General features: G+C 71.5%; 52 protein-coding genes (1 of these 52 running past the window's edge). 17 read left to right on the forward strand and 35 right to left on the reverse strand.

The window, feature by feature from the left end; genetic code table 11:
* Positions 1-72 precede the first annotated feature (72 nt).
* Positions 73-663, reverse strand: coding sequence for a DUF8198 family protein (locus EV671_RS06760; protein ID WP_132570539.1), 591 nt, complete (start codon positions 661-663; stop codon positions 73-75).
* Between the two features lie 36 nt (positions 664-699).
* On the opposite strand from EV671_RS06760, the gene EV671_RS06765 reads away from it, so the two are divergent.
* Complete coding sequence (locus tag EV671_RS06765) at positions 700-1563, forward strand: esterase/lipase family protein (RefSeq protein ID WP_132570540.1); 864 nt, start codon at positions 700-702, stop codon at positions 1561-1563.
* Here EV671_RS06765 and hppD read toward each other — a convergent pair.
* Positions 1515-2654: a 4-hydroxyphenylpyruvate dioxygenase gene (hppD, locus tag EV671_RS06770; RefSeq protein ID WP_132570541.1), complete on the reverse strand. Its 1140-nt coding sequence runs from the start codon at positions 2652-2654 to the stop codon at positions 1515-1517. The genes EV671_RS06765 and hppD overlap by 49 nt on opposite strands.
* A gap of 119 nt (positions 2655-2773) precedes the next feature.
* Here hppD and EV671_RS06775 point away from each other — a divergent pair, with 119 nt between their 5' ends.
* On the forward strand, positions 2774-3256 hold the full coding sequence (locus tag EV671_RS06775) for an Lrp/AsnC family transcriptional regulator (RefSeq protein WP_132570542.1): 483 nt from the start codon (positions 2774-2776) through the stop codon (positions 3254-3256).
* A 254-nt stretch (positions 3257-3510) separates the two neighbouring features.
* Here the strand turns inward: EV671_RS06775 and EV671_RS06780 are convergent, their stop codons facing one another.
* The 5 genes from EV671_RS06780 to fusA form a co-directional block, all read right to left on the reverse strand.
* A complete protein-coding gene (locus EV671_RS06780; RefSeq protein WP_132570543.1) occupies positions 3511-4344 on the reverse strand; it encodes an HDOD domain-containing protein in 834 nt (277 codons plus the stop codon).
* A gap of 68 nt (positions 4345-4412) precedes the next feature.
* On the reverse strand, positions 4413-4652 hold the full coding sequence (locus EV671_RS06785) for a hypothetical protein (RefSeq protein ID WP_132570544.1): 240 nt from the start codon (positions 4650-4652) through the stop codon (positions 4413-4415).
* Between the two features lie 75 nt (positions 4653-4727).
* On the reverse strand, positions 4728-4919 hold the full coding sequence (locus EV671_RS06790; protein ID WP_132570545.1) for a hypothetical protein: 192 nt from the start codon (positions 4917-4919) through the stop codon (positions 4728-4730).
* A 286-nt stretch (positions 4920-5205) separates the two neighbouring features.
* Entirely contained in the window at positions 5206-5790 is a 585-nt protein-coding gene (locus EV671_RS06795) for a hypothetical protein (RefSeq protein WP_132570546.1), read from the reverse strand.
* A gap of 69 nt (positions 5791-5859) precedes the next feature.
* Positions 5860-7917, reverse strand: coding sequence for an elongation factor G (fusA, locus tag EV671_RS06800; protein ID WP_132570547.1), 2058 nt, complete (start codon positions 7915-7917; stop codon positions 5860-5862).
* A 69-nt stretch (positions 7918-7986) separates the two neighbouring features.
* On the opposite strand from fusA, the gene EV671_RS06805 reads away from it, so the two are divergent.
* A complete protein-coding gene (locus tag EV671_RS06805; protein WP_132570548.1) occupies positions 7987-9405 on the forward strand; it encodes a M28 family peptidase in 1419 nt (472 codons plus the stop codon).
* A gap of 83 nt (positions 9406-9488) precedes the next feature.
* Here EV671_RS06805 and EV671_RS06810 read toward each other — a convergent pair whose 3' ends face one another.
* Positions 9489-9929, reverse strand: coding sequence for a hypothetical protein (locus EV671_RS06810; RefSeq protein ID WP_243655615.1), 441 nt, complete (start codon positions 9927-9929; stop codon positions 9489-9491).
* 212 nt (positions 9930-10141) lie between these two features.
* Here EV671_RS06810 and EV671_RS27705 point away from each other — a divergent pair, with 212 nt between their 5' ends.
* Entirely contained in the window at positions 10142-12655 is a 2514-nt protein-coding gene (locus EV671_RS27705; protein WP_132570549.1) for an EAL domain-containing protein, read from the forward strand.
* A 37-nt stretch (positions 12656-12692) separates the two neighbouring features.
* Here the strand turns inward: EV671_RS27705 and EV671_RS06820 are convergent, their stop codons facing one another.
* From EV671_RS06820 to EV671_RS06835, 4 genes are all read right to left on the reverse strand, one after another.
* Complete coding sequence (locus EV671_RS06820) at positions 12693-13058, reverse strand: hypothetical protein (protein ID WP_132570550.1); 366 nt, start codon at positions 13056-13058, stop codon at positions 12693-12695.
* Positions 13059-13183: 125 nt separating this feature from the next.
* Complete coding sequence (locus tag EV671_RS06825; protein WP_132570551.1) at positions 13184-14623, reverse strand: CHASE3 domain-containing protein; 1440 nt, start codon at positions 14621-14623, stop codon at positions 13184-13186.
* 186 nt (positions 14624-14809) lie between these two features.
* Positions 14810-15214: a response regulator transcription factor gene (locus tag EV671_RS06830; RefSeq protein WP_132570552.1), complete on the reverse strand. Its 405-nt coding sequence runs from the start codon at positions 15212-15214 to the stop codon at positions 14810-14812.
* 134 nt (positions 15215-15348) lie between these two features.
* The gene (locus EV671_RS06835; RefSeq protein WP_132570553.1) at positions 15349-15675 is read right to left on the reverse strand and encodes a BON domain-containing protein; all 327 of its coding nucleotides are present in this window, start codon (positions 15673-15675) and stop codon (positions 15349-15351) included.
* Between the two features lie 189 nt (positions 15676-15864).
* Here EV671_RS06835 and EV671_RS06840 point away from each other — a divergent pair, with 189 nt between their 5' ends.
* Positions 15865-16512, forward strand: coding sequence for a response regulator (locus tag EV671_RS06840; RefSeq protein ID WP_132570554.1), 648 nt, complete (start codon positions 15865-15867; stop codon positions 16510-16512).
* Positions 16513-16530: 18 nt separating this feature from the next.
* Here the strand turns inward: EV671_RS06840 and EV671_RS06845 are convergent, their stop codons facing one another.
* Positions 16531-16716 carry a hypothetical protein gene (locus tag EV671_RS06845; protein ID WP_132570555.1) on the reverse strand — a complete coding sequence of 62 codons (186 nt, stop codon included), beginning with the start codon at positions 16714-16716 and terminating at the stop codon, positions 16531-16533.
* Between the two features lie 149 nt (positions 16717-16865).
* On the opposite strand from EV671_RS06845, the gene EV671_RS06850 reads away from it, so the two are divergent.
* A complete protein-coding gene (locus EV671_RS06850; protein ID WP_165917489.1) occupies positions 16866-17639 on the forward strand; it encodes a substrate-binding periplasmic protein in 774 nt (257 codons plus the stop codon).
* A 6-nt stretch (positions 17640-17645) separates the two neighbouring features.
* Here EV671_RS06850 and EV671_RS06855 read toward each other — a convergent pair whose 3' ends face one another.
* Genes EV671_RS06855 through EV671_RS06880 form a run of 6 tightly spaced genes read right to left on the reverse strand, consistent with a single transcriptional unit; the run spans position 17646 to position 24213 of the window.
* Complete coding sequence (locus EV671_RS06855) at positions 17646-19238, reverse strand: acyl-CoA dehydrogenase family protein (protein WP_132570557.1); 1593 nt, start codon at positions 19236-19238, stop codon at positions 17646-17648.
* Entirely contained in the window at positions 19238-20395 is a 1158-nt protein-coding gene (locus EV671_RS06860) for a GGDEF domain-containing protein (RefSeq protein ID WP_132570558.1), read from the reverse strand. Before EV671_RS06860 ends, EV671_RS06855 begins: the two co-directional genes overlap by 1 nt.
* Positions 20392-20862: a CreA family protein gene (locus EV671_RS06865; protein WP_132570559.1), complete on the reverse strand. Its 471-nt coding sequence runs from the start codon at positions 20860-20862 to the stop codon at positions 20392-20394. Before EV671_RS06865 ends, EV671_RS06860 begins: the two co-directional genes overlap by 4 nt.
* A gap of 9 nt (positions 20863-20871) precedes the next feature.
* Entirely contained in the window at positions 20872-22002 is a 1131-nt protein-coding gene (locus EV671_RS06870) for a lactonase family protein (protein ID WP_132570560.1), read from the reverse strand.
* Positions 22002-23300, reverse strand: a complete 1299-nt coding sequence (locus tag EV671_RS06875; protein ID WP_132570561.1) for an alanine racemase — start codon at positions 23298-23300, stop codon at positions 22002-22004. Before EV671_RS06875 ends, EV671_RS06870 begins: the two co-directional genes overlap by 1 nt.
* Positions 23301-23307: 7 nt before the next feature.
* Complete coding sequence (locus EV671_RS06880; protein ID WP_165917490.1) at positions 23308-24213, reverse strand: diacylglycerol/lipid kinase family protein; 906 nt, start codon at positions 24211-24213, stop codon at positions 23308-23310.
* Positions 24214-24331: 118 nt separating this feature from the next.
* On the opposite strand from EV671_RS06880, the gene EV671_RS06885 reads away from it, so the two are divergent.
* Positions 24332-25522, forward strand: a complete 1191-nt coding sequence (locus EV671_RS06885; protein ID WP_132570563.1) for a GGDEF domain-containing protein — start codon at positions 24332-24334, stop codon at positions 25520-25522.
* A 37-nt stretch (positions 25523-25559) separates the two neighbouring features.
* On the opposite strand, the gene EV671_RS06890 is transcribed toward EV671_RS06885, so the two are convergent.
* Together EV671_RS06890 and EV671_RS06895 are read right to left on the reverse strand one after the other, a co-directional pair.
* On the reverse strand, positions 25560-26156 hold the full coding sequence (locus EV671_RS06890) for a YdeI/OmpD-associated family protein (protein WP_132570564.1): 597 nt from the start codon (positions 26154-26156) through the stop codon (positions 25560-25562).
* A gap of 2 nt (positions 26157-26158) precedes the next feature.
* Complete coding sequence (locus EV671_RS06895; RefSeq protein ID WP_132570565.1) at positions 26159-26743, reverse strand: TMEM175 family protein; 585 nt, start codon at positions 26741-26743, stop codon at positions 26159-26161.
* 50 nt (positions 26744-26793) lie between these two features.
* Between EV671_RS06895 and EV671_RS06900 the strand changes: the two genes are divergently transcribed.
* Complete coding sequence (locus EV671_RS06900; protein WP_243655616.1) at positions 26794-27801, forward strand: transglycosylase SLT domain-containing protein; 1008 nt, start codon at positions 26794-26796, stop codon at positions 27799-27801.
* A gap of 6 nt (positions 27802-27807) precedes the next feature.
* Here the strand turns inward: EV671_RS06900 and icmF are convergent, their stop codons facing one another.
* Positions 27808-31098: a fused isobutyryl-CoA mutase/GTPase IcmF gene (icmF, locus tag EV671_RS06905; RefSeq protein WP_132570566.1), complete on the reverse strand. Its 3291-nt coding sequence runs from the start codon at positions 31096-31098 to the stop codon at positions 27808-27810.
* Between the two features lie 148 nt (positions 31099-31246).
* Here icmF and EV671_RS06910 point away from each other — a divergent pair, with 148 nt between their 5' ends.
* Entirely contained in the window at positions 31247-33235 is a 1989-nt protein-coding gene (locus tag EV671_RS06910) for an OPT family oligopeptide transporter (RefSeq protein WP_132570567.1), read from the forward strand.
* Here EV671_RS06910 and EV671_RS06915 read toward each other — a convergent pair.
* Positions 33205-34461 carry an MFS transporter gene (locus EV671_RS06915; protein WP_132570568.1) on the reverse strand — a complete coding sequence of 419 codons (1257 nt, stop codon included), beginning with the start codon at positions 34459-34461 and terminating at the stop codon, positions 33205-33207. The genes EV671_RS06910 and EV671_RS06915 overlap by 31 nt on opposite strands.
* Before the next feature lie 184 nt (positions 34462-34645).
* On the opposite strand from EV671_RS06915, the gene EV671_RS06920 reads away from it, so the two are divergent.
* Positions 34646-35104: a hypothetical protein gene (locus EV671_RS06920; RefSeq protein ID WP_207911102.1), complete on the forward strand. Its 459-nt coding sequence runs from the start codon at positions 34646-34648 to the stop codon at positions 35102-35104.
* Here the strand turns inward: EV671_RS06920 and EV671_RS06925 are convergent.
* Positions 35083-37170 (reverse strand): AsmA family protein, encoded by a 2088-nt coding sequence (locus EV671_RS06925; RefSeq protein ID WP_132570570.1) that lies wholly within the window; start codon positions 37168-37170, stop codon positions 35083-35085. The two genes, EV671_RS06920 and EV671_RS06925, sit on opposite strands and share 22 nt — an antisense overlap.
* Before the next feature lie 32 nt (positions 37171-37202).
* Here EV671_RS06925 and EV671_RS06930 point away from each other — a divergent pair, with 32 nt between their 5' ends.
* The 5 genes from EV671_RS06930 to EV671_RS06950 all read left to right on the forward strand — a co-directional run bounded on the left by EV671_RS06930 (position 37203) and on the right by EV671_RS06950 (position 41747).
* A complete protein-coding gene (locus EV671_RS06930) occupies positions 37203-37565 on the forward strand; it encodes a BON domain-containing protein (RefSeq protein ID WP_132570571.1) in 363 nt (120 codons plus the stop codon).
* Between the two features lie 119 nt (positions 37566-37684).
* On the forward strand, positions 37685-38722 hold the full coding sequence (locus EV671_RS06935) for a branched-chain amino acid ABC transporter permease (protein ID WP_132570572.1): 1038 nt from the start codon (positions 37685-37687) through the stop codon (positions 38720-38722).
* 5 nt (positions 38723-38727) lie between these two features.
* Complete coding sequence (locus EV671_RS06940) at positions 38728-40503, forward strand: branched-chain amino acid ABC transporter ATP-binding protein/permease (protein WP_132570573.1); 1776 nt, start codon at positions 38728-38730, stop codon at positions 40501-40503.
* Positions 40500-41231: an ABC transporter ATP-binding protein gene (locus tag EV671_RS06945; RefSeq protein WP_132570574.1), complete on the forward strand. Its 732-nt coding sequence runs from the start codon at positions 40500-40502 to the stop codon at positions 41229-41231. The genes EV671_RS06940 and EV671_RS06945 overlap by 4 nt, the downstream gene beginning before the upstream one ends.
* 3 nt (positions 41232-41234) lie before the next feature.
* On the forward strand, positions 41235-41747 hold the full coding sequence (locus tag EV671_RS06950; protein ID WP_132570575.1) for an O-acetyl-ADP-ribose deacetylase: 513 nt from the start codon (positions 41235-41237) through the stop codon (positions 41745-41747).
* A gap of 64 nt (positions 41748-41811) precedes the next feature.
* Here the strand turns inward: EV671_RS06950 and EV671_RS06955 are convergent, their stop codons facing one another.
* The 3 genes from EV671_RS06955 to EV671_RS06965 form a co-directional block, all read right to left on the reverse strand.
* Positions 41812-42420, reverse strand: a complete 609-nt coding sequence (locus EV671_RS06955) for a DUF938 domain-containing protein (RefSeq protein WP_132570576.1) — start codon at positions 42418-42420, stop codon at positions 41812-41814.
* A 165-nt stretch (positions 42421-42585) separates the two neighbouring features.
* The gene (locus EV671_RS06960; protein WP_132570577.1) at positions 42586-43455 is read right to left on the reverse strand and encodes a pirin family protein; all 870 of its coding nucleotides are present in this window, start codon (positions 43453-43455) and stop codon (positions 42586-42588) included.
* A gap of 10 nt (positions 43456-43465) precedes the next feature.
* Positions 43466-44080 (reverse strand): FMN-dependent NADH-azoreductase, encoded by a 615-nt coding sequence (locus tag EV671_RS06965; protein WP_132570578.1) that lies wholly within the window; start codon positions 44078-44080, stop codon positions 43466-43468.
* A 116-nt stretch (positions 44081-44196) separates the two neighbouring features.
* Between EV671_RS06965 and EV671_RS06970 the strand changes: the two genes are divergently transcribed.
* Entirely contained in the window at positions 44197-45108 is a 912-nt protein-coding gene (locus EV671_RS06970) for a LysR family transcriptional regulator (protein WP_132570579.1), read from the forward strand.
* Between the two features lie 22 nt (positions 45109-45130).
* Here EV671_RS06970 and EV671_RS06975 read toward each other — a convergent pair whose 3' ends face one another.
* Both EV671_RS06975 and EV671_RS06980 read right to left on the reverse strand, forming a co-directional pair.
* Positions 45131-45898: a TonB family protein gene (locus tag EV671_RS06975; RefSeq protein WP_132570580.1), complete on the reverse strand. Its 768-nt coding sequence runs from the start codon at positions 45896-45898 to the stop codon at positions 45131-45133.
* Between the two features lie 131 nt (positions 45899-46029).
* Positions 46030-46443 (reverse strand): MerR family transcriptional regulator, encoded by a 414-nt coding sequence (locus tag EV671_RS06980; RefSeq protein ID WP_132570581.1) that lies wholly within the window; start codon positions 46441-46443, stop codon positions 46030-46032.
* A 40-nt stretch (positions 46444-46483) separates the two neighbouring features.
* On the opposite strand from EV671_RS06980, the gene EV671_RS06985 reads away from it, so the two are divergent.
* Positions 46484-47542 carry an MBL fold metallo-hydrolase gene (locus EV671_RS06985; protein ID WP_132570582.1) on the forward strand — a complete coding sequence of 353 codons (1059 nt, stop codon included), beginning with the start codon at positions 46484-46486 and terminating at the stop codon, positions 47540-47542.
* A gap of 336 nt (positions 47543-47878) precedes the next feature.
* Here EV671_RS06985 and EV671_RS06990 read toward each other — a convergent pair whose 3' ends face one another.
* The 6 genes in view from EV671_RS06990 to lnt are tightly spaced (at most 33 nt apart) and all read right to left on the reverse strand, a layout consistent with a single transcriptional unit that may run on beyond the window.
* Positions 47879-48688: a M48 family metallopeptidase gene (locus EV671_RS06990; RefSeq protein ID WP_132570583.1), complete on the reverse strand. Its 810-nt coding sequence runs from the start codon at positions 48686-48688 to the stop codon at positions 47879-47881.
* An 11-nt stretch (positions 48689-48699) separates the two neighbouring features.
* Positions 48700-49494, reverse strand: coding sequence for a lysophospholipid acyltransferase family protein (locus EV671_RS06995; RefSeq protein WP_132570584.1), 795 nt, complete (start codon positions 49492-49494; stop codon positions 48700-48702).
* On the reverse strand, positions 49494-50114 hold the full coding sequence (gmhB, locus tag EV671_RS07000) for a D-glycero-beta-D-manno-heptose 1,7-bisphosphate 7-phosphatase (RefSeq protein WP_132570585.1): 621 nt from the start codon (positions 50112-50114) through the stop codon (positions 49494-49496). The genes EV671_RS06995 and gmhB overlap by 1 nt, the downstream gene beginning before the upstream one ends.
* 33 nt (positions 50115-50147) lie before the next feature.
* Entirely contained in the window at positions 50148-52295 is a 2148-nt protein-coding gene (gene glyS / locus EV671_RS07005; protein ID WP_132570586.1) for a glycine--tRNA ligase subunit beta, read from the reverse strand.
* The gene (gene glyQ / locus EV671_RS07010; protein WP_132570587.1) at positions 52295-53227 is read right to left on the reverse strand and encodes a glycine--tRNA ligase subunit alpha; all 933 of its coding nucleotides are present in this window, start codon (positions 53225-53227) and stop codon (positions 52295-52297) included. The genes glyS and glyQ overlap by 1 nt, the downstream gene beginning before the upstream one ends.
* 29 nt (positions 53228-53256) lie before the next feature.
* On the reverse strand, positions 53257-54320 hold the 3' portion of the coding sequence (gene lnt, locus EV671_RS07015) for an apolipoprotein N-acyltransferase (RefSeq protein ID WP_243655617.1). It continues 388 nt past the right edge of the window; 1064 of the gene's 1452 nt are visible here — the last part of the coding sequence; the start codon falls outside the window, past its right edge; it ends in the stop codon at positions 53257-53259.

A 54320-nucleotide genomic window follows, 5' to 3' on the forward strand; every position in this document is an offset into this window, starting at 1 on the left:
CGGTCATGACGGCGCTGCCGTTCGCCTTGTAGCGCAACAACACCATCGTTTCTTCGCGAACGCCGGGCGCGGTCATGGGCCTGGGATGCTCTCAAGAAAGCTCTGCAGCGCACCCAGGCCCGCCATCTGCGCGGGGCCGCGCATCAGCTTCAGCGTCTGGCGCAGCAGCGGCTTGCGGGTGAGCCGGTCCAGCGCCTCGCCGACGGCCATCGTCAGCTCGATCTGCTGTTGGCGCGAGGCCGGCTCGCCGCAGGCCAGCCAGGCGTTGGCGTAGTCCTGGGCCGTGATGGCCGCCGAGGGCAGGTGCTCGGCCATGCAGGTGTCCAGCCGCTCGGACAGGGCGTGCAGGCGCGCGAGCCGGGCGACGGTGTCGACGACCTCGTCGGGGAAGAGGCGGGTCAGCGTCGGGATCACGCGGGCGAACTGGGCGTCGCGCTGCCGGTAGTCGTCGGGGCCGTAGAGCTCGTGCAGGAAGAAGCGCGTGGCCGCCTCGTAGCGTGGGTGGGCCAGCAGGTCGGCATAGGTGTGGGCGAAGCGGCGCTGCTGCCAGGTCTTGAGGGCCTGCACGCGCGCCTCCAGGGCGGGGTCGGCGGCACGGCGGGCGCGCTCGGCATCGACGGCGCGCAGCTCCTCCAGCAGGGATTCGGCACTCGGTTCTTGCATGGGACGCCGCAATTCTGCCCCGCTTAGACTGGGGCGATGAACGGGCGGCTGCAGAGGATCTGGGTGGTGCTGCGTCTGGCGCTCGCGCTGGCTGTGGGCTGGTGCGCCGGCTGGGCTTGGGGCCTGCTGACGCTGCTGTTGCAGGGCGCCGTGCTGGCCTGCGGCTTCGTGCAACTGCGCTGGGTGAACCGGCCGGCGCCGAGCTGGGGCCAGCTGCTGCGGGCCTGGGCCGGCGAGGTCGTCGCCAGCGAGCTGGCCTTCTCCTGGCGCCAGCCCTGGCGCGAATGGGCCGAGCCCGATCACCTGCCGGTCGGCGCCGAGGCCGGCGTGCTGCTGGTGCACGGCTTCGCCTGCAACCGCGGGCGCTGGAACGGCTGGATGGGGCGGCTGCGGGCCCAGGGCGTGGCCTTCGTCGCGCCGTCGCTGGAGCCGGCCTTCGGCAGCATCGACGCCTATGCCGACGAGATCGAGGCCGGCGTGCAAAGGCTCAAGGCCGTCACGGGGCGCATGCCGGTGCTGTGCGCCCACAGCATGGGCGGCCTGGCGCTGCGGGCCTGGTGGCGCCGCCACGGCGCGGGCCACCCGGCGCCGCATGCGATCACGCTGGGTTCGCCCCACCAGGGCACGCGCATGGCGGCGCTCGGCTTCGGCGTCAACGCGGCCCAGATGCGCCAGGGCAGTGACTGGCTGGCCGGGCTGCCGGGCCTACCCGATGTCGACTGCTTCTGGACGCCCTGCGACCAGGTCGTCAACCCGGCCGAAACGGCCATCCTGGCCGGTTCGCGCGCCCACCGCGTGGATGGCGTGGGCCATATGGGCCTCGTCCACGCGGACGAGGCCTGGCACTGTCTTCAGACCGCCTTGGCCGGCTCGTCCTTGAGCACGCCGCGGCGGATCTGATCCAGCTCGATGCTCTCGAACAGGGCCTTGAAGTTGCCCTCGCCGAAGCCCTCGTTGCCCTTGCGCTGGATCAGCTCGAAGAAGATAGGCCCGATCACTTCCTTCGTGAAGATCTGCAGCAGCAGCTCGTTGTCGGCGCCCAGGTGGGTCGCGCCGTCGATCAGGATGCGCAGGCGGCGCAGCTCCTCGACCTTCTCGCCATGCTGGGGCAGGCGCTTGTCGATCAGGTCGAAATAGGTGTCGATGGTGTCCTGGAACACCACGCCGCCGTTCTTCATGCCCTCGACCGTGCCGTAGATGTCGGTCGTGCCCAGCGCGACGTGCTGGATGCCCTCGCCGTGATACAGGTCCAGGTACTCGGCGATCTGGCTCTTGTCGTCGCTGCTCTCGTTGATCGGGATGCGGATCTTGCCGCAGGGGCTGGTCATGGCCTTGCTCTTCAGGCCGGTCAGCTTGCCCTCGATGTCGAAATAGCGCACCTCGCGGAAGTTGAAGAAGCGCTCGTAGAACTCCGACCACTCCTTCATGCGGCCGCGGAAGACGTTGTGCGTCAGGTGGTCGATCTCGGTCAGACCGTGGCCCACGGGGTTGGCGTCCACCGGCTGGCCCTGCGCGTCCAGCAGCGGCACGAAGTCGACGTCGTAGATGGCGATGTTGCCGATGGCGCCGGCCTTGGCGCCGCCCTTGCCCTGCCAGCGGTCGACGAAATAGATCAGCGAGTCGCCGATGCCCTTGATGGCCGGGATGTTCAGCTCCATCGGGCCGGCCTTGTTGTCGAAGCCCCAGGCGCCCAGCTCCAGCGCGCGCTGGTAGGCCTGGGCAGCGTCCTGCACGCGGAAGGCGATGGCGCAGATCGACGGGCCGTGCAGGCGCGCGAAGCGCTGGGCGAAGGAGTCGGTCTCGGCGTTGATGATGAAGTTGACGCCGCCCTGGCGGTAGAGCGTCACGCGCTTGTGGCGGTGCTTGGCGACGGCCTTGAAGCCCATCGTCTCGAACAGAGCACCCAAAGCGGCCGGGTCCGGCGCGGCGAACTCGATGAACTCGAAGCCGTCGGTGCCCATGGGGTTGTCCCAGGGAGTGAATTTCGCCATGACTGTCTCCGCAAGCGATGAGGTGAAACCCAAAATTCTGCGGCGCAGCGGGCGCAGGTTTCATGCAATTCGCGGCGCGCTGATCTTCATCAACGCAGGAAAACTGCAGAATAGGGTGCATGGAAGCCCCTATCGAGCTCGATGCCATCGACCGCCGCATCCTGCGCGCGCTGCAGCAGGACGGCCGCGTCACCTACGACGCGCTGGCCGGCGAGGCCGGCCTGTCCTCGTCCGCCGTGCTGCGCCGCGTGCGCCGGCTGGAGGAGGCGGGCGTCATCGGCGGCTATGTCGCCCTCGTGCCGCCCGAGCGCGTCGGCCTGGGGCTGACGGCCTATCTGAACGTGCGGCTGGAGAAGCAGACCGACAACCCGCTGCGCAACCCGCGCGACCTGTTCCGCGCCGCCGTGCAGACCTGGCCCGAGGTGGTGGAGTGCGCGGCTCTGACCGGCGAGATGGACTATCTGCTGCGCGTGCTGGTGCAGGACATGCAGCACTACGCCCGTTTCATCAGCGACACGCTGCTCAAGCATCCCAGCGTGCAGGACTGCAAGACCAGCTTCGTGCTGGAGCGCCTGAAAAACACGACGGCCGTGCCGGTCTGAGGCGCCTGCCGCGGCAGGCGCGCGCAGCGCCGCCGCCCATCCAGCGACTGCCATGGATCTGGCTTTGGCTTCGGCATCACATCGCTACGCGACATGAGCCTTCACCGAAGCGCAAGCGCTTTGCCAGTCCATCGGCAGTTGCCAAGGCCAACGGCCTTGACCTTCGCCAGGCACAAACAGTCCTCAGGACTGTTTGTGTCCGGGCTCAGCCCCCTTGAGGGGGGGAGGGCGGCCGTCAGGCCGTAGGGGGTGGGTCAATCGAATTCGTGCAGCAGCTTGAGGGTGTGGGCTTCGCTGAGATTGAGCAGCTCGGCGATGTCGCGCAGGTCGTCCGGAACGGCGGCATCGTCCCAGCCGCGTGCCGTGTGCCGTGCCAGGCGCGCGGCCAGGTGCACGCAGCGCACCTGCGGGTCGCGCTCGTGCTTGTCGCCGGTGATGCGGGTCAGCAGCTCGGGCAGGCGCCAGCGCTTCATCAGCCCCTGCTCCAGCTCGGCCAGCGTGATGCCCAGCACCTGGCGCTGGGCTACGGCGCTGCGCAGGTTGCGGTCGGCCTCCTGCAGCGTGGCCACCTGCAGCGCCAGGTCGGGCGCATTCACCCAGAGCAGCATCTCGGCGAAATCGTTCAGCAGTGCGGCGCTGTGGATGATGGCGGCGTCGGGGTCGGCCCGGTGTGCGGCGAAGGCCAGCGCGTAGCGCGAGGAGCGCTCGGCGCGCTGCATGACGCGCGACAGGCCCAGCAGCGCCTCCTCGTGGTCGGCCAGCACGGCCTCCAGCGTCGGCTGCGGGCCGAAGTCGCGGAAGAAGGGGGTGATGCCCATCAGCACCAGCGCGGCCGTCACCGTCTCGGGGTCGGCCATCAGCCGGCCGCGCTTGAGCTCGTTGGCATGGGCCAGCACCTTGAGCGTCATCAGCGGGTCGGACGCGATCATCTCGCCCAGGCTGTGGGCGTCCACGTCGTCCTCGGTCGCGCGCAGATGCTCCAGCGCCTCGGCGGTCTCGGCCAGCACCGGAATCTCGGCGCTGGCAAAGGCCTCCACCCAGGCATCCAGGCTGGGCAGGGGGGCGGTCAGGCGCAGGTGGTCGGGCATGATGACCCGATGCTAGGCCGATGCGGGGCCGCCCGCTCGTCGCAGGCGGCCCGGTTTTGCGGCTCAGTTCACAGCCTGCGCACGCCTTCCAGCCGGGCTCCCAGCTCGCCGTCGATGTAGAGCGCCCCTTCGGGTGCGCCGGCCTCGGCGTAGAACTCCAGCGGGCCACGGGCGCGGCGGCGCCTGCGGTAGGCGGGCGAGAACACCAGCCGGAGCGCGCGCGCGGCGCGCTTGATGCGAGCCCAGCGCAAGGCCCAGGCGGCGTGGGTTTCGGCGGCGTCGGGGCCGCGCAATTCGATCAATCTCATGAGGGTCTCCTTGGGCAGCCGGCCGGCCCTCATCACATGGATCGAAGTGGATGAGGGGCGGGCGGCGCATGCGATTCAGGGGCTGTCGTCGGGGAAGCGCTCGCGCAGCAGTCGTCGCAGGTCCAGGCGGGCCTGCTGGCGCTGGGTGCGCGCGTCGCTGGGGCTCTGATGGCGGCCGGCCTGGCGTTTCAGGGCCGGGGCCACCAGCGGATTGCGCGGCTTGCGCAGCTTCAGTTGCAGGGGGCGGGGAGAGATGAACTGGGGCATGGTCTGCTCCGGTGGGCACCGCGCACGGGCGGCGGGCAATGCAGCGGCTCGACCCGGGAGGGGCCGGCGTTTGCGGCGATGGTTGGGGTGCCCGGGGTTCGCGCTCGAGACGAACGGGCCGGGCGGTCAGGGGCTCTTGGGGGTGCGACCTCGTCGGGATGCCGGGGGACTTCTGCATCGCGACTTGCGCAAATGATAAACAAACGTTGATCTTGCGCAAGCAGCTTTTATCCAACACCCCTAATCTGAGGAGTGGCCGCCGTCCAATGACGGATGCGAGGAAGGATCAGCGCTTCTTGGATTTCAGCGGCGCAATGCCGGACTGCAGCCTGCGCCACTCGTCCAGTTCGGCCTGCGGGCTGGGCGCGGCCGGCTTGGCTGCGGTGCGCGGTGCCGGCTTGGGCTCGGGCGTCAGCACCTCGCCGAGCAGGTCCAGCAGCCGCGTGCGGGCGCGCTGCGGGTGGCGGCGGTAATAGGTCAGCACCAGGCCGATGATGAAGCGCTCGTCGTCGTCCTGCGGTGCGCTGGAGGATGCCTCGGCCGGTGCCGGTGCCGCGATCGGCGCGAGGGCGGCAGCCAGGCCGGACGCGGGCGCCGAGGCGGCCAGGCCGTGCTCGATGTCCATCCAGCCCGGCGGCTTGTGGCAGAGCTGCTCGAACTGGCGCGCCAGACGCTCGCCGATCTGGCGCGAGCGGCCCTTGATCTGGCTCCAGTAGCTGGGCTGGATCTGCAGCTTTTCGGCGAAGCGCCGTTCCAGGCCACGCAGGGTGGCGGCATCGGGATGTTTGACGGTGGCGCTGACGAACTCTTCGAACAGCCGCATCGCGTTGTCCAATCGGATCTGCGCGACGTCGCGGGGGGCGCTGGGCATGGAGTGCAATGATAAATGAGCGTTGCCCTCACGCCCCGCGTGCTCACCCTGGACGGCCCGGCGTGCCGCTCACTCGGCCTCGTCGCCCGCCTTGTAGGCCCCCATCAGCGTCGCCTGCGTGTTCGGCGGCACGGCCTCGTAGTGCGACAGCAGCAGCGTGTAGCGTCCCTGGCCGGCCGTCATCGCGTTCAGCCGCGTCTGGTAGCTGGTCAGCTCGGCCAGCGGTGCCAGGCCTTGCACGATGAGACTGCCCGGCACGGCGGCGCGGGTGCCGTTGACCTGACCGCGGCGCGAGGCGAGGTCGCCGGTGATGTCGCCGATGCTGGCGTCGGGCGCCGTGATCTCGACCTGCACGATGGGCTCCAGCACCAGCGGCCGGGCCTCGCGCACGGCCTCGATCACGGCGCGCCGGCCGGCGGTGACGAAGGCAATTTCCTTGCTGTCCACCGAGTGGTGCTTGCCGTCGTAGACGACGACGCGCAGGTCCACCAGCGGGTAGCCGGCGATGACGCCGCTGGCCAGCGCAGAGCGCACCCCCTTCTCGACGGCGGGCATGAACTGGCCCGGGATGGTGCCGCCCTTGACCGCGTCGACGAACTCGAAGCCCGCGCCGCGCTCCAGCGGCTCGATGCGCAGATAGACCTCGCCGAACTGGCCGGCACCGCCGCTCTGCTTCTTGTGGCGGTAATGGCCCTCGGCCGCTGCCGAGACGGTCTCGCGGTAGGCGATGCGCGGCGGCTCGGTGACGATCTCGCCCTTGTAGAGCTCGCGCATGCGCTCAAGAAGCAGGCGCAGGTGCAGCTCGCCCAGGCCGTAGACCAGGGTCTGGTGCGTCTCGCCGGCCTGCTCGATGCGCAGGCAGGGGTCCTCGTCCACCAGCCGGGCCAGCACCTCCCAGAGCTTCTGCTCGTCGCCGCGCCGCGCCGGGCTGATGGCCAGGCCGTGCACCGGGGTCGGGAAGTCCAGCGGCTTCAGGAAGATGTGCTCGTCCTCCTGGGCATCGTGCAGCACCGCGTCGAAGGCGATGTCGTCGACCTTGGCGACGGCGCAGAGGTCGCCGGGCAGGGCCTCGTCGATGTCGACGTGCCTGGCGCCCTGCAGCATGTAGAGGTGGCCGACGCGTATCGGCTTGCGCGCATGGCCGACGAAGAGCAGGCCGCCCTTGGCGATGCGGCCCTGGTGCACACGCAGCACGCCCATCTTGCCCAGATAGGGGTCGGCGACGATCTTGAAGACATGGGCCAGCACATGGGCCGCCGGGTTGGGCGTGGCGGGGTAGGGTGCGGGCTCGGTGCCCTTGCCTTCCAGGAAGGGCGGTGGGTTGCCTTCGGCCGGGTTGGGCATCAGCGCCTCGATGACGCCCAGCAGCTCGGCGATGCCCGCGCCCGTCTTGGCCGAGCAGAAGCAGACCGGGATCAGGTGGCCTTCGCGCAACGCCTGCTCCAGCGGCGCATGCAGCTCGCGCGGGTCGACGTCGCCATCGCTCAGGTAGCGGTCGACGAAGGCCGCGTCCACCTCGACGACCTGCTCCACCAGCGCCCGGTGCGCCTCGGTCACGGACGAAAAATCGGCCTCTCCCGAGGCCGCGAAGAAGCAGTCGGCGACGCGCTTGGCGCCGCTGGCCGGCAGGTTCAATGGCAGGCACTCCTTGCCGAAGACCTCGCGGATCTGGGCCAGCAGGCCGGGCAGGTCGGCATCGGGGCAGTCGATCTTGTTGACGACGATGAGGCGCGTCAGGCCGCGCTCGCCGGCGGTGGTCAGCAGGCGCTGTGCCATCAGCTCGATGCCGTTGAGCGCGTTGATGACGACGATGGCCGTGTCGGCCGCTTCCAGCGCCGGCAGGGCCTGGCCGACGAAGTCGGGCGCGCCGGGCGTGTCGATGGCGTGCACCCGGATGCCGCCATGCGTGAAATGCGCGAGGCCGGACTGCAGCGAGTGACCCAGGCGCTTCTCCAGCGGGTCGTGGTCGCTCACCGTGCTGCCGCGCTCGATGCTGCCGGCCTGCGGGATGACGCCGGCATGGGCCAGCAGCGCGTCCAGCAGCAGGGTCTTGCCGGCCGCGGCCGGCCCGACCAGCGCGACCGTGCGGATGGTGCTCACTCTCGGATCAAGGTTTGTCTCGCTCATCGTTACCTCCTCGGCGGCCCGGCCAGCGTAGAAGAAGCCGGCAGCGCCGGCAAGGGCAGAATCATTCGCATGCAAGCACGACTCAGCGCCCTTGTCCTGGCCCTGCTGGCGGTCTCCGCCCAGGCCCAGCCTCTGCCCCAGGCCGCGCCCGCGGACGAGCTCAAGGCCATGCTGGCCGAGGTCAGCCCGCAGCGCATCGAGGCGCGCATCCGCAAGCTGGTGGGCTTCGGCACGCGGCACACGCTGTCCGACATTGGCTCCGACAGCCGCGGCATCGGTGCCGCGCGGCGCTGGATCACGAGCGAGATGATGGCCTGCGCCAAGGCCGCCGGCGGGCGGCTGCGGGTGGAGGAACAGAGCTTCATCGAGCCGGCCGGCCAGCGCGTGAACCAGCCGACCGAGCTTGTCAACGTCGTCGCGACGCTGCCGGGGCGGGGCGCGAGCAAGGGCCGCATGCTGGTCGTCAGCGGCCACTACGACTCGCGCAACAGCGACGTGATGGACTCGCTGGGCGAGTCCCCCGGCGCCAACGACGACGCCTCGGGCACGGCTGCCGTCATGGAGCTGGCCTGCGTGATGGCCCGGCACTCCTTCGACGCGACCCTGGTCTTCATGACCGTGCCCGGCGAGGAGCAGGGCCTGCTCGGTGCCGCGCAATGGGCGCGCGACGCGCGGGCCGAGGGCCTGAACGTCGAGGCCATGATTACCAACGACATCGTCGGCAGCCCGCGCGGCGACGCGGGCCAGGTCGATGCCAGGCGGCTGCGCCTGTTCGCCGACGGCCTGGACCCGTTGCTGCGCCTGCTGACCGCCGCCAACGCCAACCGCCCCGCCAGCCCGGCCGACCAGAAGGCCGTGGCCGCGATGCAGGCCGAGCTGCTGCCGCTGCTGCAGGCCGGCGGCGGCGAGGACCTGCCCACCCAGCAGCTCGGCCGCCACCTGAAGGCCGCGGCCGAGGCCGCCATGCCGGGCTTCACGGTGCAGCTGATCCAGCGCCGCGACCGCTATCTGCGCGGCGGCGACCACATCCCCTTCCTGGAGCGCGGCTATGCGGCCGTTCGCTTCACCGAGCCCTTCGAGAACTTCGCCCACCAGCACCAGAACCCCAGGACCGAAAACGGCGTCGTGTTCGGCGACCTGCCCGAGTTCGTCGATTTTGGCTACGTGGCCGACGTCGCCCGCGCCAACCTCGCCGGTCTGGCCACGCTGGCCTGGGCGCCGGCGGCGCCCAGGGGCGTGAGGCTGGATGCCAGCGGTCTGACGAACGACACGACGCTGGAATGGCAGGCCAGCGACGACCCCGAGGTGGCCGGCTACCGCATCGTCTGGCGTGACGCCGGCGCGGCCACCTGGCAGCAGGCCAGCGACGTCGGCAGGACGACGCGCGCGACCCTGCCCGTCAGCAAGGACAACGTCATCTTCGGCGTGCAGGCCATCTCGAAGAAGGGCTATGCCAGCCTGGCCAGCTTTCCGCTGCCCAAGCGCTAGGAGTCTCGCGGCGTCACGACCCGCGGGTCAGCAGGCCAGCGCCGCGGGCTGGGCCGGGGCCCGGCGGGGTGTTTTGCGCGGGATCAGTCGTCGTGGTGGCCGTGCCCATGGCCATGGCCGCGGCCCCGGTCGTGATCGCGCCAGTCGTCACGGTCGCGGTCGTGGCCCCGCCCGTCGCGCACGACGACGTTCTGTTGGTACCAGCCGTCCTGCACGAAATAGACCGGCGCACCGCAGGCGCCGTAGCGGTAGCAGTTGTGGCGCCAGTCGCGGCGCTGTTCCGGCGGCACCCACAGGTAGACGGGGTCGGCATAGACCGGCGGGCCGACGTAGACCGGCTGCGGCGCCACCAGGATGGGCTGCGGGTAGCGGCCGATGTCGACGCGGCCATAGACGCCCGGCTGGCTGAAGCCGATGGAGACGCCGACGTCGGCCGCGCGTGCCGCGGGCAGGGCGGCCAGCCCAGCCAGCGCGACCAGGGGCGGGGCAAGCCAGCGGTGGGGGGAAGAGTGGCGGGTTGTCATCGAGTTCTCCTTGTCGTCGCGGTATTGCTGCGGCCTCCAGTGAACGCGAAGCCGGGCCGGCCGGTTGTCGGCCTGTGGCCGGCTTCGCTGTAGGACAGGCGGCGAAGCTGGGCGAATGCGGCCTTGTCCTACAGGGCGGTGCCCGCCGGGCCGACGCCGGTTGCCAGGGCCGGCCGTCAAGCTAGCCATCCTTGGCATGGGAGCAAGATCCGATGAGCGAACCCCTGCAGGCCGGCGCTGCCACGCAGCAGGCCCTGGCGCAGAACGCGCGCTTCCTGGAGCGCTGCAGCCGGCTGGCCGGCGTGGGTGCCTGGGAATGGCGGGCCGAGGCCGGGCAGCTGACGCTGTCGGACTCGGCCTGCGAACTGCTCGGCCTGCCTGCCGGCCGGGTGCCGACGCTGGCGGCGCTGCTGCAGCGCTTCGGCCCGGACGGCGCGGCCATGCTGGACGCGGCCCTGCAGCGCGCCGAGGTCGGCGGCCAGGGCTGGGACGTGGAGCTGCCTTGCAACGCGGGCGCGCGCGGCCGGCGCGTGCTGCGCGTCGTCGGCGGGCCGGACGGCGAAGGCGCCGAGCGTCGCGTCGGCGTCGTCATGCTGGACGTGACCGAGCCGGCCCAGGTGCGGGCCGAGCTGGAGCACACGCTCGAGCGCCTGGCCCTGGCCACGCACAGCGGCGGTATCGGCGTCTGGGAGCTGGACCTGCAGCCATCATCCCGCCAGGGCGAACTGGCCTGGGACGACGCGATGTGGCGGCTGCACGGCGAGGCGCCGCATGGCCAGCAGGTCGACGCACGGCGCTGGCGCCTGCGCCTGCATCCGCAGGACCGCCGTGCCGCCACGCATGCCGTGGGCGCCGCGCTGCGCCCGGGCGGCGCGCCGCTGGAGGGCGAGTGGCGGGTCTGCTGGCCCGACGGCAGCCTGCGCGTGCTGCGCGCCTCGGGCCGCGTGCTGCGCGACGCCGCCGGCCGGCCGCTGCGCCTGTCGGGGGTCTGCTGGGACGTCAGCGAGGCGCGCCGCCTGCGCCAGCAGCTGGAGGAGCAGCACGAGCTGCTGGCGGTGACGCTGCAGTCCATCGGCGACGCGGTGCTCACGACGGATGCCGCCGGCCGCGTGACCTGGCTCAACCCGGTGGCCCAGCGGCTGACGGGCTGGTCGGCCGCCGAGGCCCAGGGCCAGCCGGCCAGCCGCGTCTTCCTCGCCCAGAGCGAGGACGGCCGCAAGCCCCTGCCCGACCCGGTGCAGCGCTGCCTGACGACGGGCCGGCCCACCCAGCTGCCCGCCGGCGCCGTGCTGCTGGCCCGCGACGGCGGGCTGCGCGCGGTGGACGACTCGGTCGCCCCCATCCGCGATGCGGCCGGGCGCGTGCTCGGCGCCGTGCTGGTGTTCCGCGACGTGACCCAGCAGCGCCGCCAGTTCGACGAGATCCGCTGGCGCGCCAGCCACGACAGCCTGACCGGCCTCGTCAACCGCGCCGAGTTCGAGCAGCGCCTGGCGCGCGGCTTCGAGCGGGCCCGGCGCGACGGCAGCCAGCATGCGCTGCTGGCCTTCGACCTGGACCGCTTCAAGCTCGTCAACGACCACTGTGGCCATGCGGCCGGCGACGAGGTGCTGCGCGAGGTGGCGCAGCGGCTCGAGGCCGGCGTGCGCGGCCGCGACACGGTGGCGCGGCTGGGCGGCGACGAGTTCGCGGCCATCCTCGAGAACTGCTCGCTGGACGAGGCCCAGCGCGTCGCGCAGAAGCTCTGCGACACGATGGACCAGTACCGCTATGTGCATGGCGAGCAGCGCTTTCGCATCGGCGTGAGCATTGGCGTGGCGCCGCTGGACGGGCGCTGGCACGACGCCGACGCGGCCCTGCGCGAGGCCGACGCCTGCTGCATGACGGCCAAGGAGCAGGGGCGCAACCGCGTGCAGGTCTGGGCGCCCGACGATGCCGCGCTGCGCGCCCACCAGAGCGAGCATCGCTGGGTCACGCGGCTGCAGCAGGCGCTGGATGAGGAGCGCTTCGAGCTGGACCTGCAACGCGTGTTGCCGGCCCAGGGGCCCGACGACGGCCGGCTGCGCGGCGAGCTGCTGCTGCGCTTGCGCGAGCGCGATGGCAGCCGCGTGCTGCCGGGCGCCTTCATGCCGGCGGCCGAGCGCTTCCACCTCGCGCCGCGGCTGGACCGCTGGGTGCTGCGCCAGGCCGTGGCCCTGCTGCACCGCACGGGCGAGCCGCCGATCGCGAGCCTGTCGGTCAATGTGTCGGCGCTGACGCTGCAGGATGCCGCCTACCACCAGGAGGCCCGCACGCTGCTGCTCGGGCTCGGCCCGCAGCGCGCCTCGGCCCTGTGCCTGGAGATCACCGAGACGGCCGCCATCACCCAGCTCGGCGAGGCGGCCCGCTTCATCACGCAGATGCGCGCCCTGGGTGCGCGCATCGCGCTGGACGACTTCGGTGCCGGCTCGTCCTCCTACGGCCACCTGAAGGCGCTGCCGGTGGACCTGCTGAAGATCGACGGCCAGTTCGTGCGCGCGCTGATGACCGACCCGCTGGACCAGGCCGCCGTGCGCGGCTTCGTCGATGTGGCCCGCACGCTGGGCCTGACGACGGTGGCCGAGTGCGTGGAGACGCCCGAGGTGCTGCTGGAGCTGGTGCGCCTGGGCGTGGGCGAGGTGCAGGGCTTCCTGCTGCACCGCCCGCAGCCGCTGGCCGAGTTGCTGGCGGTGGCCAGGGAGGCCGCCTGAGGCGGGCGCCCCCACTCGGCCTGCGGCCCCGGGCAGGCTAGCGCCGAGGTGCCAGGTCGGCGCGCAGCGGCTGCTGGCGGTCGCGGCCGGCGGCGGCCGGCGGCGGCAGTGGCGGCAGTGGCGGCGCGGCCTGGGCCACGACGGTGGAGGCGGCCCCGTCGGGCCGTGGCGCACTGCTGCCGTCCGCCACGGCGCGCAGCGTGACCTGCAGGCCGCGGGACAGCTGCGCCTGCCACAGCGCCAGCGTGTCGCCGGCCTTGTGCAGGGCGCTGCTGAGCTGCGCGTCCAGCGGTTGCGGGTCGTCGATGACGTCCAGGCCGGTGCTGGCCACCAGCGTGGCAATGGCGGCGACGAGGGCAGGCGCCTGCCAGCCGCCGGCGTGCCGGGACTTGGGGATTCGCATGGGGTCCTCCAGACGGGCGGGTTCGAGAGCAGGCTGCCCGCACGCCGGCGGGCAGCCCTGGCTTCCAGTCTGGATGGCGGCGCGCCCGCGGGCCGTCGGCCTGCGCAGGCTCGGCCTGTAGGACTTCAGGCCGCCGTCGCGGGGCCGGGCAGGTCGCCGGGCGCGGTGACGGCCGGCTCGTCCGGCGGCTCGGGCTCGGGCCGGCGGGGCAGGCGCGCCAGCACCAGCGTGCCGCGGCCCGGCGCGGACAGCAGCTGCAGCGTGCCGCCCAGGCTTTCGATGCGGTAGCGCATGCCCAGCAGGCCGTGGTGGCCGGCGCCGACGGCCTCGGGGTTGAAACCCTGGCCGTCGTCGCGGATGCTGAGCTGCAGCCAGCCCCCGCTCTCGTCGTTCGCCTCGCCGAGGGCCACGCGCACCTGCCGGGCCTGGGCATGGCGCAGCACATTGGTCAGCGCCTCCTGCACGAGGCGGTACAGGGCCAGGCGGTCGGCGTCGTCGGTGGCGGTGTTGACGAGCTCCAGGTTGAGCTGCAGGCCGGAGCGCTGCGCGAACTCCTGGGTCAGGATCTCCAGCGCCGGGATCAGGCCGAGGTTGGACAGCACCGAGGGGCGCAGGTCCTCGATGATGCGGCGCTTCAGCGCGATGCCCTGGTCGAGCAGCTCGCTCATGTGGCGCAGGCGCTCGTCGATCTCGGGCGCGGCGGTGCGCGTCATGCGGCGGATGCGGGCGACGTCGAGCTTGGCCGCCGTGAGCAGCGCGCCGAGCTCGTCGTGCAGCTCGCGCGCGAGGTGGGCGCGCTCGTCCTCGCGCACGGTCTGCAGGTGCTGGGCAAGCTCGGTCAGCTCGGCGGTGCGGTGCACGACCTCGCCGTCCAGCCGGTCGCGCTCGCGGGCCAGCGCCTGCGCGTACTCGCGCCGCGCCGCGTGCAGGGCCTCGTTGCGGCGCAGGAAGACGGCCAGGCCGAACAGGCTGAGCAGCGTCAGGCCGTGCACGCCGATGCGGCCATAGGTCAGCGAGCGGAACACGGCGTCGCGCTCGCGCGCGATCTGCACCAGCTCGTGGCGGTTCAGCTGCTCGACGGCGTCGCTGACCGCCTGCATCTTCTCGCGGCCGATGTCGGACTGCATCAGCCCCTGCCAGGCGTCGGTCGAGCCCTCGCGGTAGAGCTGCACGACGAGCTGCAGCTCGGACAGCTTCTCGTTGGCGCGCTGGGCCGCCTCGGCCACCAGGGCCTCCCACTCGGAGCTGGCGTACTGGCCGCGCAGGCGCGTCAGCGCGGCCGGCAGTTCGCGCTCGGCCAGCTTCAGCGGCGCGAGGTAGTCGTCGCGCCCGGTCAGCAGGAAGCCGCGTTGGGCGGTCTCGGCCTCGGTCAGCAGCTCGCGCAGGCGCAGGCCGTCGTTGCGGGCCTGGTGGCGGGCCTGGGACTGGGTCAGCGCCGCGTCGGCGCCCCAGAAGGCCGCCTCGCTGACGCCCATGACGGCCACCGCGGCCAGCGTGGCCAGGCCCAGCGCCAGGCCGCGATGGCGCCGCGCGCCCGCCAGCCAGGGGTCCAGGCGGTGCAGCATGGGGGCTTCAGCTATCCGCGCCACATGGGCGGCGCCTGCGACGCTCGAAACCGGCGCATTGCGGGCCGAGCGCAGGGCCGCCCCAAGCCGGCCCGCGCTGGCGATGTGTTCGCGGTTCGAGGCCGCGAACATCGCCGCCCCCGCGGGGGGCGGACCAGCGCACCCGCTGGGCCGGGGGCGTCATATTCAGGCCGCGGCCGGGCGCGGCGAGTCATGCTCGGCCAGCTCGGCGCAATAGGTGATCAGGTCGTCGAGCTCGTGGCTCTTGTCGAACACGCGTTCGGCCCCGAGGCTGGCGCAGCGGCGGCGCATCTCGTCGGTGGCGTAGTTCGTCAGCACGACACGGCGCGCCCGCACGCCCAGGCGCTGAGCGGCCTGCAACACCCCTAGGCCCGTGCCCGAGCGCAGGAAGACGTCGACGATGAAGAGGTCGGCATTGGCATTGGGGTCGCGGCTCATCCAGCGCACCGCGCCGGCCTCGTCGGGCACGGAGCCGACGACCTCGACCTGCGCCAGCTCCTCGAGCGTGGCCACCAGGTTCTCCAGGATCACCGGGCTGTCTTCGACGATGAAGGCTTTGAGTGCTGGCATGGCCCGACGCAAGGCAGCGAGGGAGGAGGGGATGGGGTGGGTGCAAGTATGAACCGCTTCGGCGCCGCGCCGCCCGGGTCGGCAGCCCATCGCGCTGTAGGACTTGTCCTAGGCACGGGCGCCGGGCCCGGGGTTTACGAGGGGCGCACGACGATGCCGTTGCGCACGGCGACGACGCCCGAGGTCTCGCGGGCGAGCTTCTCGGCCGTCGCGCGCTCGTTCTCGCTCTTGGCGAAGCCGGACAGCTGCACCGTTCCCTTCAGCGTCTCGACGCTGATGGCCAGCGCGCTGACGGTGGGGTTGTCGGCGAACTTGGCCTTCACGCGGGTGGTCAGCGTCGCGTCGTCGAGGTAGGCGCCGACGCTCTCCTGGCTGCGCGTGACCGCGCAGCCGCCGGTGGCGGCCAGCGTGGCGGTGAGGGCGGTGGCGACGGCGAGGGTCAGGATGGGCTTGTTCGTCATGGTGATCTCCTTTTGTGAAGAGGCAGCCGCGCAGGCCGCTGGCACGACTATCGCCGGCCGCCGCGGCGCACGGGATAGGCCCGCGGCGCGGCCCGGTGTCGGACGCGGCCGGCGCCGCTGTAGGACTGCGGCTATCGCGGCGGCGGCGCGGCGCTGCTACGCTGGCGTCCCCTGCCAATACCTCACGCCATGATCCGAATCGGCATCGTCGACGACCACGCCATCGTGCGCACCGGCCTGCGCCAGTTCCTGTCCGACCACGTCGACCTGCGCGTCACCGGCGAGGGCGCGAGCGGCAAGGACGCCCTCGAGATGGCGCGCGGCGGCGAGGTGGACGTGCTGCTGCTCGACATCTCCATGCCCGACCAGAGCGGCGTGGACGCACTGGCGGCCATCAAGGCGCGCTTCCCCGAGCTGCCGGTGCTCATCCTGAGCGGCTTCCCCGAGGCGCACTACGCGACGACGCTGCTGCGCCAGGGCGCCAGCGGCTATCTGAACAAGGAATGCGACCCCGAGGAGATCGCCAACGCGATCCGCGTCGTCGTGCGCGGGCGGCGCTACATCAGCCCGGCCGTGGCCGAGCAGCTGGCCGACAGCGTCGTCGGCGGCACGCCCGGCGCGCCGCCCGACAAGCCGCTGCACGAGGCGCTGTCCGAGCGCGAGTTCCAGGTCTTCCTGCGACTGGCACAGGGCGAGACGGTGGGGCATATCGCCGAGGCGCTCTTCCTGAGCGTGAAGACGGTCAGCACCTACCGCACGCGCGTGCTCGAAAAGCTCAAGCTGCAGACCAACAGCGACCTGACCTACTACGCGCTGAAGAACGGGCTGATCCAGTAGCCCGCGGCGCTCAGGCCCTCATTCGCCGGCGGGCCTGCCGTCGTCGGGCACGTCGGCCAGCGTCCAGGGCTGGGCCGACTCGTAGCCGAGGGCCGCCTCCGCCGGCGTCGTGGCCGAGGCCCACCAGCGGCTCAATGTCGACCAGAGGCCGCGTGGAGCGGCCTCCGTGTCGGGCTGCTGGGGCGTGAAATCGTCATCGGCCATGGTCGGCTCCGGCTTGGGTCACGGCCCCAGCATGGCCGGCCCGGCGGGGCTTGCGAATCGGCGGGTGGCGATTCGGCGTGTCGGATCAGGCTGACAAGGCCGCTCGGTTTCGCATGCGATCGACAGGCCGCTGGCCCACAATCCGGCGCGTGCGACGCCTCCTGCATCTGATCGCCGTGCTTGCCATCTGCACCGCCCCGGCCCTCGCCCGAGGCTGCGAGCTGCGCGTGCGTTGGAACCCGGACCCGCCCTTCAGCATGCGTGATGCGGACGGCCATCTCGTCGGGCTGCGGGTCGAACTGGCGGAACACACGCTGGAACGCATGGGCTGCCACGCGATCTGGGTCGAGCTGCCGTGGGCGCGGGCGCTGATCGAGCTCGAGGCCGGCCGGCTCGACATCCTGCAAGGCTCCGTGCGCCGGCCCGAACGGGAGGCCTATGCGCGCATGCTGGACGAGCCGTTCACGGTGAGCAACCGGCTCTACGTCCGGACGGCCGACCGCGCGGCGTTCGGCTCGGCGAGCCGCCTCCAGCAAGCCTGGCGGCCGGGGCTGAAGCTGGGCGTGCAGATCGGTGTCGTGTATGGCGCGGACTACGCCCAGATGTTGCTGGACGACAGGTTTCGCGCCGTGCTGACCCAGGCGCCGGTTCGCCGCAGCCTCTGGCAGATGCTGGACATCGGGCGGATCGACGCCGTGCTGGCCGATGAGGTGACGGCGCGCTGGGAGCTGGCCGAGCTGGGGCTCGGCGCCCGGGTGCAGCCCACGGCGGTGACGATGGGCGAAGCGCCTGCGCAGGTCATGTTCAGCCGGCGCTCGGTCGATCCGGCCCTGGTGGAGCGCTACCGCGAGGCGAGCGAGTCGCTGCGGCGGGACGGTTCCCTGGGGCGCATCCAGGGCAAGTATCTGGGCGATCCGGGCTGACGGGATTCAACTCGCCAGCGCCGCGTCCAGGATCTGCGCCGCCCGCGGCACGGCCTGGGCGCCGAGCAGGCGGCCGTCGCCGCCGAAGCGCGTCGCGACGAAGGCGTCGGCCGCGATGGTGGACGACTGCTCGCGCATCAGCGCCGCCTGCGCGCACAGCACCAGGCCCTGGGCGACCCGGCGGGCCTGGGCCTCCAGCGCGGCGGGGGCGCCGGTCAGCAGCTGGCGCAGCGACCGGGCCTCGGCCCGCACCGGCGCGTCGGGGCTGGCGGCGAATTCGTCCAGCAGCGCGAGCGCCACGTCGGGCTCGCGGGCCACGGCGCGCAGCACGTCCAGTGCCATCACATTGCCCGAGCCCTCCCAGATGGAATTGACCGGCGCCTCGCGGTAGAGCCGCGCCAGCACACCGTCCTCGACATAGCCGTTGCCGCCGAGCAGCTCCATCGCCTCGCCGCCGCATTCGATGGCGCGCTTGCAGACCCAGAGCTTGGCGGCCGGCGTCATCAGCCGCTGCCAGGCCGGCTCGGCGTTCTCGAAGCCGCGCGCCAGGCGCAGCATCAGCCGCATCGCGGCCTCGCTCTCCAGTGCGAGGTCGGCGAGCACCGTCTGCATCAGCGGCTGCTCGGCCAGCAGCCGGCCGAAGGCGCTGCGCTCGCGGGCGTTGTGCAGGGCCTGCACGAAGCCGGCGCGCAGCAGCGCGGCGCTGCCGATGACGCAGTTCAGCCGCGTGTAGCCGGCCATCTCGATCAGCGTCGGGATGCCGCGGCCCTCGTCGCCCAGGCGCTGGGCGAAGGCGCCGTGGAACTCGACCTCGCTGCTGGCGTTGCTGCGGTTGCCGAGCTTGTCCTTCAGGCGCATGACCTGCATCGCGTTGCGCGCGCCGTCGGGCGTGTGGCGCGGCAGCCAGAAGCAGGTCGGGCCCGCCTCGGTGCGGGCCAGCACGAGATGGGCGTCGCTCGTCGGCGCCGAGAAGAACCATTTGTGGCCGGTGACGAGGTAGCTGCCGTCGGCCTGTTCGACGGCCGTGGTCTGCACGCGGCGCAGGTCGGAGCCGCCCTGCTTCTCGGTCATGCCCATGCCGACCCAGATCGAGGCCTTGTCGGCCAGCGGCAGGTCGCGCGGGTCGTGCTCGCGGCTGAAGAAGCGGGCCCGCAGCGGCGCGAACAGCTCGGGCTGCTTCTGCAGCACGGGAATGGCGGCCTGCGTCATCGTCGCCGGGCACAGCGAACCGGCCTCCACCTGGCCGTGCAGGTAGCAGCCGGCCGCGAAGGCGGCCCAGCGGCCGGGCGTGTCGGTGGCGAACACGTCGGCGACGAGGCCCTGGCGGCGGTACATCGCCAGCAGCGCATGCCAGCTCGGGTGGAAGTCCACCGCGTCGATGCGCCGGCCGCGCGCGTCGAGCTGGCGCAGCACGGGGCCGCTGCGGTTGGCGTCGCGCGCCAGCTGGGCGGTCTCAGCGCTGCCGAGTTCGGCGCCGTAGCGCGTCAGCGGCTCGACGGCCTGGGGCGCCTGCGCACGCAGCGCGGCCAGCAGGGCCGGGTCGGTGGCCAGCAGGTTGCGGCCGACCCATTCGTCGACGAGGTTGTCGGGCACAGTCATCAGTCGGTTACCCCGGGTTCGGCCATCAGCTGCCCCTGGCCGGCGCGCCTGGCCTCGTAGAGCGCCGTCTCGGCGCGGCGCTGCAGGTCGGGCAGGCCGCGGTCGCCGGGGCGCAGCTTGCCCCAGCCGGCGCTGAAGCTCAGGGCCTGGCCCAGCGCGGCCGGCGCGCGTTCGGCCAGCGCGGCGCGCAGCCGCGCGTCCAGCGCGATCGGGCCCTCGGGCAGGCAGCGCGCCATCAGCACGCCGAACTGCTCGCCGCCCAGGCGGCCGGACAGGTCGCCCAGGCGCATCTGGGCCTGCACGCAGCTGGCGAACAGCGCCAGCGCGCGGTCGGCCATGTCGGGGCCGCGCTCGGCGAGCAGGGCCGGGAAGTTGTCGAGCTCGAAGACCATCAGCGCCAGCGGCTCGTCGTAGCGGCGCGCCATCGAGATCAGGTCGACCGAGCGCTTCGTGAAGGCCGCGGGGTCGTTCAGGCCGGTCAGCCCGTCGGTCTGGGCCAGCCGCGCGAGTTCGGCCTCGGTCTGGCTGCGCCAGGCCAGCAGCAGCATCGGTAGCAGCAGCAGCAGCGCGAGCTGGCCGGCCAGGCCGAGCGCCAGGTCGGGCCAGGCCGGGTCGCCCAGGGCCAGGCCGACGACGGCGGCGCGCCAGAGGATGGCGGCCAGCAGCGGCAACACGGCGATCAGGCCCAGCAGCCGCCAGCGCCGGTTGTTCAGGCCCTGCAGCACGCTGTCGTGGCCGGGCCGCTCCAGCAGCACGCCCAGCCAGGCGAGCTGGGCGACGATGACGACATCGGCCAGCGCCTGGGCGGCGGCGCGGTTGTTCCACAGCGCCGCGTGCATGGCGGCCAGCAGCATCGGCGCGGCCGTCATCAGGCGGCGGCCGGGCAGGGGCGAGAACCACTGCGCCAGCGCCCACCACAGCGCCGACAGGCCGGCGCTGATCGCGGCCAGGCCCAGCGTCTGCACGCCATGGGCCGCCAGCCGCCCGCCGAAGGCCGGGCTCAGCAGCGCCAGGCCCAGCGTCAGCACGACGAGGCCGCCCTGGGCCCAGCGCCCGCCGGTGTTGGCGTCGCGCCAGCCGATCAGCGTGATCAGCACCAGCGCCGCGGCCAGCGCCTGCATCGGCATCAGCGTGAACAGGGCCTCGGTGAAGCTCATTTGCGAACAGGGATGGGGGTCTCTCTTGGCACGGGTACGGCCGTCACGCTGTTCTGCGGCGAGCCGTCGATGAGGCGGTCGGAATAGGTCAGGTAGACCAGGGTGTTGCGCGCCGGGTCCACCAGCCGCACGATGCGCAGCCGTTTGAAGACGAGGGAGATGCGTTCGCTGAACACCTCTTCCTGGTGGGGCAGGGGCTGGCCGATCTGGATGGGCCCGACCTGGCGGCAGGCGATGGAGGCCTCGGACTTGTCCTCGGCGATGCCCAGGGCGCCCTTGATGCCGCCGGTCTTGGCGCGCGACACATAGCAGGCCACGCCCTGCACCTTGGGGTCGTCGTAGGCGTCGACGACGATCTTGTGGTCGGGGCCGATGAGCTTGAAGGCCGTGTCGACCGAGCCGACGGGCTCGGCCCGGGCCAGCGCCGTGGCGGCGAGCAGCAGGAGTAATAGGGCGGCTTGCTTCATCGGGCCAGTCTAAAGCGCACAGGCCGCGGCGGGCGCAGGGACGGGTGTCTGCCGGCCGGTGAAGCGCGGCGCCTCGGGCCGGCCGAGGTTGAAGTGGCTGAGCTGGTCGCTGCGCTGGTTGCAGACGTAGAGGTGATGGCCGGCGACACAGGCGCTGCGTGGGTAGCTGCCGTGCACCCAGTGGTGGTCCAGCAGGCGCGGGCCGTGGGCATGGGCCAGGGACAGCACGGCCAGGCTGTCGTGCAGGCGGTTCAGCGCATAGAGATGCCGGCCGCCCGGCGCGACCAGCAGGCCGGACGCATAGCTGGTGCCGGCGAAGCCGGCCGGCAGCACGGAGATCTCGTCGCGTAGCTGCGGCCCGTCGGGCGTGAGCTCGACGGTGGACAGCGTGGACGACTCCTCCTGCAGCACATAGACCCAGCGCGGGTCGCGGGGATGGAAGGCGAAATGCCGCGGACCCGAGCCGGGGCTCAGGGCCAGCTCCTGCGCGCCGGCCTTGGGCGCGCCGGGACCGAGGGGCCAGACGAGCAGGCGGTCGCGGCCCAGGTCGGTGCCGAGCAGCCAGCGGCCGTCGGGGCTGGCCTGGATCATGTGGGCATGGGGCGCGTCGTGGCCACTGCTGGCCAGGCTGCCGGGCGGGCGCCTGGCGGCCTGCGGCGGGCCGGGGCGGCAGTCGGCGCCGCTGCAGCCGGGCCAGCCCTCGGCCTCGCCGAGACGGCCGTCGGGCTGCAGCGCCAGCGTGGCGAAGCGCGCGTCGCCGTAGTGCGCCACCCAGAGGCGCGCCGCGCCGAGGCCGAGGTGCACCGGGCCTCTGCCACCGCTGGGTTCGCGCTGCAGCAGCCGCAGGCCGCCGGCCTCGTCCTGGGCGTAGACGGCGATGTGGTCGCCGCCCTCCTCGGCCGCGTAGACGTGAGCGCCGCTGGCCGCCAGCCAGCTCGGGCTGTACGTATTGGGCGCCAGGCCCAACGGCTTCAAACCGCCATCGGCGGCGATGGCAAAGCTGTAGATGCCCTGGCCGGCCGGCGCATAGCAGCCGACGTGCAGGAAGCGGGGCGAGGCGGTGGCGGCGGTGGCGGTGGCGGTGGCGGTGGCGGGCATCAGTCCGGTGGCGCAGAGGCTCAGCAGTTGGCGGCGTTGCATCAGAACTGCGTCGTGATCGCGTCGACGACGCGGTCGTCCTCGTCGACGACGGCCATCCAGGCCCATTTGTCGAAGGTCGTGCAGGGGTGGGAGGGGCCCAGGGCCACGCGCTCGCCGACGGCCGGGCCGTCGCAGGTGGCCGGGTCCCAGCGCAGATAGGCGTGCTGGTCGTTCAGGCCGGTCACGCGCCAGGCCGCCGGCGCCGGCAGCCGCCGGCCGCCGTGCAGATGCCAGACCGGCAGCGGCCAGCCGGCGTCGAAGGACACATCACGCCGGCCGGCGTTCAGCAGGGCCAGGCCCGGCTCGGGGCAGGACAGCACCTGGGCCCAGACTTCCAGCGCCGGCTGCAGGCTGGGGGCGCCGAGCGGCGTGGCCATGCGCTCGTCCATCGCGTGCATATAGCGGCCATAGTGCTCATGGTCGTGGCAGACATAGCAGCCCGAGCGCAGCAGGCCCAGTCGGGGTGCCTGCCCCGGCCTGCCGGCCAGCACCGGCGCGACGAGGTCGAAGAGCGCCGAGCCGCCGCCGCTGAGCCACAGCGGGCAGGCGTCGGCGTCGAGCAGGTTCTCGGCCTCGATGTCGGCCAGCAGGGCCTCGACGCGCGCCTGCCATTGCTGCATCAGCGCGCGGTCGGGGTCACTCTCGCCCTTGACCTGCAGGCCCTCGTAGAAGCCGACGCCGCGCAGTCGCAGCGCCGGGTGGGCCTGGAGCGCCCGGGCCAGCGCCAGCGCCGGCCCGTGCTCGCGCAGACCGCAGCGGGAGCTGCCCAGCTCGATCAGCACGTCCAGCCGCGCCTCGCCGGCGCCGAGCCCGGCCCAGTACGCGGCGATCAGGTCGAGCTGGGCCTGCGAGTCGACGAAGAAGGCCAGCTCGGCGCCGGGGTGGCGCCGCCGCAGGTCCAGCAGCTCGGCCAGGTCGGCCGCGCCGACGAGCTGGTTGGCGATCAGCGCGCGCCGCGCGCCCGCGGCCAGGCCCAGGCGCAGCTGGTGCACATTGGCGAAGGTCAGGCCCCAGGCGCCGGCGTCGAGCTGGCGGCGGAACAGCTGCGGGCTCATCGTCGTCTTGCCATGCGGCGCGAGCTGCACGCCGTGCCGGGCCGCGAAGCCCTGCATCCAGGCGATGTTGTGGGCCAGGGCCTGCTGGCGCACGACGGCCAGCGGCGTGGGCAGCTCGGCGCCGCGCAGCGTCCAGCCGCGTTGCGCCACGTCGGCCAACGGCAGCGGCGGCTGCAGCGCCGGGAAGCCCTTCAGCCAGGGGCCGAGCCAGCCGGGGCGGGGGGTGTCGTCGTGGTGTTCCATGCCCGCATCATCGTGCGTCCAGGCGTACGACGCCCAGTGCCCGCGGCAGCACGCGCACGGTGATGTCGCAGGCCGAGGGCAGCGGCTCGCCGTCCACGGCCAGCGGCACCGGCGCGGAGCTGGCGAGGTGCAGCGTGCGGAAGGCGCCGAGCGCGATGCGGCGATGGCGCAGGTGCTGGCCGCTGAGCAGCAGCGGCATCGTCGCCAGCGCGCCCAGCCGGCCGAAGGCACCGACGCGCAGCAGCTGCAACTGGCCGTCGTCGATGCGGGCGCCGGGCGCGGCCGGCATGCCGCTGCCATAGGTCGGCGTGTTCAGGCTGGACGCGAACAGCAGCGGGCCCTCGTGCAGCAGCTCGCCGTCGGCCTCCACGCGCAGCGGATAGACGCGCAGTCGGCCGACCGCGGCCAGCGTGGCCCACAGATAGCGCGGCTGGCCGCGCAGCCACTTCGGCGCCGCCTGGGCGCGGATCGCGATGGCGGCGTCGAAGCCGGCCGTCAGGCTGGACATGAAGAGCCGGCGGCCGCCCTCGGGCGTGACGACCTCGCCGAGGTCCATCGCATGCGCCGGCGCCCGCTGGACCCGGGCCAGCGCGGCCTGCCAGCCCAGGCCGGCGATGCCGAGCGCGCGCGCCAGGTCGTTGCCGGTGCCGCTGGGCAGCAGGGCCAGCTCCAGCCGGCGCTCGACGAGTGCGGGCAGCAGCTGGTGCACGGTGCCGTCGCCGCCCGCCACGAGCACGCGGCTGCCCTTGGGCAGGGCCAGCAGGCGCCGGCGCGCGCTGGCCACGTCATCGGGCAGCACCAGGGGCACATGGGGCAGGGCGGCGCGCAGCGGTGCGGCGAGGGCGGCGCAGCGGCCGTTGGCGGCATGCGGGTTCAGCAGGCACAGCGCCGGCGGCAGGGCAGGGACGTTCACGCCGGCATTGGAGCCGCGCCGTGGCCCGCCCGCCATCGGCGCAGACCCTGGCGCAGCCCGCCCCGACCTGCCTACACTGGCCGCGGGGTTTTTCGACAACACAAAGAGGCCGCTGCGCATGACGCTGGATGTGCCCACGCTGGTGCTGCTGCTGGTGCTCGGTTTCGGCCTGCTGACGCTGCAGCTGCGCCTGGCCGGGCGCGGTGCGCTGAACCGCGGCGAGTTGCGCAGCCTGGCCTGGTCGGGGCTGGCCTTCTGCGTCGGCTTCGCCTGCTTCGCGCTGCGGCCGGGGCTGCCGGCCTGGCTGGCCCTGCTGGGCGGCCACTGGCTGCTGATGCTGGGGCTGGCGGGTTTCGCGTCGGCCCTGTTCCGGCATCTGCTGAACCGCGGTCTGCCGGCCTGGCATCACGGGCTGCTGCTCGTCGCGGCACTGGCCGTGCCGGGCCTGCTGGAGGCGAGCGAGCCGGTGCGGGCGGCCGCGGTGTCGGCCGCGATGGCCGCGCTGCTGCTGCCGGCCACGGTGGTGGCGCTGCGCCGCGGCTGGCGCGGCGAGCTGTCGTTTCGCATCGTTGCGCTGATGCTGCTGCTGGCCAGCCTGGCGCTGTGGGCGCGCGTCGGCTTCGCGCTGTGGTGGCTGCGGGTGCAGCCGCAGCCGGCCGGGCCCTGGCAGGCGTGGAGCGAGACCCTCCTCATGCTGGCCTTCATGGCCGTGCTGGCGGCCGGCTTCGGCTTCGTGCTGGCGAGCTTCGAGCGCATGGCCAGCCAGATGCGCCAGCTCGCCAGCGTCGACGGCCTGACGGGTGCGATGAACCACAACACGACGGTGTCGCTGCTGGCCCATGCGTTGGAGCGCGGCCGGCGCGAGGGTCAGCCGGTGGGCTTCGCGATGCTGGACCTGGACCATTTCAAGCGCGTCAACGACGAGCACGGCCATGTGGTCGGCGACCAGGTGCTGCGCGCCGTGGCGGCCTGCGCGCGGGCGCGACTGCGCGGCTCGGACGTGCTGGGCCGCCTGGGCGGCGAGGAGTTCGGCCTGGTGCTGCCGGCCACCGGCATCGCGGGCGCCCGGCATCTGGCCGACCAGGTGCGGCGGGCCGTCGAGGCGCTGGAGCTGCCGGGAGACGCCGGCCGCACGGTGCGCATCACGCTCTCTGCCGGCGTCGCCGAGGCCGCGCGCAGCGACACGCCGGAGACGCTGATGCACCTGGCCGACAAGGCCCTCTACCAGGCCAAGCAGCAGGGGCGCAACCGCGTCGTCGTGGCCGATGACTGGATGCGCAACTCGTCGCTGCAATCCGTCGTGAGTTGAGCCGGCCGGTGTTTCGGGCCGAGACTGGGCGAGGGGCTCAGCAAGACTCGTATTTCCAGTTGCGCGACTTGCCCTCGGCCAGCCACTCGACGGCCTGGGCGATGCGCCTGGCACGGGTCTCCTCGCGCTTGGCCTCCAGCACCCACTCCAGGTAGTCGCGCTGCTTGCCGGGCGGGAAGGCGTCGTAGTGCTGCCTTGCGGCCCGGACCTGGGCAAGGGCGGCGGCGAAGTCGGTGGGCATGTCGAGCCGGGGCCGGGCTTCGCGGCCGGGCTTGCGGGCACGCACCGCGCCGGCTTGCAGCAGCATCGCGGCGGCCTTGATGCTGCGGCGCAGCTCGGCGCGCGAGGGCAGGTCGGCCAGCGTCTGGATGCGGCCGAAGTCGCCCATCGCGCCTGCCTGGCCCGGTTCGGCACCCTCGCGCTCCCAGAAACCGAAGGCGCAATGGGCCTTGAAGGCCGACATGCCGGCCAGCAGCTTGCCGTCCAGCGTGAAGTGCGGCCGGCTCCACTTGATGGTTTCGACGACGCCGGGGCAGGCCGCGTGCACGTCCTCGCGCAGGCGTTCGAGGATGGGGCGGGCGAACTCGGGGGCGGCGGCCAGATAGGCGTCGATGCGCGGATCCAGCGTGGGCATGCTCATTCCCCGTGGTTGCGGAGCTGGTGTTCGATGCGCCGGTCCGGGATCAGCCAGAGCAGCGCGACGAGGGCATAGCCGGCTAGCGACAGGCCCACGTGCACGAAGGCCAGCGCGATGGACGACAGGTAGATGAGGGGCGAGAGCTTGCCCTTCCAGTCACGGCCCAGCGCCTCGACCAGGATCGCGGCGTTGCCGGGGATGCGCAGCAGCGCGCGTTGCAGCAGCATCCAGGCCAGTGCCGACAGCACGAGGACGCCGCCGTAGACGGCCACGGGCAGGGGCGCGAAATGGTTCTCGCCCATCCAGCCGGTGGCAAAGGGCATCAGCGACAGCCAGAACAGCAGATGCAGATTCGGCCAGAGCACGCCGCCGCTGATCTTGTGCACCGCGTGCAGCAGATGGTGGTGGTTGTTCCAGTAGATGCCGACGTTGACGAAGCTCAGCACATAGGACAGGAAGACCGGCCACTGGGGCTTCAAGGCCTCCCAGTCCGCGCCGTGCGGCACCTTCATCTCCAGCACCATGATCGTGATGATGATGGCGATGACGCCGTCGCTGAAGGCTTCGAGGCGGGTTTTGTTCATTGAGACGAGTCTAGACTTTCGACTCCTGCCCGCTGCCTCCGGACTGACCCTTGCGAAGCCTGCTGCTGCCCCTGTTCTTCACCGCATCGGCGGCCATGGCCCAGGGGCTCTCGCCGGCGCCCGCGCTGACGCTGGAGCAACTGCCGCGCCCGACGATGCCGCCCGGCGAGCGCGGGCCGGTCGTGCCCGCGCAGGTGGAGCGCTGGCGCGAGGAGGCCAGGGCGCTGGAGTACGGCGACGGCGTGAAGCGCGACGAGGTGGCCGCCGCCAAGCTCTATTGCCGCGCCGCCCGCTACGGCGACGCCGAGGCCCAGTACAGCCTGGGCTGGATGCTGACCAATGCGCGCGGCATCCAGCGCAACGACGCCGAGGCCGCCCACATGTTCGCTGCCGCGGCGGAACAGGGCATGAGCCAGGCGCAGAACATGCTGGACACGCTGGGCGGCACGCCGCTGGGCGACCCGCCACCCTGCCTGCGCCCGCCCGAGACCGACCCCGCCCCCGTGGTGCCCGCGCCGCCGCCATCCCCGCGTGGCGCCAGGCCGGTGTCGTTGTGGGCCGCGCTGCCGCTGCCGGCCAACGCGCCGCCGGCCATCGTCAGCTACGTGAAGCTGGTCGCGCCCGAGTACCAGCTCGCGCCCGCCCTGGTGCTGGCCGTGATGGCGCAGGAATCCAACTTCGACCCGCTGGCCGAGTCGCCGAAGAAGGCACAGGGCCTGATGCAGCTGATGCCCGAGACGGGCACGCGCTTCAACGTGCTGCGGCTGCGCGACCCGTCGCAGAACATCCGTGGCGGCATGGCCTATCTGCGCTGGCTGCTGGCCTATTACGAGGGCGACGTGCAGCTCGCGCTGGCTGCCTACAACGCCGGCGAGAAGGCCGTGGACCGCTACCTCGGCGTGCCGCCCTATGCCGAGACGCGGATGTACGTGCGCCGGATCATGGCCACCGTCGGCGGCCAGCGCCTGCACCCCTTCGACGCCCGCGTGACCGAGGCGTCGGCGATGTTGCAGCGGGTGAGGGCGGCGATGCAGGCCATCCAGGCCGGCAGGCGCTGAACGACGTTACATGCTGCGGCGGTACTGGCCGCCGACCTCGAACAGCGCGCCGGTGATCTGGCCCAGCGAGCACACGCGCACGGCGTCCATCAGCACATCGAACACATTGCGGTTCTCGATGACGGCCTGCTGCAGCCGGGCCAGCATCGCAGGCGCCTCGGCCGCATGGCGGGCGTGGAAGTCCGCCAGGCGGGACAGCTGCGACTGCTTCTCCTCGTCCGTCGAGCGCGCCAGCTCGATGTGCTCGGGCACCGTCTCGCCATGCGGGTTGCGGAAGGTATTGACGCCGATGATGGGGTACTCGCCGGTGTGCTTGAGCATCTCGTAGTGCATCGACTCCTCCTGGATGCGGCCACGCTGGTAGCCGGTCTCCATCGCGCCGAGCACGCCGCCGCGTTCGCTGATGCGCTCGAACTCCGCCAGCACGGCCTCCTCGACCAGCTCGGTCAGCTCGTCGATGATGAAGGCGCCCTGCGACGGGTTTTCGTTCTTGGCCAGGCCCCACTCGCGGTTGATGATGAGCTGGATGGCCATCGCGCGGCGCACGCTGTCTTCCGTGGGCGTCGTGATCGCCTCGTCGAAGGCATTGGTGTGCAGCGAGTTGCAGTTGTCGTAGATCGCGATCAGCGCCTGCAGCGTCGTGCGGATGTCGTTGAAGGCGATCTCCTGCGCATGCAGGCTGCGGCCCGAGGTCTGCACGTGGTACTTCAGCTTCTGTGAGCGCTCGTTGGCGCCGTACCGGTCGCGCATGGACACGGCCCAGATGCGGCGGGCGACGCGGCCCAGCACCGTGTACTCCGGGTCCATGCCGTTGCTGAAGAAGAAGCTCAGGTTGGGCGCGAAGTCGTCGATGTGCATGCCGCGCGCCAGATAGGCCTCGACGAAGGTGAAACCGTTGGACAGCGTCAGCGCGAGCTGCGAGATCGGGTTCGCGCCGGCCTCGGCGATGTGATAGCCCGAGATGCTTACCGAGTAGAAGTTGCGCACGTTGTGGTGCACGAAGAACTCGGCGATGTCGCCCATGACCTTCAGGCTGAACTCGGTCGAGAAGATGCAGGTGTTCTGGCCCTGGTCTTCCTTCAGGATGTCGGCCTGCACGGTGCCGCGCACATTGGCCAGCACCCAGTCCTTGATCTTGGCGGCCTCGTCGGCGGTGGGCTCGCGGCCGTTGTCGGCGCGGAACTTGGCCAGGTTCTGGTCGACGGCCGTGTTCATGAACATGGCGAGGATGGACGGCGCCGGTCCGTTGATCGTCATCGACACCGAGGTGCTGGGGTTGCACAGGTCGAAGCCGTCGTAGAGCACCTTCATGTCGTCCAGCGTCGCGATGCTGACGCCGGAGTTGCCGACCTTGCCGTAGATGTCGGGCCGCGGCGCGGGGTCGGCACCGTAGAGCGTGACCGAGTCGAAGGCCGTGGACAGGCGCTTGGCCGGCATGCCCTCTGACACCAGCTTGAAGCGGCGGTTGGTGCGGAAGGCGTCGCCCTCGCCGGCGAACATGCGGGTCGGGTCCTCGCCCTCGCGCTTGAAGGCGAACACGCCGGCCGCGTAGGGGAAGCTGCCGGGCACGTTCTCCAGCATCAGCCACTTCAGCAGCTCGCCATGGCATTCGTAGCCGGGCAGCACGACCTTGCGGATCTTGGTGCCGGACAGGCTTCTGGTGACCAGGGCCGTGCGGATCTCCTTGTCGCGGATCTTCACGACGTACTCGTCGCCGGCATAGGCCTTGACCATGTCGGGCCACTGGGCCAGCAGTTGGCGGGCGTCGCCGTCGAGCCTGTTGCGGCGCTGCTCGGCCAGGTCGGCCAGCGCGGTGCGGGCGCCGTTCTTGTCGGGGTTGGCTGCCTCCAGCATCGCGCGGCTGGCTTCGAGCTGCTGGATCTCGCGGGCCAGGGCGGCCTGGCGGCGCGCGCGGCCCTTGTAGGCGCGCACCGTGTCGCTGATGTCGGCCAGATAGCGCACGCGTGCCGGCGGCACGATGGGCGTCTGGTGGGTGCTGTGGCGGGTGTGGACCGGGGGCAGGCGGCCCTCGCTCAGCTTGAGGCCCAGCTCGCCGAGGCGGGCCTTCAATGCCTGGTAAAGGGCGGTGACGCCGTCGTCATTGAAGCGGCTTGCCATCGTGCCGAACACGGGCATCGCGTCCGGCGACTGGCCAAACGCCTCGCGGTTGCGCTGCACCTGCTTGCTCACGTCGCGCAGCGCGTCCAGCGAGCCCTTGCGGTCGAACTTGTTGATGGCGACGAACTCGGCGAAGTCCAGCATGTCGATCTTCTCGAGCTGGCTGGCGGCGCCGAACTCGGGCGTCATCACATACATGGGCACGTTCACCAGCGGCACGATGGCCGCGTCACCCTGGCCGATGCCCGAGGTCTCGACGATGACGAGGTCGAAGCCCGCCACCTTGGCCGCGGCGATGACGTCGGGCAGGGCCGGCGAGATCTCGGAGCCGAAGTCGCGCGTGGCCAGCGAGCGCATGAAGACGCGGGACCCCTGGCCCCACGGCGAAATGGCGTTCATGCGGATGCGGTCGCCCAGCAGTGCGCCGCCGCTCTTGCGGCGCGACGGGTCGATGGAGATCAGTGCCACGCGCAGCTGGTCGCCCTGGTCCAGGCGCAGGCGGCGGATCAGCTCGTCGGTCAGGCTGGACTTGCCGGCGCCGCCGGTGCCGGTGATGCCGAGCACCGGCGTCTTGATGTCTTTGGCCTGCTCGCGCAGCGCGTCGACCAGCGCCGCGTCGGCCTTCTCGTTCTCGAGAGCCGTCAGCAGCTGGGCCAGCGAGCGCCAGGCGGCTTCGGAATGGCCGGTGATCGCGGACAGGGCCTTGGGCGCGTGCACGCTGAAGTCCTGGTCGGCCTTCATGACCATCTCGCCGATCATCCCTTGCAGGCCCATGCGCTGGCCGTCCTCGGGGCTAAAGATGCGCACGCCATGCTCGGCCAGCTCGCGGATTTCGGCCGGCACGATGACGCCGCCGCCGCCGCCGAAGACCTGGATATGGGCGCCGCCGCGCTCCTTCAGCAACTGCACCATGTACTTGAAATACTCGACATGGCCGCCCTGGTAGGAGCTGATGGCGATGCCCTGGGCGTCTTCCTGCAGTGCGGCGGTGACGACCTCGTCCACCGAGCGGTTGTGCCCGAGGTGGATGACCTCGGTGCCCATGCCCTGCAGGATGCGGCGCATGATGTTGATGGCGGCGTCATGCCCGTCGAACAGGCTGGCGGCGGTCACGAAACGGACCTTGTGGGTCGGGCGGTACTCGGCCAGCGCCTTGTAGTCGGCGGCGAGATCGGTCATGGCTGTCTCCTTGCTTGGCCGCGATTTTAGGCGGCCAATTGACGTTAACGTCAATTGAGGTGATTTGAGGGTTATCAGGCTCTCGTCAGCCTGTGGCCTGCCGCGATGATGCGCACCTCGCCAGATCCGGCCATCTCCCTCTCGACGCATGAGCACCTCATCGCCAAACCACACGCCCGAACTGGGCACCGAACTGACGCTGCGCGGCATCGTCCTCGGCATCCTCATCACCCTGGTCTTCACGGCCGCCAACGTCTATTTCGGCCTGAAGGCCGGCCTGACCTTCGCGACGTCGATCCCGGCCGCCGTCATCTCGATGGCGCTGTTGCGCAAGGCCGCCGGCAACTCGATCGGCGAGACCAATATCGTGCAGACCATCGCCTCGTCGGCGGGCACGCTGTCGTCCATCATCTTCGTGCTGCCCGGCCTGGTGATGATCGGCTGGTGGAGCGGCTTCCCCTACTGGATGTCGACGACGCTGTGCGCGCTGGGCGGCGTGCTGGGCGTCATGTACTCCATCCCGCTGCGGCGCGCGCTGGTCACGAACTCGCCGCTGCCCTATCCGGAGGGCGTGGCCTGCGCCGAGGTGCTCAAGATCGGCCATGCCGCCGAGAGCGGCGAGAGCAGCCGCCAGGGCCTGGTGGCCATCGTCACCGGCGCTCTCGTGTCGGCGGGCTTCAGCGTCGTCGTCGCGACTCAGGTCTTCGCGGCCAACCTGGCGCAGTATTTCCGGCTGCCCGGCGGGGAGAAGAGCGGCAATGGACCCGCAACAGGCTATGACCTGAACTTCAGCTTCGCGTTGCTGGCCGTGGGCCATCTCGTCGGCCTGTGGGTGGGCATCGCCATCCTGGTCGGCGCGGCCATCGGCTGGCTGGGCGGCGTGCCCCTGCTGACCCAGGGCGTGGACGGCGCGGCCGAGGCCGTCGCGATGTTCGCCTGGAGCAAGAAGGTGCGCTTCATCGGCGCCGGCTGCATCGCCGTGGCCGCCATCTGGACGCTGGTCAAGCTGGCCAAACCCGTCGTCGCCGGCCTGCATTCGGCGGCCATGTCCGCCCGCGTTCGCAAGGCCGGCAAGGGCGACACGCTGCCGCGCAACGAGCGTGACATCCCCATCGGCACGGTGGGCCTCATCACGCTGGCCTGCATGCTGCCCATCGGCTTCATGCTGTCCAGCTTCGCGACCTCGGCCGGTTTGTCCGACCAGCTCGGCCTGCTGGTCGTCGGCGGCGTCGTCTACGTCGTGCTGATGAGCTTCTTCGTCGCCGCCGTCTGCGGCTATATGGCCGGCCTGATCGGCTCGTCCAACAGCCCGCTGTCGGGCGTGGGCATCCTGGTCGTCATCGGCGTGTCGCTGCTGCTGGCCCTGGTCGTCAAGCCGCTGCTGCCGGCCTCGACGGGCCAGGCCCTGGTGGCGTTCGCGTTGTTCGTCACGGCCGTCGTGTTCGCGGTGGCCACCATCTCCAACGACAACCTGCAGGACCTGAAGACCGGCCAACTGGTGGACGCCACACCCTGGCGCCAGCAGGTGGCGCTGATCATCGGCGTGCTGGCCGGCGCTGTCGTCATCCCGCCGGTGCTGGACCTGCTGAACCAGGCCTATGGTTTTGCCGGCGCGCCCGGTGTGGACGCCAAGAAGGCGCTCGCCGCGCCGCAGGCCGCGCTGATCTCGGCGCTGGCCAAGGGCGTCATCCAGGGCGACCTGAACTGGAACCTGATCGGCATCGGCGCGGCCATCGGCGCGGCCTGCATCGTCGTCGACGAGGCGCTGAAGCGCTCGACCGCAGGCAAGGCCCATCTGGCGCCGCTGGCCGTGGGCCTGGGCATCTACCTGCCGATGAACAGCACGCTGACCATCGTCGTCGGCGCCGTGGCTGGCTGGCTGTTCGAGCGCGCCGCCGCGCGCCGTCGCGATGCCGAGGCCACCAAGCAGCTCGGCGTGCTGATGGCCTCGGGGCTGATCGTCGGCGAGAGCCTGCTCGGCGTCATCCTCGCGGCCGTCGTCGTGTTCTCGGGCAATGGCGCACCGCTCGCGCTGGTGGGCGACAGCTTCGCCACCTCCGGCCAGGTGCTGGGCTTCCTGGCCTTCGCCGGCATCGGCTTCGGGCTCTACCGCTGGCTGCTCAAGCCCCGCGGCTGAGGCTGCCCGCCCCCGCGCTGCAGCCGCCAGATCAGCAGGCCGACGACCAGCGTCGTGCCGATCAGCACATTGCCGACCCAGGGGAAGTGCTCCAGCCGGCCGTCCGGCGCGATGTGCACGATATGGCCGGACACCAGGGCCGCCAGGCCGCCGGCGAGCTGCTGCAGCGCCGCGTTGATGGCGCTGAAGGAGCCGCGCTGCTCGGGCGCCGGGATGCCGGCGACGATGACCTGCCAGGGCACCATGCGCGAGAAGATGCCGACGAACAGCACCACGTTGATGAGGATCAGCAGGGCCAGCGGCGAGGGCCCGAGCCGGGTGTAGATCGCGACCATGGCGATGGTCAGCAGGCTGCCCGTGTAGAACACCGGCAGCGGGCCGAGGCGGTCGGTCAGGCGGCCGACGGTCGGCGCGACGAACAGCGTGCTGATGCCGGTGACGAGGTAGACGAGGGGCAGGTGCTCCAGCGCGATGCCGACGTTGTGCACCGAGAAGGCGCTGGCGAAGGGCATGATCATGAAGCCGCCCGTCGTCAGCAGTGCCGTGATCGCGAAGGCCTGCAGGTGCCGGCCGTTGGCCACTGTGTGCAGCAGATGCCTGAAGGCGCTGCGGTCGTTGGGCAGGGCCAGATGGGCGTCCACCGGCTTCATGCGCCAGGCGATCAGCAGGCCGCCGAGAGCGCCGAAGGCGGCCAGCGCGATGAAGGGCGCATGCCAGTCCCAGTGCGTGGCCAGGAACAGACCGAAGGGCAGGCCCAGCACCTGGCTGGCCGCGAAGCCGCCCTGCAGCAGGCCCATCACGCGGCCGCGCAGCGCCGGCTCGAACAGGTCGGCCGTGATGGCCATGACGATGGAGCCGATGACGCCGCCGAACAGGCCGGTCACGATGCGCGCGAGCAGCAGCATCTCGAAGCTGCTCGCCAGGCCGCACCAGACCGTGCCGAGCAGGAAGCCCGCGTAAAAGAACAGCAATAGCTTCTTGCGGTCGAAGCGGTCGGCGAAGCCGGCCGTCAGCAGGCCGGAGATGCCGGCGCTGAAGGCATAGGCCGACACGACGAGGCCGAATTGCTGGGCCGTCATCGACAGCGCCGGCATGATCAGCGCGCCCAGTGGCGACATGATCATGAAGTCCAGGATGACGGCGAACTGCAGCAGCGTCAGCAGCGCCGTCGCGAAGCGCTGGTAGGGGCTGAGAACGGGCGGTGCGGAGGGCTGGGCGTCGGGCATGGTGGCGGGCCTTCGGTGAAGCGGCTGCGCAGTGTCGATCGGCGGCGGTCAGTTCGTGGCAGCAGACTTCCGATTAGGGGGTGCCGACAGGCCCTTGTCCTACAGCGTGGCGCGTCTGCGGCCCACGCGCGCCCGGGGCGGCCGGGGCGAAATTCAGGGCAGCCACGTTCCGCGGAGTCGCGCCATGAGCGCTGCCATGCCAAGCCAGCCCCCTTCGAACCCGGCCGCGCCGCTGCCGTCGATCTGCATCGTCGGCACCGCCGAGGCGCTGCAGCGCGCGCGCGCCGATCTTGCCGTGCTGGCCGACGCCCGCGTGGAGCTGCTCACCTGGTGCCTGGACGCCGAGTTCGGCGAACCACCGCCCGCGGCGGACTGGGCCGATGCTCTCGTCGTGCTCAATGCCGACGCCTGGGCCGCGCCCAGCGGCTGCGCACGGTTGCAGGCGCTGCTGAAGATGGCCTGGCGCTGCGGCCGCACGGTAGCCCTGTGCGGCGAAGCGCTCAGCTCACTGCAGGTGCTGGGCTTCGCGCCCGACGTGCCGGCGGAGGCCGAAGGCCTCTTCCTTTGCCCCGACGGCCCCTGCGCCGCCACATTGCGCGAGTTTCTGGACGCGGTCTACGATCAGCCGCGCCGCAGGCGCTGAACGGCGGCGGCCGCGCCCGTGTTGCGCGGCCGGGGCGGTTCTTCGCAGCGCAGCGGCGGCAGTGCCTCGCCGGGGTCGACGAAGGCCAGCAGCGCGGCGGGTGGCGCCAACACGCCGAGCGCCGCCGCTGCAGCGGCGCGCCCGCCCAGGGCCCGGCCTTCCAGCGTGACGCTCGGCGCGGCCAGCCGGCCCTGCACATGCAGCGGCGTGCGCAGCGTCAGCGGCGAGAAGTCCTTGGGCCGGGTGACGATGCGCAGGTCCAGGCTCTCGTCGGCGAGGCTGACGCGGCCGCCCAGCTCGATGCGGCTGTCGCTGCTGTCCAGCACGGCCGAGCGCGGCCTGAGCACGCCGCTGCGGAAGCGGCCGTCCAACAGCGCGCAGTCCAGCGGCAGGTTGCTGTCGCCGCGCAGCCACATGCCCAGGCCCTCGACGAGGTCCAGGCCCGCGGCCTCGGTCAGCAGATGCGACAGGCTGCCGTGCTCCAGGCGCAGGCGCAGCGGGCCGTCCAGGCTGCCGAGCAGTTCGGCGGTGCTACGGCCGTGGCCCTGCACGTCCAGCGCGGCGCGCAGGCGGCCGGTCAGCGGCTGGCGGCTGAGGCCCTTGAGCTGGGGCCGGAGCCACTGCTCCACGGCCAGGCCGTGGACGTCGGCGCGCGCCTGCCATTGCGGCGGGCTGGCGCGCGTATCCAGCCTTGCCGTGCCGGCCACCTCGCCGCCCGCGACGCCGGCGCTGAAGTTGTCCAGGCTCAGCACGCCGGCCTCGAGCAGCAGGCTGGCGTTGACTGGCGCGAGCGGCGCCAGGCTGGCGTTGCCGAGGTCGACTCGGCTCAGCGCGATGGTGACGCGTGCATCCATCGCGCCCAGCGCCGGCAGGTCCAGCGGCCTGTCGGGCAGCACGCGGCCGGGCCGGCTTGGCGGGGTGTCGGTGCCGATGGCCGGCCCGAGGTCGGCCAGGCGCAGCGGCCCGCCGTGCAGCAGGCCGCTGAGCAGCGGGCGCGCGGGGCGGGTCGTGTCGAAGGCGAAGTCGCCGGCCAGCCGGCTGCCGCCAATGCGGGCGCGCACCTCGTCGAGCCGCCAGTGGCCAGCGGCATGCCGCAGCCAGCCGTCCAGCGCGAGGGGCGGCGTGTGCGGCAGCGTCAGGCCGAAGGGCCGGCCGACAGCGGCGAGCGAGCGGCCCTGCACGTGCAGGGCGCCGTCCAGCGCGCGTGCATCCAGCAGCGACGTGGCCGTACCGGCGAAGGAGATCCGACCGTCGCTCTGACTCAGCTCGGCCACGAGGCGCACCGGCGGCAGGCCGGCCTGCGGCGGCGACAGCAGGGCCAGGCCGGCGCTGGCCTCGGCCTTCAGCGCGAGCTGCTGGCCGCGCAGCCGGCCCTGCAGCGTGGCGCTCCAGCGGCCGTCGTCGGCGGTCTCGAAGCGGGTGTCGCCGAGCAGTTGCAGCGGCATGTCGTCCAGATGCGCCGTGCCGGCGCGGATGACGAGGTGGTCGATCCGCGGCAGCGGCGCGGGCCTGTCCTGCGGGCCGCCGGCCTGCAGCGGCCAGGGGCTGCGGCCGGCGGCGTCGCGCCGCCAGTCCAGTGTGAGGGCGGCGGCCTGCACCAGGCGCAGCCGCAGGGGCGCGCCATGGCGCCAGGCCTCGATGTCGCGCCACTGCCAGGCCAGCGTGACGCCGCCGGCGTCCGCCAGGGTCTGGCCGTCGGCGGCGACGAGGCGCAGCCGCGGCGCCTCCAGCCGCGGGCGCCATAGCAGGTGCAGCCTGGCCCCCGCGTCCAATTGCAGGCCGAGGTCGGCGCGCTGCGCGAGCCTGGGCGCCAGGCCCGGCCAGCCGGCCAGGTCCAGGCTCACGGCGGCGAGTGCCGGCAGCAGCAGCAGCGCGCCGATGGCGACGGCGGACTTCGCATGCTTCATGTCGCCATGCTGGGCGCGCGCGGGCGGGGCCGGCGTGGGACGGCCGCGGCCGCGCCTGTAGGACGGGGCCGGCGGGCTGGCGTTGTCGGCCTGGTCCGACAGGCGATCGGCGCCTGGGCCGAACACGGCCACCGCCGGCAGCGCCCAAATTGAAGCCATGGCCTCTGGCCCCACTGTTGAAAGGATGCCCGATGAAACCGCTGACTCCCCCGATCCGATGGCCCCTGCTCGCCGTGCTGGTGCTGGCCTTGTCCGCCTGCGGCAGGCAGGACGACGACGATGAGCTGGGGGCCGCCACACGCCAGGACGCCACGGCTGCCGAGCGCGCGCAGGCCTCTGCCGACACGGCGATCACCGCCCGTGTCCGCACGGCCCTGGCCGCGGACGAGCAGCTGCGCGCGACGCAGATCACCGTCGACACCCGCAACGGCCAGGTCACGATGACCGGCGTGGTTCCGGATGCGCAGTCGCGTGAACGCGCGACGACCCTGGCCTCCGCCGTCGATGGCGTGAAGCTGATCAACAACCAGGTCGCGATCGGCCGGAGCGGTTGAGCCTGGCTTCGCCGGAAGAGAAAGGCGTCCCTCGCGGGCGCCTTTTTTCTGAGTGATATCCCGACCGTGCGGTCGGTATATCGCCGATACCATCAGGCGCCCTCCACCCCGCGCCGCCCATGGATCTCACGATTGCCGCCATCCTCGGCCTCGACGGCCTGACCAACGGGGCCATCTATGCCCTCGTGGCCCTGGCCCTGGTCCTCGTCTTCTCGGTCACCCGCGTCATCTTCATCCCGCAGGGCGAGTTCGTCGCCTTCGGCGCGCTGACGCTGGCCGCGCTGCAGCTGGGCAAGGTGCCGGGCACCGTGTGGCTGCTGCTGATGATGGCCGTGGCGGCGGGGCTGCTGGACCTGGCCCAGGGCCTGCGCGAGCGCTGGCCCGCCGCGCGCCTCGTGCGCCGGCTGCTGGCCACGCTGGGCTTTCCGCTGGCGGTCTCGGGCGTCACGCACTGGCTGGCGCCGCAGCAGCCCGCGCTGCTCGTGCAGGTGGCGCTGACGCTTGGCCTCGTCACCGCGATGGGCCCGCTACTCTACCGCCTGGCCTATCGCGCGCTGTCGGGGGCCAGCGTGCTGACGCTGCTCATCGTGTCGGTCGGCGTGCACTTCGCGCTGACCGGCGTGGGCCTGGTGTTCTTCGGCGCCGAGGGCTATCGCACGCCGGCCTTCTGGGACGCGCGCTTCGACATCGGCCCGCTGAGCCTCACCGGGCAGACGCTGATCATCTTCGGCGCCTCGGTGGCGCTGCTCCTCGGCATGGCCCTGTTCTTCGAGCGCACGCTGATGGGCAAGGCGCTGCGCGCCACGTCGGTCAACCGCACCGGCGCGCGGCTGATGGGCATCTCGGGCGACGCGGCCGGCTCGCTCACCTTCACGCTGGCGGCCTTCATCGGCGCGCTGTCGGGCCTGCTGATCTCGCCGTCCACCACCATCTACTACGACACCGGCTTCCTGATCGGCCTGAAGGGCTTCGTCGCCGCGGTGTTCGGCGGCCTGGCCAGCTTCCCGATGGCGCTCGGCGGCGCGATCGGCGTGGGCCTGATCGAGAGCTTCGGCTCCTTCTATGCCAGCGCGTTCAAGGAGGTCATCGTGTTCACGGTCATCCTCCCCGTGTTGTTGTGGCGGTCCTTCGTCGACCCGCACCACGAGGAGCACTGATCGCCATGAAGCGCTCCCATCTCGCGGCCGCCGCCGCCGTCCTGCTGCTCGCCCTGCCTTTCGCGCCGGTGCCGGACTTCTGGATCACGCAGCTCAACTACATCGGCCTGTTCTCCCTCGTAGTGCTCGGCCTCGTGCTGCTGACCGGCGTGGGCGGCCTAACCTCCTTCGGCCAGGCCGCCTTCGCCGGCGTGGGCGCCTATGCGACGGCCTATCTGACGACGGTGCTGGGCCTGTCGCCCTGGCTGGGCCTGGTCGCCGGGCTGGGCATCACCCTCGTGCTGGCCCTCGTAATCGGCGCGCTGACGCTGCGCATGTCGGGCCACTACCTGCCGCTGGCCACCATCTGCTGGTGCCTGGCGCTTTACTACCTCGTTGGCAACCTGGACGCCCTTGGCAAGTACGACGGCCTGCTCGGCCTGCCGGCGGTGACGCTGGGCGACTTCAGCTTCCAGAGCGAGCGCCGCATCTATCTGCTGATCTGGCTGGCCGCGCTGCTGGCGGCCCTGGGCGTGACGCGGCTGCTGGACTCGCGGCCGGGCCGCATCATGCGCGCGCTCAACACCAACCGCGGCGGCGGCTCCACCATGCCCGAGGCGATGGGCGCGTCCACCTTCCGCTACAAGTTGGTGATGTTCGTCGTCGCGGCGCTGCTGGCGTCCGTCTCGGGCTGGCTCTACGCCCACATGCAGCGCAGCGTCAACCCCTCGCCCTTCGGCATCAAGTTCGGCATCGAATACCTGTTCATGGCCGTGCTGGGCGGCATTGGCACCGTGGGTGGCGCCTTCGCCGGCGCGGCTCTCGTGAAGCTGGCCGAGGACCAGCTGCAGGCCTGGCTGCCGGTCATCTTCGGCGGCTCGGGCAACTACGAGATCATCGTGTTCGGCGTCGTGCTGGTGCTGGTGCTGCGTTTCGCGCCCGATGGGCTGTGGCCGTTGATCGCGCGCTGGCTGCCGGCACGCGGCAGGCGGGCGGTGGACGAGAACGCGCCACGCCTGAGCGCGCGCAGCCACCCCGAGGGTGGCGCCGCGCTGCTGGATGTGCGCAGGATCCGCAAGCAGTTCGGCGGGCTGGTGGCCGTCAACGACATCAGCTTTGCCATCCGTGCCGGCGACATCGTCGGCCTCATCGGCCCCAACGGTGCCGGCAAGAGCACGACCTTCAACCTCGTCTCCGGCGTGCTGCCGCTGACCGCCGGTGAGGTCAAGCTGCTGGGCCAGCGCGTGGACGGCCGCGGCAGCCGCGACATCGCGCGCGCCGGCCTCTCCCGCACCTTCCAGCATGTGAAGCTGGTGCCCGACATGACGGTGCTGGAGAACGTCGCCTTAGGCTGCTACCTGCGGACCCGCAGCGGCACCGCGGCCGCGATGCTGGGCCTGGACCGCGCCGAGGAAATGCAAGCCCGCGCCGAGGCCCTGCGCCAGCTGCGCCGCATCGGCCTGGCTGGGCAGGCCCACGAGCTGGCCGGCAACCTGGCGCTGGGCCCGCAGCGCCTCGTCGAGATCGCCCGCGCACTGGCCAGCGACCCCTCGCTGCTGCTGCTGGACGAGCCCGCCGCCGGCCTGCGCCACAAGGAGAAGGAGGCCCTCGCCGAGGTGCTGAAGCAGCTCAAGGCCGAGGGCCTGTCGCTGCTGCTCGTCGAGCACGACATGGACTTCGTCATGAAGCTGACCGACCGCATCGTCGTCATGGAGTTCGGTCGCCACCTGATGGAAGGCACGCCGGCCGAAGTGCAGGCCAGCCCCGCCGTGCGCGCGGCCTACCTGGGGGCGGACGAGTGAGCGCGCTGCTGGAAGTTGTCGACCTGCATGCCGGCTATGGCCGTGCGGAGGTGTTGCAAGGCCTGAGCTTCGCGGCGCCGGAGAAGAGCGTCGTCACCGTCATCGGCCCCAACGGCGCGGGCAAGTCGACGCTGCTGGGCGCGCTGATGGGCTTGATCCCGTCGCGCAGCGCCACGCTGCGCTTTGCCGGCGAGGACATCGCCAGGCTGACGCTCGAAGAACGCGTCATGGCGGGCCTGGCCCTGGTGCCCGAGAAGCGCGAGCTGTTCGGAGCTATGAGCGTCGAGGACAACCTGCTGCTCGGCGGCTGGCGGCCCAAGAAGCTCGGCGATGGCCGCTGGCGCGATGGCCTGGAGAGCGTCTACGCGCGCTTCCCGCGGCTGAAGGAGCGCCGCGCCCAGGCGGCCGGCACTTTGTCCGGCGGCGAACGCCAGATGCTGGCGCTGGGTCGTGCATTGATGGGACAGCCCAAGCTCTTGATGCTGGACGAACCCAGCCTCGGCCTGGCGCCGCTGATCGTGCGCGAGATTTTTTCCATCGTCGAAGACCTGCGCGCCACCGGCGTCAGCATCCTGCTCGTCGAGCAGAACGCCCGCGCCGCGCTGCGCGTGGCCGACCACGGGCATGTGCTGGAGACGGGGGAGTTCGGACTCAGCGGGCCGGCGGATCAGCTGGCGGCGGACCCGCGGGTCATCGAGACGTATCTGGGGGCGGGACGCAAGGACTGAGCAGTGGCAGCCGTTCTCCGGGCTCAGCAAGCCGACATCACGAAACTCTCGGTCGACGTGATCGTCAATGCCGCCAATTCATCGCTGCTGGGCGGTGGTGGCGTGGACGGAGCGATTCACCGCGCCGCGGGGCCCGACCTTGTGCATGAATGCCGCCTTTTGGGTGGCTGCAAGACTGGCGAGGCCAAGCTCACGCGAGGTTATCGCCTGCCCGCTCGTCATATCGTCCACACCGTTGGCCCGGTGTGGCGGGGAGGCGCGCATGGCGAGGCTGAATTGCTGGCCGCCTGCTATCGGAACAGCCTGAGGCTGGCCGCCGCCAAGCAGGCGAGCACCGTGGCATTTCCGAGCATCAGCACGGGCATCTACGGCTTCCCCATCGAGCAGGCCGCGCGCGTGGCTGTCGAGACGGTGCGCGTGGAACTTGCTGTCCACGCCAGCATTCAGGAGGTTGTGTTCTGCTGCTTCTCTGCTGAGGACCTGCGCGTCTACGAGGCGGCACTCACTGCACCGTGAACTCCTGTCCGCCGCCAACGACGACCTCGTCCACTCCTTGGCCGACTTGGGCCAAGGCTGATCCTCAGCCGACGTCGCGCATCCAGACCAGCAACTTGTTGTTGGCCGGCATGTCCAGGCGCTCGCGCAGCCGCAGGCCGGCGGCTGCGGCCTGTTCGGCGACATCGCTCAGCCGGCGCAGGCCCCAGGCGGCGTTGCGTGCGCGCAGGTCGGCGTCGAAGGCGAGATTGCTCGGCGCCGTCGGCTCGCCGTCCACGATGTAGGGGCCGTAGGTGATGAGCAGGCCCTGCGGCGCCAGATGCCGCGCGGCGCCCTGTATCAGCCCCGTCGTGCAGGCCCAGGGCGCGATGTGGATCATGTTGGCGCAGTAGATCGCGTCGACCTGGGCCGGAACCGAGGGCCAGGCGGCGTCGAGCACGTCCAGGGCGATCGGCGGCCGCACGCGCTCCAGGCCCTCGCACCAGGCCGAGATGGACGGCAGCGCCGCCGCGTCGAAATCGCTGGGCAGCCACCGCCAACCGGGCAGGCCGGCGCTGCAGAAGGCCGCGTGCTGGCCCGTGCCGCTGGCGATCTCCAGCAGCAGGCCTGTGGATGGCAGGATGCGCTGCAGGGCCGCCAGGATGGGCGGCCCGTTGCGCTCCGCGGCGGGGCTGTGGCGGCGGGGATCGGACATGGCCGGAGATTGTGGTCCCTAGGGCCGAGCGCCGGACCGTTCCCAAGCCGGCCCGCGCCGGCGATGTGCTTGCGGCTCGATGCCGCAAGCATCGCCGTCCCCTCGGGGACCGCCCAGGCTTGCCTACGTTCAGCTGGGCAAGTCTGGGCGAGGGGCTCCGTCGCTTCATGCCAGCCGCCCCGCCTGGAAATCGCGCACGGCCTGCACCAGTTCGGCCTCGGTGTTCATCACGAAGGGGCCGTACTGCGCGATGGGCTCGCCCAGGGGCTTGCCGGCGATCAGCAGGGCCTTGGTCACCGTGTCGCCGGACTGCAGGCGCACGCCGTCGCTGCCCGGCGTGTTGGCGAGGATGGCCATGCGGCCGGTCGGCACGAGGCAGCCGCTCTCGAACTTCAGCCCGCCCTCGTAGACATAGACGAAGGCGTTGAACTCGGGCGGCAGTGCCTGCTCGAAGTGGGCGCCGGGCGCGAACTGCAGGTCCAGGTAGAGGGGCTCGGTGGCGTCACGCTGCACGGCGCCGGCCACGCCATGGCTCGCGCCGGCGATGACGCGCGCCTTGACGCCGTCGCGCTCGAACTCGGGCACCTCGGCGCCGGCGATGTCGCGGTACCAGGGCTCGCGCATCTTGTCCCTGGCAGGCAGGTTGAGCCAGAGCTGGAAGCCGGCCATGCGGCCCTCGTTCTGTTCCGGCGTCTCGCTGTGGATGACGCCGCGGCCGGCCGTCATCCACTGCACGCCGCCGTCCGAGATCAGGCCTTCATGCCCGGCCGAGTCGCGGTGGCGCATGCGGCCGGCGAGCATGTAGGTGATGGTCTCGAAGCCGCGGTGCGGGTGGTCGGGGAAGCCGGCGATGTAGTCGTCCGGGTTGTCCGTGCCGAAGGCGTCCAGCATCAGGAAGGGGTCCAGCCGGCGCTGCAGGTTCTGCGTCAGCACGCGGTTGAGCTTGACGCCGGCACCGTCGCTGGTCGGCTGGCCGGCGACGAGGCGCTCGACCTCGCGCGGTTGGGTCAAAAGGGACGAAACGACGGTGCTCATGGCGATTTCCTCAGGCGGTCAGCAGTTCGGAGATTTGCGCGCGGGCGGCGCTCAGGCCGCGGTCGGCCGCTTCGGGGCCCATGTTCAGGCCTTCCGCGTAGATGAACTCCACGTCGGTCATGCCCAGGAAGGCCAGCACCGTGCGCAGATAGGACACGACCTGGTCGCGCGGCTGGTCGCGGTGGATGCCGCCGCGGCTGCTGACGACATAGACCTTCTTGCCGGTGACGAGGCCGACGGGGCCGCTCTCGCCATACTTGAAGGTCACGCCGGCGCGGGCGATCGCGTCGATCCAGTTCTTCAGCTGGGCGCTGATGCTGAAGTTGATCATCGGTGCGCCGATGACGATGGCGTCGGCCGCGAACAGCTCGGCGATGAGCTGGTCGTTCAGTGCGACGCGTTCGGTCTGCTCGGGCGTGCGGGCATCGACGGGGGTGAACAGCGCGCCCAGGCCGGCTTCGTCGAGCACGGGCAGGGGGTTGACGGCGAAGTCGCGCACGGTGAGCGTGGCGGCGGGGTTGGCGGCGCGCAGGCCGGCGCTCAGTTCGTTGGCCAGGCGGGTGGACACCGAGCCCTGGTCGTCTTGCAGGCGGCGGGCGCTGGAGTTGATTTGCAGGATGTTCATCTGGGGTTCCTGGGAGGGGCGGTTGCGATGGACTGAACTCTAGGAGTCGCCAATCCATGTTGGAAGCCGTCGATTTGCATAAGATTGTTCCGTCATTGGATCAATAAGGCCGAATCATGGAGTCTGACGCCGACGACCTGCTGCTGTTCGCCCGCGTGATGGAGGCCGGCAGCTTCAGCCGCGCCGCCGAGCGCGTGCGCTGGCCCAAGAGCACGGTGTCGCGGCGCATCGCGGCGCTGGAGGCGCGGCTGGGCGAGAAGCTGCTGCAGCGCACGACGCGCAAGCTCGCGCTGACCGACTTCGGCGCCGGCGTGCTGGAGCATGCGCGTGCCGTGGCTGCCGAAGTGGATGGCGCGCTGGCCCTGGCCCTGCACCGCCAGCAAAAGCCCAGTGGGCGCTTGCGCATCAGCATGCCGGCCGACTTCGCGCAGAACGTGGCCGCGGGCATGCTGGCCGAGTTCGCGATCCAGTACCCCGAGGTGCTGCTGGAGCTGGACCTGACGCCACGGCGCGTGGACATCGTCGGCGAGGGCTTCGACCTCGCCATCCGCATGGGCGATCTGCCCGAGGACAGCCAGCTCGCCGCGCGACGCCTGGCGACGACGCAGTGGGCGCTGTATGCGGCGCCGGCCTATCTGGCGCGCGTCGGCGAGCCCTTGCTGCCGCAGGCGCTGGAGGCCATGCACGGCCTGATGCTGCTGAGCCGCAGCGGTGAGCCGCTGCCCTGGCGGCTGAGCCGCGAGGGCGGCGAGCCTGTCTTGGTGCGGCCCGTGCAGCGCACGCTGGCCAATGCGCCCAGCCTGCTGGCCCAACTGGCCGAGGCCGGCGTGGGCATTGCCGGCATCGACCGCCTGCTGGTCAGCGACGCGCTGCGCCTGGGGCGGCTGCAGCGCCTGATGCCGGACTGGCATCTGCCCGGCTCGATCGCCTGGGCCGTGTTCCCGGAGCGGCGGCTGATGCCGCTGCGCACCCGGGTGTTCCTGGAGGCGATGGCGGCCTTGCTGGACAGCTGCCCGACGCCGGGCTGAGGCACGCCCGGGGCGGGCGCGCTCAGCCCTCGTCGCTGTTGAAGCTGATCTCGACCGCGGCGTCGCGCGGCTTGGGGATCGGGGCGAAGCGCCATTGCCGCACCGCGTCGATGGCCGCGCTACCCAGCCGGGCATGGCTGGCCTTGAGGACATGCACCTCGCCGACCTTGCCGTCGGGCTGGACCGTGAACTGCACCTGGGCGAAGCCGGTGCGGAAGCTCTGCGTCAGCAGCTGGCGCGGGATGATCGGGGCCACCTTGGACAGCAGCTGCAGCGGCACCTCCTCCTCGACGGGAGCGGGCGGCGGCTCGACGGCCTTGGCCGCGGCGGCCAGTGGCGCGGCCGGCGCGGGCGTGGGTGGGGCGGAGGCGAGCAGCACCTGCGGCGCCTCGGGCTCGGTGGCAGCTGGGGCGGGAGCGGGGGTCTGGGCGACGGCGGGTTCGGGTGCCGGGCTGGGGGTGGCGGCGATCTGTGGGGCGGCCGGGGCTGGCGCAGGCGTCGGCGCCGGCCGGGGGGCTGCAGCGACGGGTGGCGCTGCCGCCTGCTTGCGCGCGACGGGTGCCGGCGCGGGCGCAGGGGCCGGCGTCTGGCGGTTGGCGCCCTTGTCGGCGTTGATCTTGATCCACTGGAAGACAGCGTCGGCCGCCTTCTGGGCGCGCTCCAGGCTGCCGTCGGCCTTGGGCGGGTCGGTGGCCTGGGCGCCGGCCGCCTGGCTCAGGCTCAGCAGGGCGCTCGCGAGGGCGGGCAGGGCAAGCGCCAATCTTGTGCGGCGCTGGGGTCCGAGTGTCATGACTGCTCCACGGAGACGGGGCCGGCGTGTCGGTGTCCACGCGGCGGCCGAACTCTAGTCAAGCCCGGGGCAGGGTGACAGCGGGGTTTGCCCCGCCGGATGCGCGATTTAGAGCGCTCTGCTGGCAAACATCACGTTTGGCCGAGCAGCACGCGGCAGCGCTTCTCGTGCTGCTGGATTTCCGCCAGCGTGACCTCGATGTCGTGGCGCTGCTGCTCCAGCTGCCCGCGGTGCTGGGCCAGGATGGCGAGGAAGGCGCGCAGCTGCGGCGCGGCGCTGGCCTGGCTGTCGTACATGTCGACGAGCTGCTTGATCTCCTGCAGCGCCAGGCCCAGGCGCTTGCCGCGCAGCGTCAGCTTCAGCCGCGTGCGGTCGCGCGGCGTGTAGACGCGGTTGCGGCCCTTGCGGCCGGGCTCCAGCAGGCCCATGTCCTCGTAGAAGCGGATCGCGCGTGGCGTGATGTCGAACTCGGCGGCGAGCTCGGTGATCGTGTAGGTTGGCTGCGGGGCTTCGGTCGCGACGGTGACAGGGCGGCGGGGCGGCATGGCTAAACTGAGTTGACGTAAACGTCAGTCTAAGGCGGCTATGGCCAACCCACGCGAATCCGAACTCCACTATCCCCTGGGCGAAACCCTGCCCCAGCCCGGCGAGGCCCTGGATCTCGCGCCCGGGCTGCGCTGGGTGCGCATGGGCCTGCCCTTTGCGCTGGACCACATCAACCTGTGGCTGCTGCGCGACCGCATCGATGGCCGCGAGGGCTGGACCATCGTCGACTGCGGCATCGCCAGCGACGACACGCGCGCCAACTGGGAGAAAGTCTTCGCCGAGCGCCTGGACGGCCTGCCCGTGCTGCGCGTGATGGCGACGCATTTCCACCCCGACCACCTCGGGCTGGGCCACTGGCTGACGGAGAAGTGGAACTGCCGGCTGTGGATGAGCGCGACCGATTTCAACCTCGCGCGCCTGGCCAGCAGCTCGACGGTGGGCATGGGTGGCGCATCGGCGGCGGCCTTCTTCGGCAGCCACGGGCTGACCGACCCCGAGTCGCTGGACAAGATCCGCGCCCGCGCCGACTACTACCCCAAGATGGTGCCCGCCGTGCCGGCCAGCTACCGCCGCCTGATGGACGGCACGACGGTCGACATCGGCGGGCGCAGCTGGCGCTGCATCGCCGGCTACGGCCACGCGCCCGAGCACATCAGCCTGTTCTGTGAGGAGGCGAAGCTGCTGATCTCCGGCGACATGGTGCTGCCGCGCATCTCGACCAATGTCTCGGTCGTGGACGTCGAGCCCGAGGCCGACCCGCTGACGCTGTATCTGGACTCGCTTGCGCGCTACCTGGAGCTGCCGGCCGACACGCTGGTGCTGCCGTCCCACGGCAAGCCCTTCACCGGCCTGCATGCGCGTGTCGACCAGCTGCGCGAACACCACGACGAGCGCCTGGCCGAGGTCGTGGCCGCCTGCGCCGCCCAGCCCACGCATGCGGCCGGCCTGCTCAACGTGCTGTTCAAGCGCAAGCTCGACCTGCACCAGACCACGTTCGCGATGGGCGAGGCGATCGCCCACCTGAACGCGCTGTGGCTGAAGGGCGAGCTCAGGCGTGAACTGGGCGCCGACGGCGTCTACCGCTTCTCGCTAGCCTGAACAGCGGGGTCAAGCCCGAACGCATCGCGGTCGGGCTTGGGGGGTGCGCCAGGTACGGGCCGACAGGCACGCCGCAGGGTAGTGCGGGTTGGGTCGCGGCGCGACACAACGACCCGGCGAACACCAAAGTGAAACGCCGCCGTGGATGCTCCAGCGGCGGCGTTCCGGCCTTGCGGTGGTACCCCTCACTCCCTGTGTGCGCCGGGTCAAGCCGGCTCGGGTACCTGTGGTGACAGCGTCGGGCGCAGTGTTGCTGAACGTGAATGCACCGGCGTGACGCCCCTGCGGGAATATTCACAAGCAATCCATTGCAGCGGTCCCGGCTGAGCGGCCGACTCACTGCACGACGATGGATTCCTCGCGCAGGGCCTCGCGTGAACGCTCGAAGTCGGGCAGCACGGAGCGCACCGTGTCCCAGAAGGCCGGGCTGTGGTTCATCTCGCGCAGATGGGCCAGTTCATGCGCCACCACGTAGTCGATGATGGCCGGCGCGAAGTGGATCAGGCGCCAGTTCAGCCGGATGCTGCCGTCGGCGCTGGCGCTGCCCCAGCGCGTCTGGGCCGAGGACAGGCGCAGCGACTTCATCGCCACGCCGAGCCGGTCGGCGAAATGCTGGCAGCGCGGCAGGAAATCCTCCCTGGCGCGGGCCTTCAGCCAGGCCTGGGCGAGGTCGCGCACCTGCTCGGCCGCGGCGCCGCTGGGCAGCGGCAGCCGCAGTTCGCGCGAGCTCGTGTCCCAGGTCACCTCGCGCACGAAGGGCGCGACGACCAGGGTCAGCGCCTCGCCGAGAAAGGGCAGTTGGCCGCCGTCCAGCCAGTCGATGCGTGCGGCCTGCATGCGCTGCTGGCGCTCGCGCTGCTCGACAAGCTTGCGCAATATCCATTCGCCCTTGTGGTGCAGAGCCCGCTCGATCTCGTTGATGGGCACCCAGCGCGGCGCGCTGACGCGCAGGCCCTGCGGCCCGACGACGAAGCCGATGGAGCGCCGGCGCGCGCGCTTGAGCTCGTAGCCGATGCGGTGCTGGCCCAGCCACAGCTCGCGCAGCGCCCGCGCCGCGCCGGGGTCGGCAGGCGTGATCTCGGGCGCCACGTCGAACAGCGACAGCTGGCTGTCCTGCAGGAGTGGGGCCGGGCGCTTGGCGGGCATGGAACTCGGCGTCAGTTCGGGGCGGTGTTGCCGGCGACGCTGGCGGGCGCAGAGGAGACGTAGGCCTCGGGGTCGAGGCGGTGCATTTCCGATTCGATCCAGTCCTTGACCTCCTGCATCAGCTCGGTCGGGTGGCGGCCCTCGGGGCGGATCTGACGGCCGATGGAGATGTCGACGACGCCGGGCTTCAGCAGGAAGCTCTTGCGTGGCCAGCAGCGGGCCGCGGTGGCGGCGATGGGCACGACGGGCAGGCCGGCCTCGATGGCCAGGCGGGTGCCGCCGCTCTTGTAGTCGCCCGCCTGGCCGCGCGGGATGCGCGTGCCCTCGGGGAACATGATGACCCAGTTGCCCTGGCCGCCCAGGCGCTTGCCCTGGGTCAGCACCTTGTTCCAGGCCTCGGTGCGGCGGCCGCGGTCGATGTGGATCATGTCCATGCGCGCCATCGCCCAGCCGAAGAAGGGCACATAGAGCAGCTCGCGCTTGAACACATAGGCCAGCGGGTGGCTCAGCAGCGCCGGGTAGGCGAAGGTCTCCCAGGTGCTCTGGTGCTTGGACAGCAGCACGACGCCGGCGCGGCGGTCCGAGGCGGTCGGCAGGTTCTCCATGCCCTGGATGCGCCAGCGCACGCCGCAGATGTAGCGGGCGCTCCAGATCGCGACCTTGAGCCAGCCGGCGCAGGCCCAGTAGACCGGGTCGCCGCGGCGGAAGATGGACAGCAGCAGCACGCCGAGCGCCCAGGGAATGACCGTCACGATCAGCACGATGACGAAGATCAGCGAGCGGATGGCGCTCAGCAAGGTGGACATCAGTTCAGGTCTCCGGCCTGGGTATCGGGAGTCAAGGCTTCGCCGCGCTGCTCGGCAATGCGGCGGCGTTCTTCCTGGATCAGGGTTTCGGCAAAGCTCATCAGGTCGTCGTGCACGCGGGCGCCGGGCACCTGCACCAGCAGCCTGGCCAGTTCCTCGGCGCTGAGGCTGCCGAAGGGGCCGGTCAGCACGAGATGGGGCACGCAGCCGGCGTTCTGGGCCGTCAGCAGGTCGGTCAGCGACGCGCCGACCATGTGCACCGCGGCCAGTTCGACGTCGAAGCGCTCGCCGATCTGCTTGATGAGGCCGGGCAGGGGCTTGCGGCAGTCGCAGCCTTCCTCGGGCGTGTGCGGGCAGAAGAAGGCCGCGTCCAGGCGCCCGCCCTTCTCGGCCAGCAGCTGGTTCAGTCGCAGGTGCACCGCGTTCAGCGAGGCCATGTCGAGCAGGCCGCGGCCGATGCCGGCCTGGTTGGTGGCCAGCACGGTGTGCCAGCCGGCGTGGTTGAGCCGCGCGACGGCCTCCATTGCGTGGGGCAGCGGGTCGAGTTCCTCGGGCGCCTTGACGTGGTCGTCGCGGTAGCGGTTGAGCGTGCCGTCGCGCCCGAGGATGACGAGCTTCATGCCATGAGCGTGTTCGGCGGCGCGCGGCATGGCTCAGGCGGCGAGGCGCGACAGGTCGGCCACGCGGTTCATGGCGGCGTGCAGGCGGCCCAGCAGCGCGAGGCGGTTGGCGCGCAGGGCCGGGTCTTCGGCATTGACCATCACGTCGTCGAAGAAGGCATCGACCGGGCCTTTCAGCGCGGCCAGGGCCTTGAGCGAACCGGTGTAGTCATGCTGCTCGAACAGGCGGTCGGCGGCGGGCTGCACCTCGGCGATCGCCGCGGCGAGGGACTGCTCGGCGGCTTCCTTCAGCAGATCCTGGCTGATGGCCGTCGGCAGCTCGCCCTCGACCTTCTTCAGGATGTTGCCGACGCGCTTGTTCGCGGCGGCCAGCGACGCGGCCTCGGGCAGGGCTGCGAAGGCGCGCACGGCCTCCAGGCGCTTGGGCACGTCGCCCAGGCGCGTGGGCTGAAGCGCCAGCACCGCGTCGACCTCCTGGGCGCTGTAGCCCTGGTCGCGCAGGTTCACGGCCAGGCGGTCGGCGAAGAAGCCCAGCAGCGCCTGGCGCGTGTCCTGCGGGTGGGCGATCAGCTCGCCGAAGGCCGGCAGGGCCGCGTCGATCAACGCGGGCAGATCCAGCGGCAGGTTCTTCTCGACCAGGATGCGGATCACGCCCAGCGCGTGGCGGCGCAGCGCGAACGGGTCCTTGTCGCCGGTGGGCAGCTGGCCGATGCCGAACAGGCCCACCAGGGTCTCCAGCTTGTCGGCCAGCGCGACGACGGTGCCGGTGTGGTTGCGCGGCAGCGCATCGCCGGCGAAGCGCGGCTTGTAGTGGTCCTCGATGGCGATGGCGACGCCGTCGCGCAGGCCCTCGTGGCGGGCGTAGTAGCCGCCCATGATGCCCTGCAACTCGGGGAACTCGCCGACCATGTCGGTCAGCAGGTCGCACTTGGCCAGCAGCGCGGCCTGCCGGACCTTGCTGTCCAGCACCTTGAACTCGTCGTCGGCCTCCACCGTGTAGGGCAGGGTCGCCATGCTGAGCTGGTTGACGATGACGTGCGCGATGGCCTGCACGCGCTCGGTGCGCTCGCCCTGCGAGCCCAGCTTGCCGTGGTAGACGACCTTGGCCAGGCCGGACAGGCGGTCTTCCAGCTTCTTCTTGCGGTCCTGGTCGAAGAAGAACTTGGCGTCGGCCAGGCGCGGGCGCACGACGCGCTCGTTGCCGCCGGTCACGGCGCTGGCATCGGCCGGCGCGATATTGCTGACGACCAGGAAATGGCGCGTCAGTTTGCCGGCGGCGTCCAGCAGCGGGAAGTACTTCTGGTTGGCCTTCATCGTCAGGATGAGGCACTCCTGAGGCACGGCCAGGAACTCGGCCTCGAAGGCGCAGGTCAGCACGTTGGGGCGCTCGACCAGGGCCGTGACCTCGTCCAGCAGGGCCTCGTCGTCAATCGGCGTCAGGCCCAGCGCGTCGGCATTGCGCTTGAGCTGGCGTGCGATCTCGGCGCGGCGCTCGGCAAAACTGGCGATGACGGCGCCTTGCTCGCGCAGCTGCGTTGCATAGCTGTCGGCGGACTCGATGCTGATCGTGGCCTGCGTGGCCTCGAAGCGGTGGCCCTGCGTCGTGCGGCCGGACGCCAGGCCCAGGGCCTGGAGAGCAACGACCTCAGTGCCGTGCAGCGCGACCAGGCCATGTGCCGGGCGCACGAACTTCACGTCAGTCCAGCCGTCGGCCAACTGGTAGCTCATGACCTTGGGGATGGGCAGCCTGGCCAGCGTCTCGTCCAGCGCCTTCTGCAGGCCCTGGGCCAACGTCGCGCCGGGCTGAACGCTGTCCCAGAACAGGGCTTCGGCCTTGCCGTCGGGCTGGCGCTTCAGTTGCGGCACGACCTCGGGGCCGGCGCCGAGCGACGCGAGCTTCTTCAACAGCGCGGGCGTGGGCTGGCCGTCGGCGGTCAGGGCCACGGCGACGGGCATCAGCTTCTGCTGCACGGCCTTGTCGGCGGCCTTGGCCGCGACGCCGGCGACATGCACGCCGAGGCGGCGCGGCGAGGCGAAGGACTGTGCAACGCAGGCATCGCCGGCAAGGCCTTCGAGGCGCAACACGGCGACCAGAACGCGGGCGAAGTCCTCGCCCAGCTTCTTCAGCGCCTTCGGGGGCAGCTCTTCGACAAACAGTTCAACGAGCAGATTCGTTGTCATCACGCGGCCGCCTTCTTGCTGTGCTTCAGTTCGATCTGCGCGATCACGTCGTCCGCCCAGGCCTTGGGCGCCATCGGGAAGCCCAGGCGCGCGCGGCTGTCGAGATAGCTCTGCGCGACGGCGCGCGCCAGGTTGCGGATGCGGCCGATGTAGGCGGCGCGCTCGGTCACGCTGATCGCGCCGCGGGCGTCCAGCAGGTTGAAGCTGTGGCCGGCCTTCAGCAGCTGCTCGTAGGCGGGCAGGGCGAGCTGCTGTTCCATTAGGTGCTTGCTCTGCTTTTCATGTGCGGCGAAGGCGCCGAGCAGGAAGTCCACGTCGCTGTGCTCGAAGTTGTAGGTCGACTGCTCGACCTCGTTCTGGTGGAACACGTCGCCATAGCTCAGACCGTCGGTGTAGACGAGGTCGTAGACCGATTCCTTGCCCTGCAGATACATGGCCAGGCGCTCCAGGCCGTAGGTGATCTCGCCGGTGATGGGCTTGCAGTCGATGCCGCCAACCTGCTGGAAGTAGGTGAACTGGGTCACCTCCATGCCGTTCAGCCACACCTCCCAGCCCAGGCCCCAGCAGCCGAGGGTGGGGTTCTCCCAGTCGTCCTCGACGAAGCGCACGTCGTTCTTCTTCAGGTCGAAGCCCAGGGCCTCCAGCGAGCCGAGATAGAGCTCGAGGATGTTGGCCGGCGCGGGCTTGAGCACCACCTGGTATTGGTAGTAGTGCTGAAGGCGGTTGGGGTTCTCGCCGTAGCGGCCGTCCTTGGGGCGGCGGCTGGGCTGCACATAGGCGGCCTTCCAGGGCTCGGGGCCGAGGGCGCGCAGGAAGGTGGCCGTGTGGCTGGTGCCGGCGCCGACCTCCATGTCATAGGGCTGGAGCAGGGCGCAGCCCTGTTTGGACCAATAGTCCTGAAGCGTCAGGATGATTTGCTGGAAGGTCAGCATGGGGGAGCAGGCAAAAGGGGTGGCCGATTCTATGAGGCGGCCCTGCGCAGCCCCAGCAGCGCCAGCAGCGCGAGGCCCCACAGCGGCCACAGGCCCAGCGCAGCCAGCCAGCGGGCGTAGGGCGTGGTGCCCGTGCGGCCTTCGACTTCGGCCTCCAGCACGCCGCGCACCAGCGGTGGCAGGCGTGCCGTGACGAGGCCGCGGTGGTCGACGACGGCGGTCGCGCCGGTGTTGGTCGAGCGCACGACGGGGCGCTGGAATTCGCGGGCCCGCATCTGCGAGAACTGCAGGTGCTGGTCCTGGATCATCACGGTGCCGAACCAGGCCAGGTTGCTGACGTTGACGAACATCGTCGCCGCCAGCGGCCCCGAGTCAGAAACAGAGCTCTGCACCACGTCCTCGCCGAACAGGTCCTCGTAGCAGATCAGCGGCCGCAGGCGCTGGCCAGCCACGGCCCAGGGGCGCTGGTGGTCGCCGCGGGCCTGGTCGTCCAGCGGGATGTTCATCGCATGCACGAACCAGCCAAAGCCCGGCGGGATGAATTCGCCGAAGGGCAGCAGGTGGTGCTTGCCGTAGTGGTAGTCACTGCCGAGTGCGACCACGGAGTTGATGAAGCCGTCGTGCTCGTTGCCGAGGAAGGTGCCGAGCAGGGCTGGGCGTTCGGGGCGGGACAGGCGCTCCAGCGTCGCCCGGTCCAGCTCGGCCAGCGGCAGCGGTACGACGGATTCGGGCGTGATGACGACCCGACCGCGGGCGGATTCGATGAGTCCGGCCAGGGTCTCCAGGTTGGCGGAGAAGCGCTCGGGGTCGAACTTCTGGTCCTGCGGGATGCTGGGCTGCACCAGGGACACGGCCAGCCTGCCGGTGGAGGTCGTGAATTCCTGCGGCAGCAGCAGGCCGGCGAGCGGAATCAGCAGTGCGGGCACGGCCCAGGCCAGTGTGCCGCGCCTGAGCCAGACCAGGCCTGCGGCGGCCAGCGCGGCCAGCGCGCAGATGCCGTAGACGCCCACCCAGGGCGCCCAGCCGGCCAGCGGGCCGACGCTGTGGGCGTAGCCGGAGGCGATCCACGGGAAGCCGCTGAACCATGTCGCCC

Source organism: Roseateles saccharophilus (assembly GCF_004342485.1).
Taxonomy (GTDB): domain Bacteria; phylum Pseudomonadota; class Gammaproteobacteria; order Burkholderiales; family Burkholderiaceae_C; genus Pelomonas; species Pelomonas saccharophila.

Excerpts from the sequence above, each read along its gene's own strand:
- EV671_RS06760 (WP_132570539.1), bottom strand. The coding sequence starts at position 663 with ATGCAAGAACCGAGTGCCGAATCCCTGCTGGAGGAGCTGCGCGCCGTC.
- EV671_RS06765 (WP_132570540.1), top strand. The coding sequence starts at position 700 with ATGAACGGGCGGCTGCAGAGGATCTGGGTGGTGCTGCGTCTGGCGCTC.
- hppD (WP_132570541.1), bottom strand. The coding sequence starts at position 2,654 with ATGGCGAAATTCACTCCCTGGGACAACCCCATGGGCACCGACGGCTTC.
- EV671_RS06775 (WP_132570542.1), top strand. The coding sequence starts at position 2,774 with ATGGAAGCCCCTATCGAGCTCGATGCCATCGACCGCCGCATCCTGCGC.
- EV671_RS06780 (WP_132570543.1), bottom strand. The coding sequence starts at position 4,344 with ATGCCCGACCACCTGCGCCTGACCGCCCCCCTGCCCAGCCTGGATGCC.
- EV671_RS06785 (WP_132570544.1), bottom strand. The coding sequence starts at position 4,652 with ATGAGATTGATCGAATTGCGCGGCCCCGACGCCGCCGAAACCCACGCC.
- EV671_RS06790 (WP_132570545.1), bottom strand. The coding sequence starts at position 4,919 with ATGCCCCAGTTCATCTCTCCCCGCCCCCTGCAACTGAAGCTGCGCAAG.
- EV671_RS06795 (WP_132570546.1), bottom strand. The coding sequence starts at position 5,790 with ATGCCCAGCGCCCCCCGCGACGTCGCGCAGATCCGATTGGACAACGCG.
- fusA (WP_132570547.1), bottom strand. The coding sequence starts at position 7,917 with ATGAGCGAGACAAACCTTGATCCGAGAGTGAGCACCATCCGCACGGTC.
- EV671_RS06805 (WP_132570548.1), top strand. The coding sequence starts at position 7,987 with ATGCAAGCACGACTCAGCGCCCTTGTCCTGGCCCTGCTGGCGGTCTCC.
- EV671_RS06810 (WP_243655615.1), bottom strand. The coding sequence starts at position 9,929 with ATGACAACCCGCCACTCTTCCCCCCACCGCTGGCTTGCCCCGCCCCTG.
- EV671_RS27705 (WP_132570549.1), top strand. The coding sequence starts at position 10,142 with ATGAGCGAACCCCTGCAGGCCGGCGCTGCCACGCAGCAGGCCCTGGCG.
- EV671_RS06820 (WP_132570550.1), bottom strand. The coding sequence starts at position 13,058 with ATGCGAATCCCCAAGTCCCGGCACGCCGGCGGCTGGCAGGCGCCTGCC.
- EV671_RS06825 (WP_132570551.1), bottom strand. The coding sequence starts at position 14,623 with ATGCTGCACCGCCTGGACCCCTGGCTGGCGGGCGCGCGGCGCCATCGC.
- EV671_RS06830 (WP_132570552.1), bottom strand. The coding sequence starts at position 15,214 with ATGCCAGCACTCAAAGCCTTCATCGTCGAAGACAGCCCGGTGATCCTG.
- EV671_RS06835 (WP_132570553.1), bottom strand. The coding sequence starts at position 15,675 with ATGACGAACAAGCCCATCCTGACCCTCGCCGTCGCCACCGCCCTCACC.
- EV671_RS06840 (WP_132570554.1), top strand. The coding sequence starts at position 15,865 with ATGATCCGAATCGGCATCGTCGACGACCACGCCATCGTGCGCACCGGC.
- EV671_RS06845 (WP_132570555.1), bottom strand. The coding sequence starts at position 16,716 with ATGGCCGATGACGATTTCACGCCCCAGCAGCCCGACACGGAGGCCGCT.
- EV671_RS06855 (WP_132570557.1), bottom strand. The coding sequence starts at position 19,238 with ATGACTGTGCCCGACAACCTCGTCGACGAATGGGTCGGCCGCAACCTG.
- EV671_RS06860 (WP_132570558.1), bottom strand. The coding sequence starts at position 20,395 with ATGAGCTTCACCGAGGCCCTGTTCACGCTGATGCCGATGCAGGCGCTG.
- EV671_RS06865 (WP_132570559.1), bottom strand. The coding sequence starts at position 20,862 with ATGAAGCAAGCCGCCCTATTACTCCTGCTGCTCGCCGCCACGGCGCTG.
- EV671_RS06870 (WP_132570560.1), bottom strand. The coding sequence starts at position 22,002 with ATGCAACGCCGCCAACTGCTGAGCCTCTGCGCCACCGGACTGATGCCC.
- EV671_RS06875 (WP_132570561.1), bottom strand. The coding sequence starts at position 23,300 with ATGGAACACCACGACGACACCCCCCGCCCCGGCTGGCTCGGCCCCTGG.
- EV671_RS06885 (WP_132570563.1), top strand. The coding sequence starts at position 24,332 with ATGACGCTGGATGTGCCCACGCTGGTGCTGCTGCTGGTGCTCGGTTTC.
- EV671_RS06890 (WP_132570564.1), bottom strand. The coding sequence starts at position 26,156 with ATGCCCACGCTGGATCCGCGCATCGACGCCTATCTGGCCGCCGCCCCC.
- EV671_RS06895 (WP_132570565.1), bottom strand. The coding sequence starts at position 26,743 with ATGAACAAAACCCGCCTCGAAGCCTTCAGCGACGGCGTCATCGCCATC.
- icmF (WP_132570566.1), bottom strand. The coding sequence starts at position 31,098 with ATGACCGATCTCGCCGCCGACTACAAGGCGCTGGCCGAGTACCGCCCG.
- EV671_RS06910 (WP_132570567.1), top strand. The coding sequence starts at position 31,247 with ATGAGCACCTCATCGCCAAACCACACGCCCGAACTGGGCACCGAACTG.
- EV671_RS06915 (WP_132570568.1), bottom strand. The coding sequence starts at position 34,461 with ATGCCCGACGCCCAGCCCTCCGCACCGCCCGTTCTCAGCCCCTACCAG.
- EV671_RS06920 (WP_207911102.1), top strand. The coding sequence starts at position 34,646 with ATGAGCGCTGCCATGCCAAGCCAGCCCCCTTCGAACCCGGCCGCGCCG.
- EV671_RS06925 (WP_132570570.1), bottom strand. The coding sequence starts at position 37,170 with ATGGCTTCAATTTGGGCGCTGCCGGCGGTGGCCGTGTTCGGCCCAGGC.
- EV671_RS06930 (WP_132570571.1), top strand. The coding sequence starts at position 37,203 with ATGAAACCGCTGACTCCCCCGATCCGATGGCCCCTGCTCGCCGTGCTG.
- EV671_RS06935 (WP_132570572.1), top strand. The coding sequence starts at position 37,685 with ATGGATCTCACGATTGCCGCCATCCTCGGCCTCGACGGCCTGACCAAC.
- EV671_RS06940 (WP_132570573.1), top strand. The coding sequence starts at position 38,728 with ATGAAGCGCTCCCATCTCGCGGCCGCCGCCGCCGTCCTGCTGCTCGCC.
- EV671_RS06955 (WP_132570576.1), bottom strand. The coding sequence starts at position 42,420 with ATGTCCGATCCCCGCCGCCACAGCCCCGCCGCGGAGCGCAACGGGCCG.
- EV671_RS06960 (WP_132570577.1), bottom strand. The coding sequence starts at position 43,455 with ATGAGCACCGTCGTTTCGTCCCTTTTGACCCAACCGCGCGAGGTCGAG.
- EV671_RS06965 (WP_132570578.1), bottom strand. The coding sequence starts at position 44,080 with ATGAACATCCTGCAAATCAACTCCAGCGCCCGCCGCCTGCAAGACGAC.
- EV671_RS06970 (WP_132570579.1), top strand. The coding sequence starts at position 44,197 with ATGGAGTCTGACGCCGACGACCTGCTGCTGTTCGCCCGCGTGATGGAG.
- EV671_RS06975 (WP_132570580.1), bottom strand. The coding sequence starts at position 45,898 with ATGACACTCGGACCCCAGCGCCGCACAAGATTGGCGCTTGCCCTGCCC.
- EV671_RS06980 (WP_132570581.1), bottom strand. The coding sequence starts at position 46,443 with ATGCCGCCCCGCCGCCCTGTCACCGTCGCGACCGAAGCCCCGCAGCCA.
- EV671_RS06985 (WP_132570582.1), top strand. The coding sequence starts at position 46,484 with ATGGCCAACCCACGCGAATCCGAACTCCACTATCCCCTGGGCGAAACC.
- EV671_RS06990 (WP_132570583.1), bottom strand. The coding sequence starts at position 48,688 with ATGCCCGCCAAGCGCCCGGCCCCACTCCTGCAGGACAGCCAGCTGTCG.
- EV671_RS06995 (WP_132570584.1), bottom strand. The coding sequence starts at position 49,494 with ATGTCCACCTTGCTGAGCGCCATCCGCTCGCTGATCTTCGTCATCGTG.
- gmhB (WP_132570585.1), bottom strand. The coding sequence starts at position 50,114 with ATGAAGCTCGTCATCCTCGGGCGCGACGGCACGCTCAACCGCTACCGC.
- glyS (WP_132570586.1), bottom strand. The coding sequence starts at position 52,295 with ATGACAACGAATCTGCTCGTTGAACTGTTTGTCGAAGAGCTGCCCCCG.
- glyQ (WP_132570587.1), bottom strand. The coding sequence starts at position 53,227 with ATGCTGACCTTCCAGCAAATCATCCTGACGCTTCAGGACTATTGGTCC.